The organism is Streptomyces sp. NBC_00096, from assembly GCF_045041305.1.
GTDB lineage: Bacteria > Actinomycetota > Actinomycetes > Streptomycetales > Streptomycetaceae > Streptomyces.
The window spans coordinates 7190375-7247503 of the sequence record NZ_CP108221.1 but is presented as its reverse complement, the minus strand read 5'-3'; the positions used below and the strand labels follow the sequence as shown (position 1 = coordinate 7247503).

Here is a 57129-nt window from a genome sequence, read left to right as displayed (position 1 = left end):
ATCGTTCCAGACGCCCGAATCAGCACCCATCCACCTCGACCAAAGACAGAGGCCCCCCGCGTGGAGCGGCTGATGGCCGAGCGGGTGATGGCCCCGGACACGGGCGGCTGCCGCCTGCTGCTGTCCTCGCTCGGCTTCACCGCTCCGGCCCGCGGCGGCGCCCAGCTCGCCCTCGATCCCGTCTACGAGGACCCGGCCCGGACGGTCGCGGCGGCCGCGGGGCCCTGAGGCCGGATCGCCCTCATCCGCCCGACCCCGCCCGCATCCGGCCCCACCCGCCCGCACCCACCCCCATCCGCCCGGACATTCGTACGACTCGGGCTCCCGCTTTGGAGCTTCCGACGGGTTCCGCACGACGATCCGGCATTCGATCCCCGCCACGGGTCGGCCGCTGCGATGCTTCCGCCGGTATGCGGGACCCCGTGCAGGTGCGCGGGGGTCCCGCATACCGGCGACCGGATGGCAGTACCGCGAGAAGCGGCGCTCCGGTTCGCCGTGCCGGAGCGTCCGGCCGCGGCTTCCCAGGAGTCTTCGCCTCCGGCCGCTGCCGGGCGGAGGTGGGAGGGGAGACTTCGATGTCATCGACTGCTCTTTTACGCGGTCCGCACACCCGGTGGAGGAACCGGCTGCTGGCGGTGGCCGCTTCGTCCGCGCTGGCCGCGGGCGGCCTGACCGTCCTGGCGGTTCCCGCGTCGGCGGAGGGGGTGTGCGCCGCCCCGGTCGTGGCCGGTGGCGTCACCACGGTCACCTGCTCGGCGGGGGGTTCCGGAAGCGTCACCGTGCCCGACGGCGTCACGAGCGGTGTGATCACCCTGGACGGCGCCGGGGGCGGGAACGCGAACGACGGCACCGCGGGCGGCAAGGGCGCGCACCTCGTCGCGACCGTCGCGGCCACGCCCGGACAGACGTTCAACGTGACCGTCGGCAAACGCGGCGCCAACGCCGCCTCGAACCCGAACGCACAGTTCGGCGCACCGGGGACCGGCGGCGCCCTGGTCGCGGTGACCTCCGCCACCAACGCCCCGCTGCTGACCGCCGGTTCGGGCGGCGGAGCGGGTGGATCGGGCATCGGCTCCCCCGCCTACCCGGGAGCGCCCGGCGGCGACAGCGGCAGCGCGGGCGCCAACGGCAACGGCCTGGTCCCCGACGCCCAGGGCGGTACGGGCGGCGGCCCGGGCACCGACACCGCAGGCGGGGCCGCCGGTACCGGAGGGCCCGGCGCCGACAACGAGGGCGCGAACGGCTCCCCCGGCGCCTACCCGAACGGCCCCGGCGGCGCGGCCTCCCAGGGCGTCTTCAGCCCGACGGGCGCAGGCGGGCGCGGCGGAGCCGGGTACGGCGGCGGCGGCCGGGGCGGAGCCGGCGGAAGATACGGCTCCACCGGCGGTGGCGGAGGAGGTGGGGGCGGCGGATCCAGCCTGGTCTCCGGCACGGTTCCCGGCTCGCCCGTCACCCTGACCCAGGGGGCCAACTCCGGTGACGGCCGGGTCGTGTTCGCCTTCCACCGGACCCCCGCGGTCACCGCCGTCAGCCCGAACACCGGACCGGCGACCGGCGGCACCCAGGTGACGGTCACCGGCACCGATCTGACGGACGCCGTCATCAGCTTCGGCCCGGGCACCCCGGCCACCGGGGTCAGCTGCAGCCCGACCTCCTGCACCGCCACCGCACCGGCCGGCTCCGGAACGGTGGACGTACGTGCCACCACGCCCGGCGGCACGAGCACCCCGTCCCCCGCCGGCCTGTACGCCTACGTTCCCGTGCCCGTGGTGACCTCCATCAGCCCCTCCGCCGGTACGACCGACGGCGGTACCGTCGTCACGGTCCACGGCACCGGTCTGAGCGGCGCCGGCGCGGTCACCTTCGGCGCCGGCAACCCGGCCACCGGCGTCTCCTGCACCGCCACCGCGTGCACCGCCACCGCACCCGCCCACGGCCCGGGCCCCGTCGACGTCCAGGTCACCACGCCCGGCGGCACCAGCGCCGTGGTCGGCGCGGGCCGGTACACGTACCAGCTCCCGCCCGCCGACATCGACGTCGACCTGGTCGCGCAGCCGAACCTGAGCCTCCTGGTCCCCTACCTCTCCTACACCCTGACGGCCCGCAACACCGGTCCGGGCACGGTCACTTCGGCCACCCTCACCGCGACCCTGCCGCCGGGCTCCTCGGCCACCGGCCTGTCCCCGGGATGCACCGCCAGCGGAACCACCGTGACCTGCGCCTACGGAACCATCGCCAACGGCGCCGCCTCGGCCAAGACGTTCCGCGTACCGCTGAACCTGCTCTCGCTGGGCCGGGTCACGGTCACCGGCGCCCGGACGGCGTCCTCGCCGACCGATCCCAATGCCCTCAACGACGGTGCGAGCGCCAGCTGCACGGTCGTCTCCATCCTCCTGGTCACCTGCCCCTGACCCATTCGGCACCCGCCGCATGACACCCGACGCCTGACACCTGACACCTGAAAGCCACGAAGGATACCGCACGTACGCGGTACGCGCCGGTCCGCCTCGACCCGAGGCGGACCGGCGTTCGCGGTGTCCGAGGCTCCCCAAAGGGCGGCAGCTTTGTCAACCCTTTCGGTTAGGAAACTTTCCGATTGGGGTCACCAACTTCCTGTTGGTCCAGACCTGTTGACGGCGGCCCTTCCGGAGGATTAGGTTCCCGGCCACGAGGAGGTCACCACCCAACTCCCCCCAACCGACCGGGCACACGGCCCCGCGGCGGGCCTCCCCTCCCGCCACCCGCTCCCCACGCGTTCTCCGCGGCCGTACGCCCCGCTTCGCGATCCATGCCGTCCCCCCATTCCCGCTGGAGGCATTTCCTTGCGCACCCCCACCCGTACTCGTACCCGTCTGGCCTGCGGCCTCGGCGCCACGCTGCTCGGCGCGGCGGCGGTACTGACCTCACCCGGTGCGGCGTTCGGCGCCAACCTGCTCACGAACGGCGACTTCGAGGCCGGAAACACGAGCGGCTGGTCCTGTTCCGGGGGCCTGGGCTCCGCGGTCTCCTCCCCCGTGCACGGCGGCGGCAAGGCACTGGCCGGTGCGGCCAGCGCCTCCGACAACGCCAAGTGCACCCAGACCGTCTCCGTGCAGCCCAGCACCACCTACACCCTCTCCGCCTGGGTCCGCGGCAGCTACGTCTACCTCGGGGTCACCGGCGGAACCTCCACCTGGACCCCCTCGGCCGGCGCCTACTCGAAGCTGACCGTCAGCTTCACCACCGGCGCCTCCCAGACCAGCGCCGAGGTCTACCTCAACGGCTGGTACGGGCAGGGCACTTACTACGCCGACGACGTCACCCTGGACGGACCCGGCGGCGGCACCACCGACACTCAGGCGCCCACCACGCCCGGCAGCCTCGCCTCCACCGGCAAGACCTCCACCACCGCGTCCCTGACCTGGACGGCGTCCACCGACAACGTCGGCGTCACCGGCTACGACGTCTACCAGGGCGGCAGCAAGGTCGCCACGTCGGCCACCACCGGCACGACCGTGAGCGGCCTGGCCCCCAACACGGCCTACGCCTTCACCGTCCGCGCCCGGGACCTCGCGGGGAACACCTCGCCCGCCTCCAACACCGTCAACGTCACCACGGACAACGGGACCACGCCGCCGCCCACCGGCTTCAAGCAGGCCGCGCCCTACCTCTACCTGGGCTGGGGCAACCCGCCGAGCGCGACGACCGTGATGAACGCGACCGGCGCGAAGTGGTTCACCATGGCGTTCATCCTCTCCTCCGGTGACTGCAACCCGTCCTGGGACGGCCAGCGTCCGCTGACCGGCGGCGTGGACCAGAGCACCATCGCCTCGATCCGCGCCGCGGGCGGCGACGTCGTGCCCTCCATCGGCGGCTGGCAGGGCAATAAGCTCGGCCCCAACTGCTCCACCCCGGAGGCCCTGGCCGGCGCCTACCAGCAGGTCATCAACGCCTACGGCCTCAAGGCCATCGACGTGGACATCGAGAACACCGACGAGTTCGAGAACGCCGTGGTCCAGGACCGCATCCTCGGGGCGCTCAAGATCGTCAAGCAGAACAACCCGGGCCTGAAGACCATCCTGACCTTCGGCACCAGCACCACCGGCCCGACCAGCTGGGGCAACCGCCTGATCGAGCAGTCCAAGGCGCTGAACACCGGCATAGACGTCTTCACCATCATGCCGTTCGACTTCGGCAACGCCTCGACCGACATGTACGCGAGCACCGTCAGTGCGACCGAGGGCCTCAAGGCCAAGCTCGAGTCCACCTTCGGCTGGGACGACGCGACCGCCTACGCCCACATCGGCATCTCCGGCATGAACGGCGTCAGCGACACGCAGGAGACCACCACCGTCCAGAACTGGACCAGCATCCGGGACTGGGCCAACTCCCACCACATCGCCCGCCTCGCCTTCTGGTCGGTCAACCGCGACCGCGGCTGCCCCGGCGGCGGCCTGCAGGAGAGCTGCTCCGGAATCGCCCAGAGCGACTGGCAGTTCACCTCCATCACCACCGGCTTCACCGGCTGACCCACCCCGCCCGCCCTTCCCCGGGGGCCGCCGCCGCACACCGGCGCCGGCCCCCGCCCTCACGACCGTCCTCCGGCACCACCGCCGTTCCCGGGCTTCACGGCCCTGATGACGGCGGAGTGCATGCCGTCCGCGACGGCGTGGGTCGGGGTGATCCCGATGTCCGTGAACCCGGCAGCTTCGAGGCCGCGCCGGTATTCGGCGAAGGAGAGCGCTCCCGCGATGCAGCCGACGTAGGAACCGCGCTCGGCCCGCTGCCCCGGCGTGAGGGCGTCGTCGGCGACGACGTCCGAGACCCCGATGCGGCCGCCGGGCCTGAGGACGCGGAAGGTTTCGGCGAAGACGGCCGCCTTGTCGGTGGACAGGTTGATCACACAGTTGGAGATCACCACGTCAATCGTGTCGGCGGGCAGCGGGATCGCCTCGATGGCGCCCTTGAGGAACTCCACGTTGGCCGCTCCCGCCTTCTTCCGGTTGGCCAGGGCCAGGGCCAGCATCTCCTCGGTCATGTCCAGCCCGTACGCCCTGCCGGTGGGACCGACCCGGCGGGCGGAGAGGAGGACGTCGATGCCGCCGCCGGAGCCGAGGTCCAGGACGCGTTCCCCTTCCTGGAGGTCGGCGACGACCGTGGGGTTCCCGCAGCCGAGCGAGGCGGCGACGGCTTCGGCGGGGAGGACGTCGCGCTCGCCGTCGGCGTAGAGGGCGGAGCCGAAGTTGGCGTCGACCTCGATCGCGGCCGGTCCGCAACAGGCGGTGCCGCCTTCGGTGACCTGGAGCGCGGCTGCGGCGTAACGCTGCCGTACGGTCTCGCGCAGGTCACTGGACTGATCGGTCATGGCTCGCTCCTTGACGACTGGGCCCGGCAGGGCCCGGACCCGGCTGTATTCATGTTCTTCGATTCAACCTTGCGCTCTGGATCGAATAACGTCAACATAGAAGCATGTCGAAACAAGAACTCGTGGTGCTCGGCCAGGACGAGGCCGAGGGCTGCTGCCCGACCCTGCTGGCCGCCCCGCTGGACGAAGCGACGGCCGCCGGCCTGGCCAAGGTCTTCAAGGCGCTGGGCGACCCGGTGCGGCTGCGGCTGCTGTCGATGATCGCCTCGCGGGACGGCGGGGAGATCTGCGTCTGCGACCTGACCCCGGCCTTCGACCTGTCACAGCCGACGATCTCCCACCACCTGAAGCTGCTGAAGCAGGCCGGGCTGATCGACTCCGAGCGGCGCGGGACGTGGGTGTACTACCGGCTGCTGCCCGAGACGACCGACAAGCTCGCCGCCGTCCTGACGCGTCCCGGTGTCCCGGCGGAGCCCGCCGGGACCGCGTCGTGAGCGGGGCGGCCCCGGCGGGGCCGGTGGCGGAGCGGCTGTCGTTCCTGGACCGCTTCCTCACAGTGTGGATCCTGGCCGCGATGGCCGCGGGCCTGGGACTCGGCCGCCTCGTTCCCGGCCTGGGGGACGTACTCGCGAAGATCACCGTCAGCGGCGTCTCGCTGCCGATCGCGCTCGGTCTGCTCGTGATGATGTACCCGGTCCTCGCGAAGGTCCGCTACGACCGCCTGGGCAGCGTCACCCGCGACCCGCGCCTGCTCGTTCCCTCCCTGGTGCTGAACTGGATCGTCGGCCCGGCGCTGATGTTCGCCCTGGCCTGGATCTTCCTGCCGGACCTGCCCGAGTACCGCACCGGCCTGATCATCGTCGGCCTCGCCCGCTGCATCGCCATGGTCATCATCTGGAACGACCTGGCCTGCGGCGACCGCGAAGCCGCCGCCGTCCTCGTCGCCCTGAACTCCGTGTTCCAGGTGATCGCGTTCGCCGCGCTCGGCTGGTTCTACCTCAGCGTGCTCCCCGACTGGCTCGGCCTGGAACGGACCTCGCTCGACGTATCCGTGTGGGAGATCGCCCGCTCCGTACTCGTCTTCCTCGGCATCCCCCTGCTGGCCGGGTTCCTCACCCGCCGGCTGGGCGAGAAGGCCAGGGGCCGCACCTGGTACGAGACCAGGCTCGTCCCGGCCATCGGCCCCTTCGCCCTGTACGGGCTGCTGTTCACGATCGTCGTGCTGTTCGCCCTCCAGGGCGACGCCATCACCTCCAGGCCCGTGGACGTCGCCCGGATCGCGCTGCCGCTGCTGGTGTACTTCGCCGTGATGTGGGCCGGGGCCCTGGCCGTCGGCCGCGCGGTCGGGCTCGGTCACCCGAGGGCCACCACGCTCGCGTTCACCGCGGCGGGCAACAACTTCGAACTCGCCATCGCGGTCGCCATCGCCACCTTCGGCGCCACCTCCGGCCAGGCCCTCGCCGGAGTCGTCGGCCCGCTCATCGAGGTCCCCGTCCTCATCGCCCTCGTCCGCGTCGCGCTCGCCGCCCGCCGCCACTTCCCCGACCCCGTACCGGCCGCGGCCTTCCCGGCCGTCTCCCCGGAAGGTTCCGCCCGTGTCTGACTCTCCCGCCGCGAAGCCGTCGGTGCTCTTCGTGTGCGTCCACAACGCGGGCCGCTCGCAGATGGCCGCCGCCTTCCTCACCCACCTCTCCGAGGGCCGCGTCGAGGTCCGCTCCGCCGGATCCGCCCCGGCCGACAGCGTGAACCCGGCCGCCGTGCGGGCGATGGCGGAGGCCGGTGTCGACATGTCCGCCGAACGTCCCAAGGTCCTGACGGCGGCGGCCGTGCGGGCCTCCGACGTGGTGATCACCATGGGCTGCGGCGACACCTGCCCGGTCTTCCCCGGCAAGCGGTACCTCGACTGGAAGCTCGACGACCCCGCCGGGCAGGGCGTCGAGGCGGTCCGCCCCATCCGGGACGAGATCGAGCAACGCGTCCGCGGGCTGCTCAGCGAGCTCCTTGCGGAGCCGGAGGCGTGAACCGGTGGCATGAACCGGAGGCAGCAGAGCCGAAGGCGTGAACCGGAGGGATGAACCGGAGGCACGAGCCGACCCCGTGCGGTGACATGCCGCCGTCGGCCTAATCGCGGCACCGGCCCGTCCGGCCGCTGCACTCTGTGCAGGCCGGTGCGAAGCCGCGGCAGGGCGCGGACGGGCCGGGGCGCAACGGCGTACGGTCCCGCGCGGTCCCCGTGGCACCGACCGGGCGGGCGCGTACACGACACCGAGAGGCGCGGATGACCGATCTCGCCGGCCCCCGGGTACGAGGAGCCCGCCGGGCCCGGGAACTCGCGCGGGCCGAGGGCCCCGCAGCCGCCCGCATCGTGGTCAGCGTCACCGTCGCCTGGCAGGTCGCCCTGTGGCTGGGGGCCGACCAGCCGCCCGTGTTCGCGGCGATCGTCCCGCTGGTGGCCCTGCGCGGTGATCCGATGACGGCGCTGGGCACCTCGCTGCGGCGGGCGCTGGGCGTGGTGGCCGGCGTACTGATCGGGATCGCCGTCCTCAACGTACTGCGTCCCTCTACCGCGACACTGGCCCTGGTGGTGGCCCTGGGTCTGGGCGTCGGAATGGTCCTGCGGGCCGGTGGCGAGCTGAACATCCAGGTCGCGGCCTCATCCCTGCTGGTCTTCGCCAGCGCCTCGCCCGACGCCTACGCGCTGGACCGCGTCTGGGAGACCGCGGAGGGAGCGGCGGTGACCATCCTGCTCGCCCCGTTGCTGTGGCCGCCCGACCCCCACCGGGTCCTGGTGGCCATCGCCGACGACTGCCGTGCCCGCCTGACCCTGGCCCTCACCGGCACCGCGGGGGTCCTGGGCACCGACCGGGCCGCCGCCCTGGACAACCTCACCCAGGTGAACGCCGATGTGGAGGCGGTGCACGCGAACGCCTCCCGCGCCCGTGAGGCCGAACGCGCCATGAAGTTCAACCCCCTGCGCCGCCGCGATCGCGAGGCCGTACGGCTCCGGGCCCGCGCCGTCGCCACCGCCGACCGCCTCACCGCCCACCTGACCACCCTCGCCGTGGAGGTGGCCGGGCTCACCGGCCGGGACGACCTCGCCGCGGACCTCGCCCGGGCGCGGCGCAGGCTCCCCGAACTGGCCTCGCTCACCGCGCGGGCCGTCGAGTGCCTCCTGTCCGGAGCCGATCCCGGGCCCGCCCTGGCCGCGGCCCGCGGCGAGCTGGCCGCCTACGTACGCGAGGACTCCCGGCCCCCGGCCGTCGTGCTCCGCCGGCCCTTCCAGCAGCTCCTCGAAGAGCTCGGCCGGTCGACGGCGCCGGTCAGGCGGGCGTGAAGAGGTCGTCCCGCGCGTCGTCGAGGATGAACCCGTTGTCGAAGCGGACCCGGACCGTCACGCGGTTGCGCTGCTCCTGGTAGGCGATCCACGCGGGCTCCAGGCCGGCGACCTTCTCCTCGAGCTGCCGCTTGCTCTCCAGGGGCATGTCCCGGCCGAAGGACTCGAGGAGCGACCGCAACCTGTCGTACTCCCGGGCCTCCTGGCTCTGCTCGTCGTGCTCGACCACCCGTACGACGGCGCCCTCGGTGCCCGCCGCCATGGACAGCGAACCGGCGACGGCCACCGGGTCCGAAGGATCCTGCGCCGTCGTCGCGACCCAGTCGGTCAGCCTGGTGTCCGCGACCAGCTTCACCCGCTGGCCTTCTGTGAGCGTCATCGCTTCTTCTTCATCTCTTCAGCTCTCGGATCGGGAACGGGCCGGTCAGGCCGGTGCCATTATCCGTCGCCGGGTCGAGGGCGGGGTCCGGGAGCCGACGGTGCGCGGGTCCGGGGACCTACAGCCGGACGTTCCAGGCGATCGTGGTGCGCAGCGTGCTGACGATCTTCGGGTCGCGGACCGCGGGGGTGCGGTCCTCTGCGGTGACCGACAGCCTGTGGGTGCGCAGGTCGAACAGGCGCAGGTCGGTGACCGCGACCTGCGTCCGGCCCGCCAGGCGCTTGACCTCCCGGCCGTCCAGGTACCAGCGGACCACGAGCTGCCGGCCGTCCGCGCCGGTCAGCCGGGGTACGGCGACCTTCGCCGTGTGGCGCAGCCGCAGGGTGCGGTCCGTGGGGGTGAGCGCGGTGACGGGTCGCGCGTGCCGGTAGAAGCCGGCGGTCATCGCCTCGACGCCGGGGAGGTTGAAGGGCTTGCCCAGGACCCGCATGAGCGAGTTGTCGGTGGGCCGGTTCAGCCCTGTGACGAAGTAGCCGCCGCCCTCGTACGCGCCGACCGTGCCGCCGTCGGGAGAGGGTTCGCCCAGCCAGCGGAACCACTTGGCGCGCTGCGCGGCCAGCTGGTCCGCCGGCAGTGCGGTGATGTTGGACTCCGCGGGCTCGGGGCCGGTGTACTTCTCGTACTCCGGGACCCCGGGGTAGAAGTACTCGTCGGCGAGCTTCCCCAGCGAGTGGCCGGTCTCGTGGATGGCGACCTGGCCGGACTTGGCGTTGTCCGCCGAGGCGGTGGACATGCCCTCGTAGCCGAGGGTGGGACTGGGCTCGTTGTAGCCCGCGCCGCCGTACTTGGCGCTGTTGGCCAGGACGATGACCAGGTCGGCCTCCGGAGCCTTCGCCACGTAGGTGTCCACCTTGGGCTGGTCCACGCAGAGCAGCCGTTCGATGTCCTCGCACCAGAAGTACGCGCCGAGGGCCGTGTCGCGGACGGTGGCCCGGTCGGGGTCGCCGGAGGTGCCCGATTCCCGGGAGACGGCGTCGACCGTCCAGACGTTGAAGAGGTTCTGGTAGGTGGTGTACGGCTCGACGGCCGTCACCTCGGCCCATTTCGCCTTGGCGTCGGTGTGGAACTTCGCCAGCTCCGCCGCGGTGTAGCCGTCGCCGATGATGACGACGTCGAGACGGTCGGCGGTGGGGCCGTTGTGTACGAGCTCGGCGACCTCCCCGTCGGCTGCCCGCTCGGCCGCGGAGAGCCGGCCGCCCGCCTTGGCCGGGGCATTGGCACCCGTGGGCACCAGGGCACGGCCCGAGCCGGCTTCGCCGCCGTGCTCGGGTCCCGGTATCTCCACCTCCACCCGGGGCGCGGGCGGACCGTCGGCGGCGCGGACGGGTCCGGCGGCCAGGAGCGCGGCGGTCGCGCAGGCTGCCGCAACGGCCGCGCGCAGGGCCCTGCGGACGGCTGGGCGTCTGGTATCGGGCATGAAGTCCCCCTCCGGTGAAGGAAGTTAAGTAAGTGGTTACATCCGTTTAATCAGTTGCTTAAATTAGGTGCCGCGCGACGGGTGCGCAATGCCCTGCTCCGCCTGGATACTGGGGAGTTCGAGCCCCAGGGGGACTTCATGGACGAACCGGCCCAGATCGGCCGCCGGGTTCAGCGCATGCGTACCGAACTCGGTCTGACCCAGCGGAAGTTGGCGGAGCCCGCATACACTCCGGCCTACATTTCGACGCTGGAGTCGGGAAGGGTGCGGCCCTCCGACGCGGCGCTGCGCTTCCTCGCCGGGCGGCTGGGCACCTCGTACGAGGAACTGACCACCGGTCGCCCCGCCCACCTCGCCACCGAACTGCGGCTCGCACTCACCGACGCGCAGCAGACCCTGGCCACGGGTGCGGCCGACGAGGCCGCCGGGCACTTCCGGCGCCTCCTCGCCGAAGCGGAACAGCTGGGGCTCGCCGACGAGCGGGTCGGGGCGCTGCTCGGACTCGGCGACTGCGCCCTGGAGTCGGGCGCGCTGCCCGACGCGATCGGCCACTTCGAGGCCGCCGAGCGGCTGCTGGCCGACGAGCCGCTCCCCCGCCGCGCCCGCCCGATCCGCGGCCGCGCCGTGGCACACCTACTGGCCGGGGAACTGCGGTACGCCTGCTACCTGCTCGAATCCACCATCGAGGAGCTGTGCACGAGCGGGCTGGCGGACCCCGAAGCGCTGGTGCTGCTCTACGCCGCCGCCATCGGGCCGTACATCGACATGGGCGCCCACGCCCGGGCCGCCCACGCGGCCGAGCTCGCCCTGTCACTGGCCCCGCAGGTCAGCGATCCGGCCCTGGTCGCGGGCATGCACCGGCAGGTCGCGCGGACGTTCCTCACCGAGGGACGGGTGGCCGACGCCGACGCCTCCCTCGCCAAGGCACAGGCGATCTACGGTCAGCTGCAGCTGCGGACCGACCTGGCGCACTGCCACTGGATGCGCGGCTACGTCCAGGCGCAGAACGGCGAACTCGACGCCGCCGAGCGGGAATTGCGTACCGCCCGGGGGATGCTCTCAGCCGGTCGCGCGGCGCTGTACACCGCCCAGGTGGAGGTCGAGCTGGCCGACGTACTGCGCCGGCTCGGCCGGTACGGGGAAGCCGCCGGGCTGCTCTCGGCACTGCTGGAGCTGGGGGACAGCCACGGCGCCGTGCACGCGGGCGGCGCGCACCGGCTACTCGGCCTCATGGCCGAGGAGCGCGGCGAGACCGAGGCGGCCGAGGAGCACTACGTACAGGCCCTGGCGCTGCTGGAGCGCAGCGGTGCGTCGGGCGACCTCGCCGACCTGTGCCGGCTCCTGGGCGACCTGCTGCGCAGGGCGGGCCGCACCGAGGCGGCCCTGGACGCGTACCGCACGGGCCTGGGCCATCGGGCGGCGCCCGGCACCACCACGCTGGGCCCGGCCCCCGCGGCCCGTACGGGGCACGAGAGCCGGATCTACCGGATCTAGGTGTGCTGTCCCGACACGTTGGTGACACGCGTGCTGGGTTCTTGAAATGGGTGAGGGCCTCCGGGTTCGGTGTGGATTGCGACATCTGCACCGATCCGAGGAGGCCCTCGTGGTTCACCGTAATGCCCCGCTGACCGAGACCGGACGACTTCGTCTGGCCCGCTGTGTCGTGGACGACGGCTGGCCTGTGCGGCGGGCGGCGGAGCGTTTCCAGGTCAGCCACACCACCACGGCCCGCTGGGCCACCCGCTACCGGCAGTTCGGCGTCGCCGCAATGAGTGACCGCTCCAGCCGGCCCCACCACCAGCCCGCCCGGACCGCCGCCGAGGTGGAGGAACAGGTCCTGCGACTGCGGCGCGAACACCGGATCGGCCCCCTGCGGCTGGCCGCCCGCTGCGGGATCGCGCCCTCGACCGCCCACCGCATCCTCACCCGCCACGGCCTGCCACCACTCACGGCTCTGGACCGGGCCACCGGCGAACCCATCCGCCGCTACGAACGAGCCCGGCCCGGCGAGCTGATCCACATCGACGTCAAGAAGCTCGGCCGGATCCCCGACGGCGGCGGCCACAGAACCCTCGGCAGAGCCGAAGGCCGCCGCAACAAGACCGGCACCGGCTGGGCCTACCTCCACACCGCCCTCGACGACCACAGCCGCCTCGCCTACACCGAAGACCTCCCCGACGAGACGGCCCCCACATGCGCCGCCTTCCTGCGACGGGCGACCGCCTGGTTCGCGGAACGAGGCATCACCGTCGAACGGGTCCTGACCGACAACGCCTGGGCCTACAGCAGGAACACCTGGCGCCAAACCTGCCGCGATCTGGGCATCAGCCCCCGCTGGACCAGGCCCTGGCGGCCGCAGACCAACGGCAAAGTCGAACGCTTCCACCGCACCCTGCTCGAGGAATGGGCCTACCAGCAGCCCTACACCTCAGACACCGAACGCCAGACCGCGTTCACCGACTGGATCGACTGGTACAACTACCACCGACCCCACACCGGCATCCAAGGCCAAACACCCGCCAGCCGCGTCACCAACCTCCCCGGACAACACACCTAGGCCGCCCTAGGCCGCCCTAGAGGTCGATCCAGTAACGCCGCTTGGGACCGATCAGCGTCTCGCGGACGTCCTCCAGCACGCCGCCGTTGCTCTCGATCGTGCGGATCGAGGCACGGTTGCCGGGGTCGCAGGTGAGCAGGACGCGGTCCATCCCCAGCAGCCGCGCCTCGTGCAGCACCTCGGCCAGGGCCCAGGTGGCCAGCCCCCGGCGGCGGGCCGAGGGGCGGACGCTGTAGCCGATGTGGCCGCCCGCGTCGAGCAGGAAACCGTTCAGGTAGTGCCGCAGGTCGATGGCGCCCAGGTATTCGTCGCCCTCGGCGATCCACCAGTACGTGGCGTGGACCCGGCCGTGCTCGACGGGCACCGTGCGGTCCCCGTACCGCCCCAGCCGCTCCGTCCAGGCGGCGAAGCCCTCCCGGCTGTCGACGTCGTCCTCGGATCCGAGCCCGGCTCCGTCCATGTGGGCGTCGGGGCCCCACTCCTCCTGCGCGGCGAGCCACGAGTCGTAGAGGCGGGGTGTGGGCGTGATCAGCTCGGGCATGAACCGGACGATAACAGCCCCTGCGGCCGCGTCCCGAACCGCGTCCGGCCTCCCCGGCACGGCCGCCCGGCATGCCGGGCGGCCGCCGAGGGCGAAGACTGGAGGGGTGCGGCCGCGCCCCCGCCCGGGCGCGAGCCGCGCGGGAACGAGGCGCGCATGAGTGCGGACGCGAGACGGGTCACCGTCCTCGGTGACTGCCCGCTGCTGCGCCACGGCGTCGCCCAGGCGGTCGAGGCGGCCGACGGCCTGCGGCTCGTCCTCGACACCGGGTCGGTTGAGGAGGCGGTGGCCGTGCTGGAGCCCGGCGACGTCGTCCTCGTCGACCTGCAGTTGTCGTCCGGGTGCCTGTCGCGCGTGGTGGGACGGCTGACCGCAGCCGGATCCGGGGTCCTGGTGCTCTCCTCCGGCCCGCAGCAGTGCGCCCCGGCAGTCCTGCGGGCCGGAGCGCGCGGCTGCCTGAGCCGCCGGGCCGACCGGCGCGAGCTGCTGGCCGCGATCAGGCTGGTGGGCGGCGGATGCTCGTACGTCTCCGCCGACCTCGCCGTGGGGCCCGACCCGCAGGCAGCGCCGGCCTGCCACGTCACGGACCGCGAGCGGCAGATCCTGGAGCTCGTCGCGCACGGGGAGACCGACCACGGCATCGCCCTGCGCCTGGGCATCAGCGAGCACACCGTGCACTCCCACCTGGACCGGCTCCGCGACAAGATCGGCTCCCGGCGGCGGGCCGACCTGACGCGCTTCGCCATCACCCACGACCTCATCCCGGCTACGTCCTGAGCGGACTGCCCGGCTACCGCGGCACCAGGCCACCGGGCTGCCGGGCTGCCGGGCTGCCGGGCTGCCGGGCTGCCGGGCTGCCGGGCTGCCGGGCTGCCGGGCTGCCGGGCCACCAAGGCTGCCGGGCCACCGCGGCACCGCGGGTCCCGGAGCACAGGGGTAACACTGCCCCGCCCGACGTGGGTTCTTCTGCCCTGTGCGGGCCCCCCGGTCCACACGACACTGGGGGAGACAGCCCTCGTGTGCCCGACCCCGGGAGGCGCTTCGCGATGAGCGGCATCTTCGGCGACACCCTCACCCTCGCCCAGGAAGAAGGCGGCGACGTCCAGCTCGTCGCCTTCGGTGACGACAAGTACGCGCGGTACGAGACGGTCGACGGCTACTCGGTCGTCTACGACGAAGTCCGGGGATGTTACTGCTACGCCGAGGCCGACGGCGGCGGAGCCGGGCGCCGGTTCGTCTCCAGCGGTACGCCCATCAGCGGTCCCCCGCCCGAGGGGCTTCCCCGGCACCTGCGGGAAGGGCAGGTCTACCGGAGGGACGTGGTGAAGGAGCGGCTGATGGAGATGGTCCCGGAGGAGGAACGGGCCGGCACCGACCCGGACACCCTGCTGACCTTCGGCCCCGAGAAGGGTCTCCTGCCCGGCTTCGCCCTCACCCAGGGCGACATCCAGGGCCTCACGATCCTCGTCGACTTCCCGGACACGCCCACGCAGGTGACCGTGGACGACGTCTCCGCCCTGCTGAACAGCCCCCACTTCACCGCGAACGGAAACAGTTGCTCCGTCAAGGAGTTCTTCCGCACCATGTCGACGGACAGGCTCCGATTCACCAATACGGTGGTCGGCCCGCTCCGATTGAGCAGGCCCCGTCTCGCGTACGGGCTGAAGGCGAACCGGGGCAAGCTCGTACCGGAGGCGCTTCAGGCGGCGATCGACGCCGGCGTGGACTTCGCCCGGTTCGACTCCCTCGGGCGCGGCGTAGTCGACTCCATCTGCATCATGTACGCGGGACCGACGGAGTTCCGGGAAGACCTCTGGCCGCACAACTCCCGCTTCCCCGCGCAGATCGGCGGCGTTCGGACGGACTTCTACACCGTCACGAGCATCGGCGACACGGCGGCCGACCTGAGCATCGGCACCTTCTGCCACGAGAGCGGGCATCTGCTGTGCAGGTGGCCGGACCTCTACGACTACGGAACGGCCGAGCGCGAGGGCGACGACTTCACCAGCGCGGGCCTGGGCACCTACTGCACGATGGCCGCCGGCAACAACCTGGGCGACGGCTTCCTCCCGTCCGCGGTCTGCGTCTACCTCCGCCGCCTCGTGGGCTGGACGCACGATGTGGACATCTCCCGGCCCGGGGTCTACGAGGCGCGGCAGGGGGAGTACGACAAGGCCCTGATCTTCCAGAACCCGCAGCGCAGGAACGTCGAGTACTACCTCGTCGAGAACCGGAGCGCGTTGGGCTTCGACTCCCTCCTGACCTCCAGCGGACTCGCGGTCTACCACTGCGACATCAAGGGATCGAACGAGTTCCAGAGCGGCACCCCGGTGAACCACTACCAGTGCGCACTGCTGCAGGCCGACGGCCACCTGGACCTGGAGACCAACCGGAACCAGGGCGACGGCGCCGACCTCTACGGACCCACGCTGGGCACCGCCGTCTCGCACGGCAGCCGCCCCGCGTCCCTGTGGTGGGACGGCACCGAGTCCGGGCTGACCATCTCCGGCATCTCCGCCCCCGGTGAGGTCCTCACCTTCCGCACGGGCGAGCAGGGCGTCGCGGGCACGCTCGTCACCGGCGCGTCCGCGCCCGGAGCGACGATCCCCGAGGACGACGTCGGCGGTCTGACCGATGAGATCGTCCTCCAGGGTGAGGGCACGGTCCGGGACCTGACCGTGACGATCGACATCGAACACCCCCGCATCGGCGATCTGCGCGTGGTGCTGATGGCGCCGAGCGGCCGCCGGGCCGTCATCCACAACCGCACGGGCGGGGATGCCAAGAACCTCAGGGTGACCCTGGATTCCCAGCCGCCCTCCCTGCTCGCACCGCTGATCGGTGACGCGGTGCCGGGCAGCTGGAAGCTGCGGATCACCGATGCGGTCGCCTCGGCCGCCGGGGAGCTGCGCAGGTGGTCGCTCGCCGTCCGGACGGGCACCTGACGCCGAGGCACCGGGCACGGAGCCGCCGGGAAGGCGGAAACGGGGAAGCCGGGAAACGAGCAAGCCGGGAAGCCGGGAAGCCGGGAATTCCTTCCCCTTTTTAATCGATGGCCCTCGTTTATATTGGAGACATGACCGAAATGCCCCGTGGCGTGGATGCCCAGCGTGTCCACCACGCCCTGGCCGTTCCGTCGCGTCGGCGGCTGATGACCCTGCTGCGGGAGGCGGACGGCCTGCTGGGCGTGGATGACATGGCCGCTGCCACGGGGCTTTCGGTCGCCACCGTCCGCCACCACCTCGCCGCCCTGGCAGAGGCGGGCCTGGTCACGGCCACCACCTCGGCCGGAGGGGGCCGCGGCCGGCCCCGGCTGCGGTACGCGCCCACCCGCGCCGATCCGGCGGAACGGCCCGCGGAGGCCGCCTTCCGGGAGCTGGCCGCAGCGCTGGCCGAGGCGGTGGGCGGAGGGCCCGGCGCGTCCCGCGAGGCCGGCCGCGGCTGGGGACGGCAACTGGCCGGGGAGGGTCCGGCGGTGGAGCAGGTCTTCGCCGTGGCCGCCCGGATGGGCTTCGCACCCCGGGACGAGCCGGACCCCGACCCCGGCACCCGGCGGGTACTGCTGCACGACTGCCCGTACCGCGAGCTGGCCCGCGCCCGGCCCGAGGTCGTGTGCGCCGTCCACCAGGGAGTCCTGGACGGACTGCTCGAATCCAGCGGGACCACGGCACGGCTGCTCCCCTTCGTGGGCCCGGACCTGTGCGCGGCGGAGCTGCGCGCGGACTGACCTGCGGGAAGACTGACCGGCAGGAGGACGGCGATCCGGTCGCCCTCCGGAGAAAGGCACCGGCCCATGCGCATCGTCTTCCCGCTCTTCCCCGGCTACACGGCGCTCGACGCCATCGGCCCGTACGAGGTGCTCCGCTTCCTGCCCGGCGCGGAAGTGGTCTTCGCCGCGGAGCGGCCGGGCCCGGTGCCCGCGGACAGCGGAGCCCTGCGGATCACCGCCGACGCCGCGCTGGGCGACATCGACTCCTGCGACATCGTGGTCGTACCGGGAGGCCCCGGATCGCGGGCCCTCGCCGTCGCCTCCTCCCCGTACGTGCGCTGGCTGCGCGCGGTGCACCCGGCCACCCGGTGGACGGCCTCCGTGTGCACCGGAGCCCTGCTCCTGGGAGCCGCCGGAATCCTCGACGGCCTACGGGCCACGACCCATTGGAACTCGATCGACCGGCTGGAGTCCTTCGGTGCCGTCCCCACCGGGCAGCGGGTGGTCTTCCAGGGCAAGGTCGTCACCGCGGCCGGCGTCTCCTCCGGCATCGACATGGCACTGGAGCTCGCCGCCCGCATCGAGGACCGGACCACGGCGGAAGCCGTCCAGCTCCTGATCGAGTACGACCCCCGGCCCCCCTTCGACAGCGGAGCGACCGACAAGGCCACGCCGGCGGTCAGAGCACGGGCCCAGGAGCTCGCCGCCGACGCCCTGGCCCGCGGGGCCTCCCGAACCACCTGAACCACCGCCTTACCGCGGCCGGCGCACGGGTACCGCGGCTGGGGGTGCGCGGATCGGCATGCTGACGGTCCTCCTCACTCTTCGGAAACTCGGGGTGAGCTGAAGGCGTGCACTGAAGGCGTGCGCTGAAGTCGCGTGTGCAGGCTCTGAACCAGTGGGAGCGCTCCCACTGTGCAGACGGGACGCAACCACGTCAAGACGCGTGAAGAGTCGAAGCCGTTCCCCCTGCGAATTTGGGCAACTCCCCTTTTGCTCGGCACGACTTGGCGCTACGGTCTGGCCCCAACCAGTGGGAGCGATTCCGTCAGTCGGCGCGCCGCCAGAGCGCGCCCTCGCTGCAAGGAGTCGCTCATGCGACACCCCCCACGCATGTCCGCGCTGCTCACGGCGGCAGCGCTCACCATGGCGAGCTGTGCGCTCGCCGTCACGGGTCCGGCCGCAGGAGCCGCGGCCGCCCCCTCCTGCACGGTGGCGTACTCGGTCGCCGGCCAATGGGCCGGCGGATTCCAGGGTGCGGTCACCGTCACCAACAACGGCTCCGCGCTCAATGGCTGGAGCCTCGGCTTCGGATTCCCGGCGGGTCAGACGCTCGGTCAGGGCTGGGGTGCCAAGTGGACCCAGACCGGGTCTGCCGTCACCGCCGCGAACGAGAGCTGGAACGCCGCGCTCGGCACCGGTACGAGCGTGACGGCCGGCTTCATCGCCTCGTGGACGGGTGCCAACACGGCACCCGGCGCGTTCACGCTCAACGGAGCTCCCTGCGACACCGGAACCGGCCCGACACCGACACCGACACCGACACCGACACCGACACCGACCGTCCCCACACCCACACCCACGCCCACACCGACCGGCCCGGCACCGACGCCGACACCCACCGGTCCCGGGTCCGGGGCGCCCGAACTCGGCGTCACCGGCAACCGCCTCACCGACCGGAACGGCGCCACCCGCCGGCTCCTCGGCGTCAACCGCTCCGGGGCCGAGTTCATGTGCGTCCAGGGCAACGGCATCTTCGACGGTCCCGTCGACGACGCTTCGGTGGCCGCCATCGCCGACTGGAAGGCCAACACCGTCCGCATCCCCCTCAATGAGGAGTGCTGGCTGGGGCTCGACAACATCAAGCCCGAGTACCGGGGCACGCGTTACACCGATGCGGTCAAGGGCCTGGTCGACCGGGTGCTCGCGCACGGCATGACCCCGGTCGTCGAACTGCACTGGACGTACGGCCAGTACACCGGCAACTCCGCCGGATGCGCCGACGTCCACGCCTCCTGCCAGAAGCCGATGCCGGACGCCCGGTACGCCCCGGCCTTCTGGACCTCGGTGGCGAACACCTTCAAGAGCGACCGGCGGATCGTCTTCGACCTGTTCAACGAGCCCTATCCGGACCGGGCCACCTCCACCGCCGAGCAGGCGTGGAGCTGCTGGCGCGACGGCGGCACCTGCCCGGGCATCGGCTACGAGGTGGCCGGCATGCAGGACCTGGTGGACTCAGTCCGCGCGACCGGGGCCCGCAATCTCGTACTGGTCCCCGGCATCGCCTACTCCAATGATCTGAGCCAGTGGCTCACGCGGGCCCCCGGCGACCCGACCGGCAATCTGGCCGCCGCCTGGCACGGCTACAACTTCAACACCTGTTCCGACGAGGCCTGCTGGGACTCCACACTCGCCCCGGTCGCCGCCCGGGTCCCCCTCGTGGCGGGCGAGACCGGCGAGAACACCTGCGCGCACGCGTTCGTCGACCGCGTCATGGCCTGGTTCGACGCCCACGCACTCTCGTACCTGGGCTGGACCTGGAACACCTGGAACTGCTCCTCGGGACCGGCCCTGATCACCTCGTACGACGGCACACCCACCTCATTCGGCAGCGGGCTGCGCGACCACCTGCGCGCCCTGAACTGAAAGGCACCCCACGACATGAGCCGCACATTCCCCCGCACGACTCCCGGCACGAATTCCCGTACGGCCTCCCGTGCGACCGGCCGCAGGACCAGCCGTACCGCCCTGCTGGCGGCCATCGGCCTGGTCACCGCGGCCGGCGCCACCGCGACCGTCACGGCCTCCAGCGCGGGTGCAGCCACCGCCGGCTGCAAGGTCGAGTACCGGATCACCAACCAGTGGAACACCGGATTCGGCGCCGACGTGGTCGTCACCAACACCGGCGACCCGGTCGCCTCCTGGACCCTGGAGTGGTCCTACGCCGGCGGCCAGCAGGTCACGCAGGGCTGGAACGCCGCGATCACGCAGTCCGGGGCCGCCGTGACGGCCAAGAGCCTCTCGTACAACGGGAGTCTGGCCACGGGCGGTTCGACCTCCTTCGGGTTCAACGGTTCGTACAGCGGCACCAACGCCGTCCCCGCGACCTTCCGGCTCAACGGCGTCACCTGCAACGGCGCCACCGATCCGACCCAGCCGCCGACCACTCCCCCGACGACCCCGCCCACGACCCCGCCGACCACACCCCCCACGACCCCGCCGCCCTCCGGCGGCAAGGCGGACAACCCGTACGCCGGCGCCAAGGTGTACGTGAACCCCGAGTGGTCCGCCAAGGCCGCCGCCGAGCCGGGCGGCTCCAGGGTGGCCAACCAGCCCACCGGAGTCTGGCTGGACCGGACCGCCGCCATCGCGGGCTCGAGCGGCTCGATGGGACTGCGCGCCCACCTCGACACCGCCCTGGCGCAGAAGGGCAGCGGCGAGCTCGTCGTCCAGCTGGTGATCTACAACCTGCCGGGCCGGGACTGCGCCGCGCTCGCCTCCAACGGCGAGCTGGGTCCCACCGAGATCGACAAGTACAAGACGCAGTACATCGACCCGATCGCCGCGATCCTCGCCGACCCCAAGTACGCGGGGCTGCGGATCGTCACCACCGTCGAGATCGACTCACTGCCGAACCTGGTCACCAACGTGTCCGGGCGCCCGACGGCCACGGCCAACTGCGACGTGATGAAGACCAACGGCAACTACATCAAGGGGGTCGGCTACGCCCTGAACAAGCTGGGCTCGATCGCCAACGTCTACAACTACGTGGACGCGGGGCACCACGGCTGGCTCGGCTGGGACGACAACTTCGGCGCCTCCGCCGAGATCTTCAAGCAGGCCGCCACCGCCGAGGGCTCCACGCTCTCCAAGGTCCACGGCTTCATCGTGAACACGGCCAACTACAGCGCCCTCAAGGAGGACCACTTCACGATCACGGACTCCGTCAACGGCACCTCCGTGCGCCAGTCGAAGTGGGTCGACTGGAACCGGTACACGGACGAGCTGTCGTACGCCCAGGCCATGCGGAGCAAACTGGTCTCGCTGGGCTTCGACACGAACCTCGGCATGCTGATCGACACCTCCCGCAACGGCTGGGGCGGCACGGCACGCCCGACCGGGGCGGGCCCGCTGACCAGCGTGGACACGTACGTCGACGGCGGCCGCTACGACCGGCGCATCCACCTCGGCAACTGGTGCAACCAGTCGGGCGCCGGGCTCGGCGAACGGCCGCAGGCCGCCCCGGCGGCCGGCATCGACGCCTACGTGTGGATCAAGCCGCCGGGCGAGTCGGACGGGGCGAGCAAGGAGATCCCGAACAACGAGGGCAAGGGCTTCGACCGGATGTGCGACCCGGCCTACACGGGCAACGCCCGCAACGGCAACAGCATGTCGGGGTCCTTCCCGAACGCGCCGCTGTCGGGTCAGTGGTTCTCGGCGCAGTTCCAGGAGCTCATGAAGAACGCCCATCCGGCGCTGTGACCCACCGCCGGTGAACCGAGCGCCCCGCCCCTGGCCCGGAGCCGTACGGAACCTCCCGGTTCCGTACGGCTCCGGGCCGCGGGGCCTCACCGGTCCGCGGGGCCACCGGTCCGCGGGGCCCTCAGCTGGAATCCCGCACGATCAGCTCGGTTGGGAGGACCCTGCGCGGCTCCCCGCCCTGAGCGGCCACGGCCGCGGATCCGTTCGCGGCTCCGGCCGTGGTGGCGGCTCCTCCCCCGGCCCCGGCCGCGCCCCCGGATCCGGAGAGCTCCGCGATCTTCCGGAGCAGCAGCCGGGTCATCGTGCGGCCCATCTCCTCGATCGGCTGGCGCACGCTCGTCAGCGGCGGGTCCATCAGCCGCGCGACCGTGGAGTCGTCGACCCCTACGAGGGCAACGTCCTCGGGGACCCGCCGCCCGGCCTCCCTCAGCACCCCGCGCGCACCCGCCGCCATCACGTCGGAGGCGGCGAACACCGCGTCCAGGCCGGGGTCGCGCGCCAGGAGTTCGCGCATCGCCAGCCGGCCGCCCTCCTCGGTGAAGTCCGCGGTCGCCACGAGCGACTCGTCGGGCGCGAGCCCCGCCTCGGCGAGACCCGCGCGGTAGCCGCCGAGACGGGCTCGGGCCACGTACATGTCGAGCGGGCCGCTGATGGTCGCGATCCGGCTCCGGCCCCGGCCCACGAGGTGGGCGACGGCCGCGCGTCCCGCGCCGATGTTGTCGGAGTCCACGTAGGCGACGGGTTCGGCCTCGGAGCGCCGTCCGTTCATGACGACCGGCAGCCCCAGCCGTGCGATCCGGTCGGGCAGCGGGTCGTCGCCGTGGACGGACGCGAGCAGTACGCCGTCCACGCGCCCGGCGGCCAGGTACTGCTCGAACCGCTGCCGCTCCGCCTCGGTGCGGACCAGGGTGAGCAGCAACTGCTTGTCGGATTCGGCGAGTTCGGCGCTGACCCCGCGGATCAGGTCGAGGAAGTACGGCTCCGAGAACAGCCTCGCCTCGGTCTCCGGAATGACCAGGGCGACCGCGTCGGTCCGGCTGCCGGCGAGAGCCCTGGCCGCCTGGTTGGGTACGTACCCGAGCTCCGCGACGGCGCGCGCGACGGCGTCCCTGGCCTGCCGGCTCACCCGCGGCGAGCCGTTGATCACCCGGGAGACCGTGCCCCGGCCGACACCGGCCAGGGCCGCGACCTCTTCCAGGGTGGGCCTGCCGTTCTGCCGTCCGCTCACGACCCTCGAACTCCCCTCGTGCGACATCGCGCTCCGTGCCGTTGCGCGGCGGTCCGCGCGCGTCTGATCAGGCAGGACAGTGGATCCCACCCCCGTCCCCACGCGCAACACGTTACGCCGATCGACAGAATGGGAGCGCTCCCACATTACCCAGGATCTCCCCACGGTGCCACGGCCGTGCCCGCGGAACGGCCGGAGCATGGCTTCGGGTCATGAATTCGCGCTCACGTCTTGACACTCGCACCTGCCAAGCAGCAACCTTCCGGCAACGACGTGGGAGCGCTCCCACTCCAGGATGCGAGAACGACCTTCACCACAGGTCCGGGCAGGCCCCCGCCGAGCCGCGAACGGCCCCCGGACCCCCTGGCGCACAACGGGCACCACCTTTGGACGAGGAGAGTGGCATGCGCACTTCCAGCAGCAGACGCGGACGTGGACGCGGGCACCGCACCGCGCTCACCGCGGTCACCGCGATCGCCGCCGTCGCGACCGGCACGGCCCTGCTCACCGGTTGCGGCGGCGACAGCGGCAAGGACCCCGGTCCGACCGGCGGGGAGCAGATCACGCTGCGGATCGGAACCTTCGGCTCCTTCGGCTACGACAACGCCACCGGGGCCAAGCTGTACGCGGAGTACGAGAAGGCCCACCCGCACATCAAGATCGAGGAATCGAACGTCGCCGACGGCCAGAAGTACTGGGACACGCTCAAGCTGCGCCTGTCCCGCGACAGCGGTCTCGCGGACATCCAGGCCCTGGAGGTGGGATACATCGCGGAGGCGACCGGCCCCACCCTGGCGGACAAATGGACCGACCTGGGCAAGACGGGCGGCGCGGACCTCGGCGCGTTCCTCGACTGGAAGGTCAAGCAGGCCACCACGGGCGACGGCAAGGTCATCGGCCTCGGCACGGACATCGGCCCGATGGCCATCTGCTACAACAAGGACCTCTTCGCCCGGGCCGGACTCCCGACCGACCGCACCGAGGTCGCCGCGCTCTGGGCGGGCGACTGGGCGAAGTTCCTCCAGGCCGGCGAGACGTACAAGAAGAACGCCCCGGCCGGGACCGCCTTCCACGACTCCGCCAGCGGCCTGTTCAACGCCGTGATCTCCAGCGAGCCCGTGCAGTACGCCGACGCGAAGGGCGGGCTGGACTACGAGAACAGTCCGGGCGTGAAGAAGGCCTGGGACACCGCCGTGGCGGCGGCCAAGGGTGAACTGACCGCCAAGCTGCGCCAGTTCGACGAGAAGGGCACCTGGAACGCGGCCTTCAAGAACTCGAAGTTCGCCACCGTCGCCTGCCCCAGCTGGATGACGGGCATCATCAAGGACCAGGCGGGCCCGGAGAACCAGGGGAAGTGGGACATCGCCGCGCCGCCCGTGGCCGGCAACTGGGGCGGCTCCTTCCTCGCGGTGCCGAAGTCGGGCAAGCACACCAAGGAGGCGGCCGAGCTCGCCGCCTGGCTCACCGCCCCCGCGCAGCACGCCAAGGTCTTCGGCGTGAACGGCAACATCCCGTCCTCCAAGGACGCCCTCGCCTCTCCGGCCGTCCAGGACGCCAAGCTGCCGTACTTCGGCGACACCCCGGTCGGCAGGATCTACTCGCAGGCGGCGGCCGGCATCACCCCCGCCCCGATCAGCCGCTGGGACGGCCAGGTGAAGACCTTCCTCACCGACAACGGCATCCTCGACATCGAGCAGCGCGGCACCGACCCGGCGAAGGCCTGGGAGAACGTCAGGAAGCTGGTCGACGACAAGATCGACCAGTAGCGGGGACACCGCGTGACGGCCCGCCGCCGCATCCTGCGGGCGGCGGCCGTCACCGTCCGCACCACCCGTTCCGCTCCCCCGTACACGCCCCCGACCTCTCCCGTGGGCGCCCCCACCCAATACGCGACCTGGAAGGAAGCCCCCGTGGCCACCGCCGCACCGCCCTCCGGCCGGGCCGGCCTGCGCAGCACGCTCTACCGCCTGGACCTGAAGGCGACCCCGTACGTCTTCCTCGCCCCCTTCTTCCTCACCTTCGCGGCCTTCGGGCTCTTCCCCCTCGTCTACACGGGCTGGCTCTCGCTCCACCGGGTCGAACTCGGCGGCAGCGCGCAGTGGAAGGGGCTGGAGAACTACCGGTCCCTGGCGACCAGTGAGTTCTTCTGGAACGCGCTCGCGAACACCTTCACCATCGGCGCGCTGTCGACCGTTCCCCAGCTGCTGATGGCCCTGGGTCTGGCACATCTGCTCAACTACCGTCTTCGCGGCCGGAGTTTCTTCCGCGTCGCGGTCCTCGCCCCGTACGCCACCTCGATCGCGGCGGCGACGCTCGTCTTCGCCCAGCTCTTCAACACCGACTACGGACTGATCAACTCGGCGCTGGGCCTGGCCGGTTTCGATCCGGTCGCCTGGGAGTCCTCCAAGTGGCCGGCCCAGATCGCCATTTCGGTGATCGTGACATGGCGCTGGACGGGCTACAACGCGCTCATCTACCTGGCGGCGATGCAGGCCGTACCGCAGGACCTCTACGAGGCCGCGGCGCTCGACGGGGCCTCGCGCCTGCGTCAGTTCCTCAGCGTCACCATCCCCTCGATCCGGCCGACGATCCTGTTCACGATCGTCGTCTCGACCATCGGTGCCACCCAGCTGTTCGGCGAGCCGATGCTCTTCGGCGGCAGCGTGGGCATCAGCGGCGGCAGCGGGAACCAGTTCCAGACCCTGAGCCTGCTCATGTACGAGAAGGGGTGGGTGACCGGCGCGCTGGGCCAGGCCTCCGCCATCGCCTGGGTCATGCTGCTGCTCCTCCTGCTCATCGGCGGCGTCCAGCTGCTGATCACCCGCTCGAACGACAAGCGCAAGAACAAGCCGGGGAGCTGAGTCCATGGCCCGCACGCCCGATACGCCCGGGGTCGCCGCGGCGGCTCCGCGCGCCCGGCTCCTTCGCCAGTCGGCAGGCCGTCAGCACCACGCCGGACCGGTGACCTACGTCCTGCTGGGGCTCGCCGCCCTCGTCTCCCTCTTCCCGCTGTACTGGAACCTCGTCGCCGCCTCCCACTCGGGCGAACGCGTGGTCGAGGCCCCGGCCCCGCTCCTGCCCGGCCCCCGGCTCTTCGACAACCTCGCCTTCGCCTGGAACCAGGTCGACATGGGCAGGGCCCTGGTGAACACGACGGTCGTCGCCGGGCTCGTGGCCCTGTCCACCGTCCTGTTCTCCACCCTGGCCGGCTTCGCCTTCGCCAAGCTGCCCTTCAGGGGCCGGGGCGCCCTGCTGGCGCTCGTGGTCGCCACCATGACGATTCCGCCGCAGCTCAGTGTGATCCCGCTCTACCAGATCATCACCGACCTCGGCTGGGTCGATCAGCTCCAGTCGGTCGTCCTGCCCTCTCTGGTCGCTGCCTTCGGCGTCTTCTTCATGCGCCAGTACCTCGTCGAGGCGCTGCCGGTGGAGCTGGTGGAGGCGGCCAGGATGGACGGCGCTCACAGCCTGCGCATCATCTGGCACGTGGTCTTCCCGGTGGCGCGGCCCGCGATGGCGGTCCTCGGGATGCTCGTGTTCGTCCAGGCCTGGAACGACTTCTTCTGGCCGTTCATCGCGCTGACCCCGGACGGGAATCCGACCCTCCAGGTCGCCCTGGCCGGCCTCGGGGCGGGGGACCACACCGTCGACCAGGCCGTCGTGCTGACCGGCGCGCTGATCTCCACGCTGCCGTTGCTGCTGGTCTTCGCCGTGCTGGGCAAGTACGTCGTGGGCGGCATCACCGCCGGCGCAGTCAAGAACTGACGGCCCCTCCCCCCCTGTCCGTACCGCTGTCCGTACAGCATCCTCTTCCGCACTCGAGTTGGGAGCGCTCTCCTATGACCGCGTCCGAGACCCGGCCGTTCACCGCCGTCCGCTCTTTCCCGTCCGGCTTCCTGTGGGGCACGGCCACCGCCGCGTACCAGATCGAGGGCGCCGCCGGCGAGGACGGCCGTACGCCGTCCATCTGGGACACCTTCTCGCACACCCCGGGCAAGGTCTTCGAAGGCCATACCGGTGACGTGGCGGTGGACCACTACCACCGGTTCACCGAGGACGTCCGGATGATGTCCGAACTGGGCCTGGGTGCCTACCGGTTCTCCGTCTCCTGGTCGCGGGTGCAGCCGACCGGCCGGGGCCCCGCCGTCCAGAAGGGCCTGGACTTCTACCGCCGGCTCGTCGACGAGCTGCTCGCCGCCGGCATCGAACCCTCCCTCACCCTCTACCACTGGGACCTGCCCCAGCACCTGGAGGACGCGGGGGGCTGGCCCGAGCGCGCGACCGCCGAACGGTTCGCCGAGTACGCGGGCCTGGTGGCCGGCGCGCTCGGGGACCGGGTGGAGCGCTGGACCACGCTCAACGAGCCCTGGTGCAGCGCGTTCCTCGGCTACGGATCGGGGGTCCACGCCCCCGGCCGGACCGACCCGGTCGCCGCCCTGCGCGCGGCCCATCACCTGAACCTCGGCCACGGTCTCGCCGTCCAGGCCCTGCGGGCCGCGTTGCCCGGGGGCGGCCGGCTCGCGGTCTCCCTCAACCTCCACGAGGTCCGCCCGCTGGGCCCCTCGCCCGCGGACGCGGACGCGGCCCGCCGCATCGACGCCGTGGGCAACCGGATCTGGCTGGGCCCGATGCTGGAGGGCGCCTACCCCGCGGACCTGTTCGCGGACACCGCGCACCTGACCGACTGGTCCTTCGTCCGGGACGGCGACACCGCGACGGTCCACCAGCCCCTGGACCTGCTGGCCGTGAACTACTACACCCCGACGGTCGTCTCGCACGTCGCCGAGGGCGACCGCAAACCGCAGGACGACGGCCACGGCAACAGCGAGCACTCCCCCTGGCCGGGCGCGGACCGGGTTGCCTTCCACCGCGCGCCGGGCGAGCGTACGGCGATGGGCTGGCCGGTCGATCCGAGTGCGCTGTACGACCTGCTGACGCGGACCGCCGCCCGCTATCCGGGCCTGCCGCTGCTCGTCAGCGAGAACGGAGCGGCGTACGAGGACGAGGTCGGCCCGGACGGCACGGTCCACGACCCGGAGCGCGCCGCCTACGTCCACGCCCACCTCGGCGCCGTGCACCGGGCGATCGCCGACGGGGTGGACGTACGCGGCTACTTCCTCTGGTCGCTGCTCGACAACTTCGAGTGGTCGTACGGGTACGCCAAACGGTTCGGCGCGATCCACGTCGACTACGGGACCCTGAGGCGTACGCCCAAGTCGAGTGCGCACTGGTACTCGCGCGTCGCGCGGACGGGTGAACTCCGGGCCCCCGGTGCGCAGTAGCAGTCCGGGGACGGCCGGCCCGCGAGGCTCTGAGCTTGGTAAATCTCCTGTAAAACAAAGGAGTTGGGGCGTCGGGGAAGGATGCGCTCCGGGCCTACGGTGACCCGCATGACGAAAAGCGATGGGAACGACGACCAGAAGACCGACGTCCACGTGAGCATCATCGGCGGGCATCGCCTCGAGGGAGAGACGATTCACGAGCGGACGCTGACCGCGTCGCTCATCGGGGGCGCCAGCATCGACCTCACGGACGTCGACCTCCCCGACGGGGCCGAGATCAAGATCACCAAACTCAGCCTCATCGGGGGCGTCTCCCTCAAGGTCCGTCCGGACGTCACGGTGAAGGTCGGCGGCATCCGTCTCGGCGGGGTCAGCGACGCGGGCCCCACCGCGCCGGGCGGGCCGACGGTCCGGGTGGACGCGTGGGGGCTCCTGGGCGGGGTGAGCGTGGAGCGCGGCTGACGTCCGCCGGGGCCGGGCCCGCGAGGCGCCGGAGGGCCGGAGGGCCGGGGGCGTCGGAGGGCCCGGGGTCCCGCGGGCCCGAAGGCGTCGAGGAAGCGCAGTCGGCGGTGTGCCGGTTCATGCTCCCGGGGCCGCGCCGCGTCCGCGCGTGGCGCGCCGCATCGGGATCCCGTAGAGGATCGCCGCCACGGTGATGCCGACGGGCAGCGAGAGGTCCACGCCGCCCAGGGCGTGCGCGAGCGGACCCGTGTACAGGGTGGTGTTCGCGCAGAGGGCGGCCGCCGCGGTGCCCGCCGTGACGGCCAGCGCGCCGGCCCAGTTGACGCCCGCGGTGTACCAGAAGGGGCTGCCGGGGGTCTCGTCGGTGAGCGCGAGGCCGTCGTAGCGGCACCGGCGCAGCAGGATGTCGGTCGCGTAGACGGCCAGGCCGGGGCCCAGCAGGACGACGGTCAGCTGGAGGAGGTTGCTGACCGTGTCCAGGAAGTTGGAGACGAGGAGCGCGTACAGGGTCACCGCGACGGCGAGCACTCCGTCGACGATGACGCTGAGGGAGCGGCGGATGCGCACACCGACGGCCTGCAGCGCGAGGCCGGAGCTGTAGGCGGTCATGGCGTTGACGGCGATCGAGCCGAGCACCAGGGCGAGCAGGAACACGGGGACGAACCAGGCGGGCAGGACCGCCTCCAGGCCGGTCTGCGGGTCGGTCATGTCCACGGCGGTGGCGGCGAGGGCTCCCAGCGAGGTGACGGCGACGCCGGGCAGGAAGCCTCCGAGCGCGGTCCAGCCGGCGACGGCCCTCGGGGAGGCCGACCGGGGCAGGTAGCGGGAGAAGTCGGCGCTGTTGGTGTAGGAGAGCGGTCCGGCGGCGATGAGCGTGACCCCGCCGGCGAGGGCCGCCCACAGGGTGCCGCCGGTCAGCGGCTCGGCGGGCTCGTGGCCGAAGTCTGCGTGGCCCAGCACTCCGTAGGCCACGACGGCGAACGCGGCGGTGAGGACCACGGTGATCGGGAGGTAGAGCTTCACGATCGTCGCGTGCCCGTAGACGCTGATGGCCAGTGTGAGGACGGCGATGAGCACCACGACGGCGATCTTGACGCCGGTGTTCGCGGCGACGCCCGCCCTCTCCACGAGCGAGAAGGCCGCGATCGCGGCGGCGGCCAGGTTGAGGGCGATGTAGCAGATGCAGATCAGCCAGCCGTTGATCGCGATGTTCACCCGGTTGCCGCGGATGCCGAACATGGCCCGCACGATCACTTCGCTCGGCGTGCCCGAGGCCGGACCGGAGACGGCGAGGAGGCCGACCGGCGCCCAGAACAGGTTGCCCACCACGATGACCGCGATGGCCTGACCCAGGCTCAGGCCCATGAGGATCAGTGCTCCGCCGACCACCAGGTTCAGGTAGTTCACGTTCGCCGCCGCCCAGACGGCGAACAGCTCCCGCGCGCGGCCGTGGCGTTCGGCTTCGGGAATGTGGTCGATGCCGTGGGCCTCTACGCGGCCCGCCCGGTCCGGAGGCGGCGCCGCGCCGGTTCTCCGCGGGCCGGGCGGGTCCGTGGGCTGACGTGAATGCGGGTGCGGGTGCGAGTCCGGCTGCGGGTGCGGGTCCGGCTGCGGGTGCGGGTCCGGCTGCGGGTCGGGAATCGGGGATGCCATGGAGCCCTCCGGCGGCGGTCGTACCCACCTGCTCGCGCACGTGCTTGCGTATTGGTCGCACACTCAATGGCGTTGCCGCCATGCCGTCAAGCCCCGAGAGCAAGCGGACCCGGAAGGCTCCCGCCGCCCGACGTGCGGAAATGGTCGGCGGGGCTCATCCGGCAGGGGGTCGAGCGGAAGGAATTCCGTACGGACGACCCGCACATGACCGCCATCCGGATCCTGGTCGTGCTCGACGGCCTCGGCACCCGCGCGAACACCGGTACGGGCCTGCCCCCGCGGCCGTTGGCGCCGCCGGGTACCGTTCCGGCATGGACGTTTCCGTAACGAGTTCGACCTCCGAGAGCCTGCCGCCACCGGAAGTGATCAAGGACGCCGCGCGTCAGCAGCTGGTGAGACTGGGCGGCTCGGGACTGTCCCCGGAAGCCGTGGCGCGCGCGAGCGGCCTCTCCTTCACCGAGGTGGCAGCCGTCTTCCCGCACCGGGACGACCTGTTGACCGCTCTGGTCATCGACGCCTACGACGCGTCCGGCGCCGCGATGGAGCGGGCCGACGCGGCCGCCGCGGGCGCGGGCGCCTCGGCGGGTGCCCGGCTGCTCGCGGTCACGCGCGCGCTGCGGGAGTGGTCCTTCGCCAACACCGCCGAGTTCACGCTGATCTACGGCTCGCCCGTCCCCGGCTACCACGCCCCGCAGGACACCGTCCCGTCCGCCTCGCGCACGCCCGGGGTCCTCGCCGGCATCGTCCGCGCGGCGCTGGAAGGCGGCGAACTGACCCCGCCCCGGCGGGCGGTGCCCGGTCCGCCGCTGCTCCTGCCCGCGGCAGTGGAGGCCTTCGGGGGCGTGCCCGGGGCTCCGTTCCCGGACCTCATCGAGCGCGGCATCGTCCTGTGGAGCGGCCTCATCGGGCTCCTGGTGTTCCAGGTGTTCAGCCGTACCCACGACAGCGTCAGGGACGAGGCCGCGTTCTTCGACTACGCCGTCGCGGTGGCGGCCGAGAGCGTCGGACTCGTGGTCACCCCGGACGGGAGCACCGGCTGAGCCCTGCGCCCGCGTCGCTCCCGCCGGGGATCCCGGGGGGCCGTGCGGCCCGGCGCACACCTACGGGTTACCGTGTCCCTCCATTCGAGGGGGAAACGACGATGTCGCACAACACGGGGTGGGGACAGTACCCGCACCCGGAACAGCCCGTGCCGCAGTGGGGTGGCGGCTGGATGCCGCCACCAGCTCCGCAACCGGGCGTCATACCGCTCAAACCGCTCGGTCCGGGCGAGATAGTCGGCGGGGCCTTCGCGGCCTTCCGCCGGCACTGGAAGCCCCTGATCGGCATCATGCTCCTGGTACAGGGCATCGCGATCGTGGTCGTGGCCGTCGTGGCCGCAATCACCGTCGCGGCGGCGTACGGCCGGTTCTCCGCCGTATTCGACCTCGGGCCCGGGGAAAGCCCCGACGGCGCGGCCGTGGCCGGCCTGCTCCTGGCCCTCGTACCGGCCGGTGTGGTCCTGTTCGTCGTGGCGGCACTGGGCGCGGCTCTGATCGCCGCCCTGTGCCCCGCGGTGGTGCAGGAGGCCGTGCTCGGCCGACCCGCGACCTTCGGCGCGCTGTTGCGCCGCTCCTGGTCCCGGCTGCCGTCGGTGCTCGGCGCCCTGCTCCTGACCGGACTGGTCGCGGGCGGGCCGGTGCTCCTGCTCTACGCGATCGGCATCCCGCTGCTCGTCGTCTCCTCGGACAGCTCCGGTCCGGCGCCGGGCGGCGTCGCCCTGCTGTTCCTGGGCGTCCTGGTCTGCGTGCCCTTCTCGGTCTGGCTGACCACCCGGTTCAGCCTCGCTCCCGCCGCCGCGGTGATCGAGGGACTCGGCCCGGTCGCCGCGCTGCGGCGTTCGTCCCGGCTGGTCAGCGACGGCTGGTGGCGCGTGTTCGGCATCACGCTGCTCGGGTACCTCGTGGCGAGTGCCGTGGGCTACGCCATCCAGCTGCCGTTCAGCTTCGTCGGCATGTTCGCGCTCTTCCCGAGCCTGCCGGAGGCGGGCGACACCAATGTGGACCTCGGCTCGATGGCCTTCGGATTCCTGGTGTACGCGGGCGCGTTGCTGGTCGGCGCCATGATCAGCTCGCTGTTCCAGTTCACCTATCCGCAGCTGGCCCTCGCCCTGCTCTACGTGGACCAGCGGATCCGCAAGGAGGACCTCGCGGCGAGCCTGGTCGCGGCCGCCCACCCCGCCGAGACCGCGCGCCCCGCCGCTCCACCGGAGCCGGAGCAGGGCTGACACCGGGCCTTCCCCCGACGCGCCGGGGCCGGTCGGCGTACCGGGGCCGACCCCGGCCCCGGGCCGGCCCCGCCCGGCCCCCGGGTGGGCCCTCGCGCTTCCGCCCTCGCGCCTACACTGTTCGAATGATCTTCATTGTGGTGAAATTCCCCGTCCGGCCCGAGTACGTCGACCAGTGGCCCGAGAGGGTCGCGGAGTTCACCCGGGCCACCCGCGCCGAACCCGGGAACCTGTGGTTCGAATGGTCCCGCAGCCTGGAGGAGCCGGACACCTACGTGCTGGTCGAGGCGTTCCAGGACGACGCGGCGGAGGCCCACGTCACCTCCGGCCACTTCCGCGCCGCCCTGGAGACCATGCGCCCCCTGGTCACCCGTACGCCCGAGATCGTCAGCACCACCATCGAGGGCGCGACCGGCTGGAGCCGGATGGGCGAGCTGCAGGTCGACTGACCGCCGCCCCCGGCAGCCCGGCCCCGCGCGTCGATGGGTGCCGGCGATCCGGGCCGGGAAGACCGTCCCGGTGGAGGCGTTGTGCAACACGTTCAACAACGCCCCGCCGGGCACACCGTTGCCCCCGGCCCCCCTGCCCGGTTGATACGCCGGGGGTCGCCTGCCGACGGGCCGGTCCCTGAAGCCCGGCTCCTGAAGCCCGGCTCCTGAAGCCCAGCACCTGAAGCCCGGTCCCGGACGTCAGCAGGACGCCTGGACAGCCGTACTGAATTCAACCTTTGGGGCGATACACCGATGGCGTAGCGGCCGTAACGTTTCTTCCTGCACGCCCCTGAGCTGGGGGGATGCAGCCGAACCGGGCGCCCAGCACATCTGTTCTGCCCCGCCTCCGCGCCCGCCGTGATCTTGACGCCCCCTACAGTCGTGCCGCTCCCCCGAGATCTCCTGAGAGACGGCGTGACTTCCCCCTTGTCTTGCACAGAAGACCAGTTGACACCGCCGACCACCCGGCCCGCGCCGCCCGCGGCGGTACTGGAGGGCGTCGCCGGGTACGTCCCGGCCGCTGTGGTCCCCAACTCCGCGCTGCCCTCGGCGTGGGGCGTCGACGACGCCTGGGTGCACCGCCGCACCGGGATCCGGGAGCGGCGCCGGGCCGCGCCGGGGGTCTCCACGGGCGAGCTCGCCCTCGAAGCCGGACGCCGGGCCCTGGCCGTGGCCGGTGGCGCCCCCGTGGACACCGTGCTCGTGGCGACCTCCACTCCGGACCGGCCGATGCCCGCCATGGCTCCGCAGCTGGCCACCCGTCTCGGCCTCGGCGGCGCGGCGGCCTGGGACGTGAACGCCGCCTGCAGCGGGTTCGTGTACGGACTGGCCACGGCCGCCGGCGCGCTGCTGTCCGGCTGCGCGGACCGGGTCCTGCTCGTGGCTGCCGACGTGTACTCCACCCTCCTCGACCCCGGGGACCGCTCCGCGGGCATCGTCTTCGGCGACGGGGCCGGGGCCGTGGTGCTGCGCCGGGGCCGCTTCGGCGAGCCCGGGTCCGTCCTGGCCTTCGACCTCGGCAGCGACGGCTCGGGCGACGAGCTGATCGAGGTGCGCGGCGGCGGGGCCCGGGAGCGTTCGGCTCCCGAGGGGTACGGCCCGGCCGACCGGCACTTCCGCATGCGGGGCCACGAGGTGTTCCAGCACGCCGTGACCCGGATGACGCAGTCCTCCCAGACCGTGCTGAAGCACGCCGGCTGGTCGCCCGAGGACGTGGACCGCTTCTGCGCCCACCAGGCCAACGCCCGCATCGTGAGCGCCGTCGCGGAGCGCGTACCGGTACCCGGGCCCCGCCGGGTGACCAATATCGACCGGGTCGGCAACACCGGCGCGGCATCCATCCCGCTCGCCCTGGCCGATGCCGCGTCGCGCGGTGAACTGCACGCCGGGGAAAGGGTGTTGCTGACCGCGTTCGGTGCCGGGCTCACCTGGGGTTCGGCGGCCGTGCTCTGGCCGCGGCTCGACCGTGCGGTGCCCGGCATCGAACCGGCGCCCTGAGGACCCCTCCTCCCGGCCGACCCCCCTCCCTCGCCATCCCGCCCCCATCCCAGCCGTCCCGGAAGGACGTACAGCCATGCCCCCTGTCCAGACCGTCGTCACCACCGTGCTCACCGAGAAGTTCGAGGTCGCCCCCGAGGACGTCCTGCCCGACGCCACCCTCGAAAGCCTCGACCTCGACTCCCTCGCCCTCGCCGAGCTGGCCCTCGCCCTCCAGGAGGAGCTCGGCGTCAAGGTGGAGGAGCACGAGGCCGCCAAGCGCACCACCATCGCCGAGCTCGTGGCCGTACTCCACGCCAAGCGGACCGGGCAGGACGCCCTGTGACGGCTGGTCAGCACCGGAGCGCCGTCGCCGTAACCGGTCTGGGGATGATCACCCCGGCCGGTGTCGGCCGGGAGGCCACCTGGGCCGGTGTACGGCAGGCCCGCTCCACGGCGGCCACCGATCCCGAACTGAAGGACTGCCCGGTCGACTTCTCCTGCCGGATCCCCGCGATGACCCCCGAACAGGGTCGCATCGGCGGCGGCAAGGCCTGGCGCATGGGCCGCTTCACCCAGCTCGCGGTGCTGGCCGCCCGGGAGGCGGTGGCCGACGCGGGGCTCGACCCCACCTCCTGGGACGGCGCGCGCGTCGCCGTCGTGATCGGTTCGGGGCTGGCCGGGGCCGCCCATCTGGAGACCCAGACCCTCCGCCACCACCAGGGCGGACCCGATCTGGTCTCACCCTCCCTCGTCCCGATGCTGATCTCCAACATGGCCGCCGGTGAGGTCTCCGCCGACCTCGGTGCCCACGGGCCCTCCCTGGCCACCGAGACGGCCTGCGCCTCCGGGGCCACCGCCCTGGCCGTGGCCCGCGACCTGCTGCTCTCCGGAGCCTGCGACATCGCGGTGGCGGGCGGCGCGGAGGCCGCCGTGACCCCGGTGGTCACCACCGGCTTCGCCCGGATGGGCGCGCTGTCCGGCCGGGTGGACCAACCCGGCCTGGCCTCACGGCCGTTCGCCGCCGACCGCGACGGCTTCGTCATCGCCGAGGCGGCGGCCGTACTCGTACTGGAGCGGACCGCGGACGCGGCGGCCCGGGGGCGCTCCGGCTACGCGCACCTCGCCGGAGCCGGCCTCACCTCGGACGCGCACCACCCGACGGCGCCGTCCCCCGGCGGGGAGCACGCCGAGGCGGCGCTGCGCGCGGCGCTCGCACAGGCCGGACTGTCCCCCGCGGACGTCGACCACGTCAACGCCCATGGCACCTCCACACCGCTGAACGACCGCACCGAGGCCGAACTGATCGCCCGCGTACTGCCGCACGGGCCCAGCGTGACCGCCGCCAAGGGGGTGCTCGGCCACAGCCTCGGCGCGGCCGGGGCCGTCGAGGCCGCGCTCACGGCGCTGACGATCAGGGACTCCCGGGTCGCACCGATCGCCAACCTCACGGCGGACGGCTGCGGTTACCCGATCGACGCCGTGACGGGCCCCGTACGGGAGCAGCGGGTCGCCGCCGCCGTCAGCCACTCGTTCGGCTTCGGCGGGCACAACGTGGTCCTCCTCCTCACCGCGCCCTGACCACCGCCTCCCCACTCCAGCAGAAGGCTTCGTACTCTTGGCCGTTCACAGTGCCGTCGTCCACGCCACCGTCCACGTACCGCAGGAGCGCCAGAGCGTTTCCGCGGTCGAGGACCGCTTCCGGGCGGGCAGCCCCGGCATCCCGATGTCCCGGGGCGTACTCCAGCACATGTACGGGCTGGCCCAGCGCACGGTGGCGCCGCCCGAGGAACAGCCCTCCGACCTGGCGGTGCACGCGGCCCGGAGCCTGCTGGAGGAGAGCGGGACCCTCACGGGGGAGGTGGACCTGCTGCTGTACGCCGGCATCCTCGCCGATATGGAGGAGCCCGCGACCGCTCATGTGGTCGCGGCCAAACTGGGCCTGCAATGCCCGGTGTTCGACCTGAAGAACGCCTGCAACGGGGTGCTGAACGCACTGGAGGTGGCCGACGCCTTCGTCCGGACCGGGCAGTACCGGCGGGTGCTGATCACCAGCGCCGAGGTCAGCACCCGGGAGAGCCGGTGGAGCGTCACGGATCCGGACGAGGTGCTGAACGCCCTGCCGAGCCTGAGCACCGGGGACATGGGCTCGGCGGTGCTCGTCGCCGCGAGCGGCAGGCCGGGGATCCTCGGGAGCCGGTTCTTCGCCAACTCCTGGGGCTGGCAGGCCGCGACGCTCCCCAATCCGTACGCGAACCACCGCAGGATGGGTCGGCTGGAGATCGACTCGGCGCAGCTCGTGGCCTCCTTCGAGGGGATGCCGGCGAAGGTGCGCGCGGCGGTGCGCGAGATGGGGGTGAGCGTCGAGGACTTCGACCTCGTCTGCGTGCACCAGCCCTCGGTGCCCTTCACCCGGGTGGCGTGCGACTGGGTGGGGGTGGACCCGGCGCGGATCCTGTCCACCTTCCCTGCGCACGGCAACGTGGCCACCAACACCATCCCGCTGCAGCTGGCCACCGCACTCGGCTCGGACCGGCTCCATCCGGGTGACCTGGTGGGCATGTTCGGGTTCGCGAGCGGCGCGAGCGCCGGTGTCGTCGTCTGCCGGTGGTGACGCGATGACCACCACCGGCCCGATGGAACCGGGTCCCGTACGCATCCCACCGCTGCCGCCCGGGCAGTGGACGCCCGCGCTGCGCGAGCTGCTGGCCGGATCCGCCCAGGACGGCCCCGGCCGGGTGAACCTCTTCGGCACCCTCGCCCACCACCCGGGGCTCGCACACGCCTGGCTCTCCCTCGCCCGGGTCCTGACCCACGAGGGCACGCTGACGCACCGCCAGCGGGAGCTGGTCGTCCTGCGCACGGCGTACCGGCGCGGCGGCTCCTTCGTGTACGACCGGCACCGCGCGGTCGCGGCGGAAGCGGGCCTGGACTCCCGGGAGGTGGCGGCCACCGCCGCCGCGCTCGGGGAACACCCCTGGGACAGGGGCGATCTGGCACTGCTGGAAGCCGCCGACGCGCTCGCGGCCGGTCAGCCGCTGCCCCAGCCGCTGTGGGACCGGCTGGCGGACGGGCTGCGCCCCGACCAGCTCATCGAGCTCCTGATCCTCGCCGGGCAGTGCGCCACCATGTGCGCCGCGCTCGACGCCCTCCGCACCCCGCCCGACGGCGGCCGAACCCCCTCCGGATGAGACCCGCCACCATGACCCTGACCAGCGCCGCCACCACGACCACCGACTCCGCCGGCGAGTCCGACCCCGCCGCCGCCACCACCGAGTCCGACCCCGCTGCCACCGCCGCCGAGTCCGCCGCGGCCCCCGCCCCGGGCCCGCTCTCCCTGCCCGCCGGATACGGTTCCTGCCCCTACGACCCGCCGCCCGGCTACACCGAGGCCGCCGCCGGGAGCCCGGTCAGCCGCGCCGTGCTCCCGGACGGCTCACCCTGCTGGCTCGTGACCGGCCATCAGGAGGTGCGCGCCGTCCTCGCCGACGCCCGTTTCAGCGCCGACGCCCGCACCCCCGGCTTCCCGTTCCTCTCCCCCGGACAGCGCCAACTGGCCACCGCTCAGCCGAGCTTCATCCGCATGGACGACCCGGAGCACGCCCGGCTGCGCCGGATGGTCGCCAAGGACTTCCTGACCCGCCGGATCCAGGAACTGCGCCCCGCCATCGCGGAGGTGGTGGAGAACGCGGTCGACGCCATGACGGCGAACGGCCGCCGGAGCGCCGACCTGGTCGCCGATTTCGCGCTGCCCGTCCCGTCGCTTGTCATCTGTCTGATGCTGGGGGTCCCGTACGAGGACCATTCGCTGTTCCAGTCGCTCAGCCGGACCCTGCTCGACAACACCACCGACCCCGGCCGGGCCGCCGCGGCCCACCGGGAGCTGATGGGGTACCTGGCGACGCTGGCCGAGCGGAAGCGGGAGGCGCCCGGGGACGACATCCTCAGCCGACTGGCCGTGCGGCCCGATCTGACGGCTCAGGAAACGGCCTCGCTCGGCTTCATGCTCCTGATCACCGGGCACGAGAGCACCACCAACATGGCCGCGCTCAGCGTCCTGGCCCTGCTCCGCCGCCCGGACCAGGCCGCCCTGCTGCGGGCCGACCCGGGGCTGATCCCGGGGGCGGTGGAGGAACTCCTGCGCTACCTCACCATCATTCACCTCGGGCTGGGCCGCGCGGCCACCGCGGACGTCACCGTCGGCGGAGCGGCGATCCGGGCCGGCGACGGGGTGATCTGCATGCTGTCCACCGCCAACCGGGAGCCGGAACTCTTCGGGCCGCAGGCACCGGACGGCACCGCGTCCTGCCCCGCCGAACTGGACGTGACCCGGGACGCGCGCCGCCACGTGGCCTTCGGGCACGGTGTGCACCAGTGCCTGGGCCACACACTGGCGCGCGTCGAGCTCCAGATCGTGCTGGAGACCGTACTGCGCAGACTGCCGGGCCTGCGACTGTCCCTGCCCGAGGAGCGGCTGGTGTTCCAGCGGGACGCCATCGTCTACGGCCTGCGGGAGCTCCCCGTCACCTGGTGAAGCGGGTCCGTCTCATACGGGGGCCGGTGCCCTTTCGGCCGCAGCCCGGAGCTCCGCGAAGCGTTTCCCGGACCGCGCTTCGCCCCCGTACGCCGCCATGTCACCGGGTTCGGGGAGCCAGTCGCGGGAGGGGTCGTACTCCAGCCAGCGGCTGCGGGCCGACTCCTCGGCGAAGGCGCCCACGAGCGCGTCCAGCCGGGGGTGCCCGCCCTCGCCGCGCCACAGGAGGGACCAGGCGTACAGAGGTGTCGGGTCCACCAGCGGCACCGACCTGATGCCCGGGATCCGCGGGAGCGGCGCGTCCGCGGGCATCAGCGTGAAGCGGCGGACGTCCCCGGACAGGCCGCCGAGGAAGTGGTCCAGCCCCAGGTTCGCCCCCTCGGCGTGCTCACGAACCGCGAACCGCTCGGCGAAGCGGTGCAGGAAGTCCAGCCGGTCCAGCGCGCCGGGGGTCCACAGCACGCTCTCCGCCAGTTGTACGGGGCGCAGCGCGGCCGCTCCCGCCAGGGGATGGCCCCCGCGCCGAGGACCGAGTCCACCGGCTCCAGCCGCACCAGTCGGTGCGTCAGCCCCGCGGGCAGCGGCGGGTGGACCCGGCCGAAGGCCGCGTCGACGTCCCCATTGAGCAGTGCGGCCGCCACGGACGGTAGATCGCGGCCGTGCCCCAGTTCCAGGGCCGGTCCGCCGGTGCGGGCCGCCACCTGGGCCAGCGTCCGCATGGGCGCGTACAGGTGGCCCCATACGTCCACCCGTGGCGGACGGTGCTCGTCCCGTACGGCGGCCACCGCCCGGTCGGCGGCGGCCAGGGCCTGCCGGGCCGGTGTCAGGAAGCGGTGCCCCGCGTCGGTGAGCCGCACACCCCGGCCGTCCCGGTGGAACAGTGCGGAGCCGAGTCCGGACTCCAGCCGGGCGATCCCGCCCGTCCGGTGGAGTTCGCCGACGACGTCCAGCCCGTCCCCGCCGCCGACGAGGCGCTGGTCCGCGTGGAGGCGTTCTCGCCCAACCGCGGCGAGACCTTCCTCCTGGAGAACCCGAGGCCGGGGCTGGTTCCCGGCAAGGACGTGGCGGGGCTCGTGGTGCAGGCGGCGGCCGACGGGTCCGGGCCGCCGATCGGCACCCGGGTCGTGGGCCATCCGGCCAAGGGCGGCTGGGCCGAGTACGTGGCCGTCCCCACGCACTCGCTGGCCGTGCTGCCCGGCGCGGTGGACGCCGTGCGGGCCGCGGCCCTGCCACTGGCCGGGATCACCGCGCTGCGGCTGCTGCGCGCGGCCGGCGGTGTGGCGGGGCGGCGCGTCCTGCTGACCGGCGCGTCGGGCGGGGTGGGGCACTACCTCACCGAGCTCGCCGCGGGCGCGGGCGCGGAGGTCACCGCGGTGACGGCCACCGCCCGGCGCGGCGAGCGGCTGCGCGCGCTGGGCGCGGCGGCGGTGGTGCACGATGTCGCCGGGGCGCGGGGGCCGTTCGACGTGGTGCTGGAGTCCACCGGTGGCGCCGCCCTGCCGGTGGCGCTCGCCAAGCTGGCCGCAGGCTCCACGCTGATCTGGTTCGGCCAGGCCAGCCGGACGCCGGTGACGCTGGACTTCTTCGACTTCTTCACCGGTCCTGAGGGGTCCGCCATCCGGCACTTCCACTACGCGGGCGCCCCGTACGGCGAGGATCTGGCCACCCTGGTGCGCCTGGTGGATTCCGGGCGGCTGCACCCGGAGATCGACCGGGTCGAGGACTGGGGGCGGACGGCCCGGACCCTCGTGGATCTGCGGGAGCGCCGGATCCGCGGCAAGGCCGTCCTGACCACGGGTGCGGGCCGGTGAGCGCCGCGGACTTCGCCGACGCCCGGCTGAGCCGGGCCACCGGGGCCGGGCTCGATCCGCACGCGTACCTGCGCGCCGCGGCCGGGGCGGCCCGCGCCGAGGACTGGAGCGGGTCGCTGATCCGTACCGCACGGCAGTACGTCACCCGCGCGCGGCGGGCGGCCTCGCCCGTCTCGGCCGGTGAGTACGAGCAGGCGGCCGCGCGGTGGTTCCACTTCGCCACCCTGGCCGCGTGCGGGGACCACGCGCGGGCCGCCGCGGAGGCGGACGCCGCCATGGGCCGCGCCCTGGCCCTGCTGGAGCCCGGCGCCCGCCGGATCGAGGGCCCCGGCTTCGCCGGCTGGCTGCGCGGGCCCGCCGACGCGAAGGCCGTGGTGGTCGTCGTACCCGGACTCGACTCCGGCAAGGAGGAGTTCCACCTGCTGGCCTCGGCCCTGCTGCGCAGGGGGCTGGCCGTGTTCGCCATGGACGGCCCGGGGCAGGGCGTGCTCGCGGCGACCACGACCGTCCGGGCGGACTACGACCGGGTGATCGGCCGGGTCGCCGACGCGCTCGGCCTCGATCGCGTCGGCCTCGTCGGGCTCAGCCTGGGCGGCTACTACGCCGCGCGGAGCGCCGCCCTCGAACCGCGGGTGGCGGCCGCCGCGGTGGTGAGCGGCCCCTTCCGGATCGACTGGGAGGCGCTGGCGCCGGTCCTGCGGGAGATCATCGCCCGGCGCGCCGGAGGGGCCGGTGCGGCACGCGGGTTCACCGGCCAGGTCGACCTGTCGGCGCTGGCGCCGCGCATCGGCTGCCCGCTCCTGGTGGTGGACGGGGGCCAGGACCTGGTCCCCGGTGTGGTCAACGGGGAGCCGTTGGCCCGCCTCGCGGCGCACGGTGAGTACCTGCTCGTCCCGCACGGGGACCACTTGCTGGGCAACGCCCGGCCCGACTGGCTGCCCGCGACGGCGGATTGGCTCGCGGCGGCGCTCACCGGGACCGGCGGCTGACGGAGTGTTCGCAGCCGGCCGGTCTCCGGTCCGCGGGAGCGGGTCTCCCGCGGACCGGAGGAGCGGACGGTGCCGCCTCTCTGCCCCCGGTCAGGAGATGGTGATGAACCGGGCGGTGCTCGGTACTCCCTGGGCGTCGAGGGCGAAGAGCATGTAGCTGCCCGGCAGGACCACGCCCGTGTCGGCGGGTACGGACACCGTGTACGCGCCTGCCCCCGCGGGCGCCGACACCAGGGGTACGCGCCGCTGGTCGTTGTCGGTGGAGTGGGTCGCGGCCGCCGCTCGCATCAGGACGAACGACGCGACCGGCGACCGGGTGGACACCGTCAGCGAGGTGCCGGGGGCCGTCCTGGCGGGAACGCCTCCGGTGATCTCGGGACGGTCCTTCGGTGATCCGTCCGCGTTGAGCAGGTTGGGCGGGGTGAAGACGGCCCCGTCGGCGTGGTTGGTCGCGCAGTCGCCGCACAGACCCCCGCCGCCGGAGAAGATCCGTCCGTCCGGCAACAGGTTGGCCACGCTGTGGTAGTTGCGCGGGATGGCCATGGTCGCGAGCGGGGTGAAGACGCCCGTGGCCGGGTCCCACAGCTCGGGGGTCAGGACCGAGGTCGCGTCGCTGAACGGCACCGGATAGGCCTGTCCGCCGAAGACGACGACCTTGCCGTCGGGCAGCACCACGCTGTTGCTGAAGGCGCGGGCGTACTCCATGTCGCCGGTCCGGGCGGTCTCGACCTGGCTGCCCGAGATGCTCACGGTGTACGCCCGCCGCGTGGCGGGGGTCTTCTCGTAGGCGGGCGAACCGCCCAGGGTGAGGAGCTTTCCGATGTCGTAGGCCACCGCGTTGCCGGTCATCGCGTCGGCGCTGTCGGCTCGGGTTCCGGCGGGAGTGATGCCGCCCGTGCCGCTGGTCGAGATCCAGTTCATCTGCTTGCTCGGACCCAGCTGGAGCACCTTGCCGCCCGAAGTGGCGTGCAGCCACATGTGGTTGTCGGCCCGGTAGGGTCCGGCCGGGTCGGCCGTGGACGCCGGGACGGCGGAGACGCCGGGCAGCCGGCGCCACGTACGGGTGTCCGGCGACCAGACCTCGCCGGCCTTGTCGCCCGCGGGCCCGCTCCAGGAGCCGCCCAGGACGAAGGCCTCACCCGTGGAGAGCAGGGTCATGGCCTGGTAGCCGCGGGCGATGTTCATGCTGGTGGTGGCGGACCACTCGTCGGTGGCCGGATCGTAGATGCTGGCCTTCTCCGCGTTGCTGCCCCCGGTGACCAGCACCCGGCCGTCGGCCAGCATGGCTATGCCGGGACAGAACATGTCGTGCCCGGTGTTGTCGATGCGGCGCTGGGTGACCTTGCCGGTCTTCAGGTCCAGGATCGCGGTCTGGGTGTAGCCGTTGCTGCCGCCGAAGCGGTCCAGTGCGTACGCCGACCAGGCCAGCAGCTTGTCGCCCGGCAGGGCGGCGGTGGCCACGGGGACCAGGGGGAAGCCGGTGATCCGGCCCCAGGACCCGTGGATTGCGGGGCTGGCCGGTCCGCTCAGGCGGATCTCGGCGGCCGAGGTCCACGGCCCCCGGGCGCCGGCCTCCGTGGTCACGGTCAGCCGTACGAAACGGGTGTTCTCGGTACGGGTGAAGGTGGCGGTCTTGACGGTGTCGTCGTCCCGCCAGGTGCCCGCGGCCACCGGGGCGCCGAAGGTGGTGCCGTCGGCGCTGGTGGTGACCGTGTACGCGCCCGCCCGGCCGTTGGGGCCGCTCGACCGGGGGTGGTAGACCAGCGCGGAGACCGCTGTCGTGCGGTGCGTGTCGATGGTGATGCTGTGCGGGAGCGGGGTGGGGGTGGCGGACCACTTGCTGTGCCAGAGCGTGCCGGTGTCGCCGTCGAGCACGTTGGCGGCGCGGCCGTTCTCGCCGGTCGTCTCCTCGTCGCTCGCCGCGGCCGTCCATCCGGTCCGCGACAGGTCGACGGTGGCCGCCGGGGTGCCGGGGTCGCCCAGTACGTTGATCTCGGAGGCGGAGCTCCAGGGACCGCGGCCGCCGGCCTCGGTGAGCGCCGTCAGACGTACGAACCGGGCTCCCTGCGGGGCGAACCCGAGCGTTTTGGCACCCGCGTCGTCCGCGAGGGTGCCGGTGGCGACCGGGGCCGTCCAGGTCTGCCCGTCCGTGCTGACGCTGATGCCGTACTCGCCGACACGGCCGTTGGACCCGTTGGTGCGGGGGGTGTAGACGAGCGCCGAGACGACGATCGTCCGTTTCATGTCCAGGGTGATGCTGTGCGGGAGCGGGGCCGGGGTGCCGGACCACTTGCTGTGCCAGAGCGTGCCGGTGTCGCCGTCGAGCACGTTGGCGGCGCGGCCGTTCTCGCCGGTCGTCTCCTCGTCGCTCGCCGCGGCCGTCCATCCGGTCCGGTCGAGAACCGGGGCCGAGGGCTCCATGGCGTTCGCCGGCACGATGCCGTGGTGCGGGGACTGCGTCGCGGTCTGCTGGTCGAAGGGGACGGGTGCGGGCCGGGGCTCCGGGGCGCGGCCGGCCGCGGCCGAGCTCCCGACACCGAGCCATGGGGTGAAGCCGATCAGCGACGCGCCGACACCGAAGGCTATGAGCGTTCGGGAGCGGCGTAGCGCGCGGGATAAGGCGGGGAAGCGCCTGGACTGCAATCTGACCTCCTGGAGCGAACGTGCATGCCCCATGGAAGATAGGTCAACGCATCCACAACTCACCTAAATCAGCAGAGAGTTGACGCAAAAGCGCATCGGCTACAACGGTACGTCTCCGGTGGCCGCGAACGCGCCCCCGTGGCCGGGCACGATCAGGTCGGCGGCTGCCAGCACCCGCAGCCGGGACGCCCGCAGAACCCCACGGTCCGGGGCCACCGGGTCGTCGGCCGGTCCGGCCGCGTGCCACCACAGGTCACCGGCGAACGCGACCACCCCCGAGTCGGTTCCGGCCAGCAGGGTGATGTCCTCGAGGCTGTGGCCCGGAGTGCGGATCAGCCGGAGCGACGGGGTGAGTTCGTAGCCCTCCGCGTCCCGGTTGCGCCACTGGTCGCCGGAGTACTCCACCTTGTGGTCGTGGACCAGGGCCCGGCCGAACAGGCCCGCGTTCATGGTGTTGTCCGGGTGGTGGTGGCTGAGCACCACGTCGGTGATGTCGTCGGGGCCGAGCCCCAGTTCCGCGAGCGGGCCGAGGATGTCCTCGCGGCTCGCCACCATGCCGGGGTCGAAGACGATGTGCCGGCCGGCGTCGGACACGTAGGAGACGGTGGCGGCGACACCGGGGCCGGTGGAGCCGACGTAGCCGGTGGTCAGGATCTTGTAGACGGCGTCGCGGCCGAGCGGGGCGTCCGTGGCGCCGGCCGTCGTGGTGTTCGCCGTGTTGGTGTTCGTCGCGCTGTCCGTCGTCTTCGTCATGTCCGCAATCCTTCCGCGCGGCCCGGGGGGCCACGAGTGGCACATCTGCCAGTGATCGCGGGATTCGTGCCAGGCGTGGCAGACTGCACCCGTGCCGCCCTTCACGACCGTCGCCGCCTACGTCCCACCCGGCGCCGGCATGCTCGCCGTCGGGATCGTCAGCGAGGTGTTCGGCCCGCACGGGCCGGGGCTGCCCGGCTTCGACTTCGCGCTCTGCGCCGACCGGCCCGGACCGGTTCCCACCGACACCGGAGTTCCGCTCGCGGTCGCACACGGTCTCGACCGGCTGGCCGCCGCCGATCTGGTGATCGCCCTGCCGGGGGCCGGTTTCCGCACCCCGCCCGGCCCCGCCGTGCTCGACGCGCTGTCGTCCGCGTACGAGGGCGGCTCGCTGGTCGCGGCCCACTGCGTAGGTACGTTCGCCCTCGCCGAGGCCGGGCTGCTCGAAGGGCGGCGGGCCACCACCCACTGGCGGTTCGCCGGACTGCTGGCCGACCGCCACCCGGAGGTCACTGTCGAACCCGACGCCCTGTACATCGACGAAGGGCGGATCATCACCGGCGCGGGGGCCGCCGCGGGCTTCGACCTGTGCCTGCACCTGCTCAGGCGGGAGCACGGGGCCGCGATGGCCAACGCCGTTGCCAGGGACATGGTGCTGCCCTCCCACCGCGAGGGCGGGCAGGCCCAGTACCTGGCCGCCCCCGTCCCCGGGGACTGCGAGGACGAGCGCCTCGCCGGGGTGCTCGCCTGGGCCCGCGAGCACCTCCACGAGCCGCTTCCCGTCGCGGAACTGGCCGAGCGGGCCGTGATGAGCAAGCGTTCCTTCGCCCGCCGATTCACCGCCGCGACCGGTACCACCCCGCACGCCTGGCTCCGCAACCTCCGGCTGAGCGGCGCCGAGGAACTCCTGGAGACCACGGACCTGCCCGTGGAGGAGATCGCCCGCCGCGTCGGGTACGGGAGCGCGGCCGTCCTGCGCGAACAGTTCGTACGGCGCCGGGGAGTGCCGCCCCGCTCCTACCGGCGCTCGTTCACGAGCACACCGTCGTACTGAGCCTCAGGCAGTGGCCCCGTCCCGGGCGTCCCCGTCCAGGTACTCCTCGCGGATCTCGCGCGGGCCGAAGGGCCAGACCTTTTCGAAGCGGGCCCACACCGCGAAGGCCACGCAGCCGAGGGCCAGCCAGGCCAGGGACCATTCGATGGGGTGGCGGCCGGGAGAGTTCTCGTCGGCGTACCCGTAGATCACCAGCCATCCGGTGAGGGCGATCAGGCTGGGCAGCGGGTAGAGCCACATCCGGTACGGGCGGCGCAGCGCGGGCCGGCGCCTGCGCAGCACGGTCAGCGCCAGGATCTGGGCCAGCGCCTGCACCAGGACCATCACGGTGGTGAGCAACTGGATGAGGGTGACCAGGTCGGTGTGGCGGCCGATGAGGAAGCCGACGGCGGTGACCGCGCCCATGGTGGCCAGGCCCACGACCGGGAACCGGTGCCGGGCGTGCAGCTTGGCGTACGGGCGGAAGAAGACCCGGTCGCGCGCCGCGTCGTAGGGCACCCGGGAGCCGCCGAGCAGGCCGGTGAAGACCGAGGCGAAGGCCGTGACCAGGATGAGCACCGTCACCACCTGCGCGGCGCCCTTGCCCCAGGTCTCCTCCAGGACGGCGGAGGCGACCGAGGTGGAGGCGATGTCCCCGGGGTCGAGCATCCGGTGCCAGTCGAGGACTCCGAGGGAGCCGATCTGGAGCAGCAGGTAGATCGCCATGATGCCGAGGATGGAGAAGACCACGGAGCGCGGGATGGTGCGCCCGGGATCCTTGATCTCCGCGCCCATGTAGGCGGTGGTGTTGTAGCCGAGGTAGTCGTAGATGCCGATGGTCAGGCCCGCGGCGAAACCGGCCCAGAAGGTGCTGCTGGTGAGCTCGAAGGCGCCCGCAGGGTAGGTGAAGGCCAGGTCGAAGCTGAAGTGCGTGGCCGCGGCGGCGATCACCAGGACCACGGCGGCGATCATCACGCACCACATCACCGTGGTGATCCTCGCGATGTGGGCGATGCCCCGCCACAGGAGCAGGACCACGAGGGCGATGACGCCGAGCCCGACCGCATCGCCGCCGCCCTGCCCTAGGTGTATTGCCCTGTGAGGTTGGGGACGCGGCTGGCGGGTGGTTTGCCTGCGAGTGCGGTGTGTCCGCGGTGGTGATTGTAGGTGTGCAGCCACTTCGGGAACGCGTCGCGGCGTTCCTGTTCTGACTGGTAGGGGCGGGCGTAGGCCCATTCCTCGGCGAGGGTGCGGTTGAGGCGTTCGACCTTGCCGTTGGTTTGTGGCCGGTAGGGCCGGGTTCGCTTGTGGGTGATCCCCGCTGCCGCCAGTGCGTCCCGCCAGAGGTGGGATTTGTAGCAGGAGCCGTTGTCGGTCAGGACCCGCTCGACGGTGATCCCGACGCTCGTGAAGTAGGCGTGCGCCCGCTGCCAGAAGGCGGTGGCGGTTTCTTTCTTCTCGTCGGTGAGGATCTCGCTGTAGGCGAGGCGGGAGTGGTCGTCGACGGCGGTGTGGATGTAGCTGTAGCCCAGGCGGGGCCGCTTCCTGCGGCCGGCCTGGCGGCCGAGGGTCTTGTGGCCGCCGCCGTCGGGGATGTTGCCGAGCTTCTTGATGTCCACGTGGACGAGTTCGCCGGGCTTGTCGCGTTCGTAGCGTCGTATGACACGGCCGGTGGCCCGGTCCAGATGGCTCAGGCGGGCCAGCTTGTAGCGGGTCAGGACGCGGTGCACGGTTGAGGGCACCAAACCCAGCAGGTGGGCGATGCGGGCCGGTCCCCACCGGCGCAGGACGCGGACTTTGATGATCCGGCGTTCGGTGCGGGTCGGGGTCCGGCGCGGGCTGTGACGCGGGCGCGAGGAGTGGTCACTCATGCCCGCTTCGCCGTGATCTCGGTAGCGGTCGGCCCACCGCTGGGCCGTCGTCGGCGAGACCTGGAAGCGCTCGCCTGCACGGCGGTAGGTCCAGCCGTCTACGACCACGCAGCGGGCAAGGCGCAGGCGTCCGGTCTCGGTCAGGGGTGCATTACGGTGGGGCATGAGGGCCTTCTGTCGTTCGGTGTAGACGTCGCAATCCACACCGAACCCGGAAGGCCCTCACCCGTTCAAGACGCCTCAGCCGAGACCTCCATCACCCGTCCACAACCTCCCGAGGCAATACACCTAGGCCGGGCAGCAGGTAGCCGAGGTACTGGACGAAGCCGACCACTCCGGTGGACATGATCAGGGGAATGAACAGGATGGCCGTCCAGACGAACAGGAACGGCATCAGCCGGCCCGTGCGGTACTGGAAGGCCTGCCGCAGGTAGACGTAGCTGCCTCCCGACCCGGGCATCGCGGCACCCAGTTCGGCCCAGATCAGCCCGTCGGCCAGGGCCAGGACCGCTCCGGCGAGGAAGCCGGCCACCGCCTGCGGTCCGCCGAACGCGGCCACCATCAGCGGGATCGTGACGAACGGCCCGATGCCGCACATCTGGCTCATGTTGATGGCCGTGGCCTGGAACAGGCCGACCCGGCGGACGAATCCGCCGTCGGGGGGTGGCGATCCGGACATGGGGGAACTCCCGGGGAGGCGTCGGGCGGAGCGGGCGTGCTTAAGTTAGGAACCTTTACTTAAGCCGTCAAGACCTTCGGACGGACTTCGGGGCGATGCGCGAGAATGCTCCGATGACCAGCAGTGACGAGAATGCCGAGCAGCCCTGGAACCCCCAGCGGCAGCGCAGCGCCAATGAGCGGCTGCTGCTCGGCCGCCTCCGCGCCGGCGGAGCGGCGTCCCGGGCCCAGCTCGCCCGGGAGACGGGCCTGTCCAAGCCCACGGTGTCCAGCGCCCTCGCCGCGCTGGAGCAGTCGGGACTCGTGCGCGAGGCCGGTACGCACACCCCCGAGCGGGGCCGGGCCGCCGTGCTCTACACCCCGGATCCGGCCGCCGGATACGCACTCGGCATAGACATCGGCCGCGGCTGGCTGCGGGTGGCGCTCGCCGACCTCGACGGCACGGTCGTGGCCCGCACCGACGTCCGCAACCGGGCCCGCACTTCGGGTTCCATGGCCGGTCTGGCCGTCACCACCGCCCACGAACTCGTCGAAACCTCCGGCGTACCCGCCCACAAGATCACCCAGGCCGTGGTCGGCACCCCGGGCATCTACGACGAGGAGACCCGCCGGGTGCGCTACGCCCAGCACTTGCCGGGCTGGGGCCGGGCCGGGCTCTTCGACCGGATGCGCGAGGGCCTCGGCGTGCCGACCACCGTGCAGAACGACGCCAACCTCGCCGCGCTCGGCGAGTACACGTACGGCGCGGGCGCCGGCAGCCGGCTCTTCGTCTACATCATGATCGGCACCGGTCTCGGCATGGGCATCGTCAGCGAGGGCCGGCTGTTCACCGGAGCGCACGGCGCCGCCGGCGAGATCGGCTTCCTCCCCTGGCCCGGCCGGCGGAAGGACACCCTGGAGGACGCCATCTCCGCCGACGCCGTGGTCGAGGCCGCCCGCGCGCACGGCATGACCGGGGAACTGACCGCGAAGTCCGTGTTCGACGCGGCGCGCGCCAGGGAACCCGCGGCGGTCCGGGCCGTCGAGCTGGAGGGTGAACGCCTGGCACACGCGGTGGCGGCGGTCGCCGCCGTCCTCGACCCCGACCTCGTCGTCCTGGGCGGCGGCGTGGGCCACAGCGCCGACCTGCTGCTGCGCACCGTACGGCAGACCCTGCGCGAACGGACCCCGCTGCGCCCCAAGGTGGTTCCGAGCCGCCTCGGCGAGGACGCGGTGCTCCTGGGCGCCGTCGCGACCGCCCTCGACGCGGCCCGGGACCTGGCCTTCGAGCGGCGCTGACCGGCCCGTATCCCCACCAAGTGCGCTGCCCGGCGGGCCCGTCCATACTGGGGGCGTGAGGCGAACCAGTACGGTCCTGCTCTGCATCGCCGGCCTGATGGGCACCGCCCTTCCGGCCGGGGCCGCAGCCGTCCCGGCCGCCGCGGCGGCAGCGCCCGGGACCTGCGTCAGCTCCCCCGGGCCCGCCCAGGGCGACGCCCGCAAGGTCCTCACCATCGCCCAGCGGGCCCAGCAGGAGTTCGGGCTCAATTCGGTGGTCCTGCGGGTCTCCTCCGGAGACCGCGAGGTGCTCACCACGGCCCTCGGGGAATCCATGACGGGCGTCCCGGCCGAGCCGTCCATGCACTTCCGCACGGGGTCCGTGGCCATCGTCTACATGGGCGCCGTACTGCTCCAGCTCGTCGAGCAGGGCAAGGCCTCGCTCGACGACCCGGTGTCGCGCTGGCTGCCGGACGTGCCCCACGGCTCCGAGATCACCCTGCGGATGCTCGGCGACTCCACTTCCGGGCTGCGCGACTACGTCACGGACCCGGCCTTCGACGCCGAGCTGGAGGCCAAACCGTTCCGCAAATGGACTCCGGCCGAGGTCATCGGCATCGCGACGGAGAAGCCGCTGCTGTACAAGCCTGGGAGCAACTGGAGCTATTCGCACGCGAACTTCGCGATCCTCGGCGAAGCACTGGAGAAGATCAGCGGCCTGCCGCTGGACCGGCTGCTCACGCAGCGCGTGTACGAACCGCTCGGGCTGAGCCAGACCAGCAACCAGTACACACCGCAGATCCCGGAGCCCGTCCTGCACGCGTTCACCTCCGAGCGCGGCACGTACGAGGAGTCCACCTTCTGGAATCCCTCGTGGACCACCACTCCCGGCGCCGTCCTCGTGCAGAACATCTGCGACCTGGACCGGTCCTCGCGCGCCGTCGGCAACGGGGAGCTGCTCTCCGCGAAGTCCTTCAAGACCCAGCTCGACCCGGGCACGATCGGCCTCGGCCACGCGACGGCCACCTGCCCGGCCACCGCCTGCCAGCTGACCAACACCGAAACGCACCACTTCGGTCTGGGCGTGATCGTCGTCAACGGATGGATCCTGACGAACCCCTCGTTCTCGGGCTACGCCGCCATCCAGGCCTACCAGCCGGCCGACAAGCTCTCGATCTCCGTCACCGTGACGCAGGGCCCCAAGAGCCCCGCCGGCAACTCGGCCCAGACCATCGCGGAACGCATCTCCGTGGCCCTCGCTCCCGGACATCCGCTCAAGATGCGCTGACTTCCGGCAGGCCGAGCGGTGGTGCCGGTCCGGCGGAAGATGACTGGACCGCCCTCGGCACTGTACGAAGATCCTTGTGACCGAACAGATCCAGCCGGCGACCGCGACCGTCCGCGTGTTCATCGCCCTCGCCCCGCCCGACGACGCGAAGGAGGAGCTCGCGCGCGAGCTGGGTCCCGCCTACGCCGCCTACCCTCGCATGCGGTGGAACCGCATCGAGGACTGGCACATCACCCTGGCGTTCCTCGGTGAACTCCCGGCCGGGGCCGTGCCCCTCCTGCGGCCGCCGCTCGCGGACCTCGCGGCCGCGCGCCGGCCCGTACGGCTGGCACTGCGCGGCGGCGGCCACTTCGACGAACGGGTGCTCTGGAGCGGGATCGGCGGGGACGTCGAGGGGCTGCACCTGCTCGCGGCCGATGTACGGGCGGTGGTCAAGGAGTGCGGCATCCCCTTCGAAGACCGGCCGCTGCGCCCCCATCTGACGCTGGCCCGCGCGCGCCGCAACGACATCTCCTCCGCGGTGGGGGCGGCGGACGGACTCGCCGCGTTCGCCGGTCGCCCCTGGCGGACCGAGCGGTTGCACCTGGTCGGGAGCAACATCGGCCGCGGCCCGGGGCCGATCCACTACCGGGACATCGAGGCGTGGAACCTCGGCGGTCCGGACGGGGACCGGGAGCCTGGCGGCGGCCACCGCACCGGCGCACCAGCCGAGTAATCCCTTGACGGAAAGCAGCTTAGCACTAAGCTACTTTCCAGCAATCTAATCGGGGGAGAGATCGACGTGTTCACGAGCACTGGCGGAGAACGAGTGGCGGGGGAACGGTCACTGCTCCTCGGGGTCGCGATCAGCGCGATCGGCATCGGGATGTACATCCCCTTCTCCCTCGTCTTCTTCCACTACGTCACCGGGCTCTCCTACGCCCTCGTCGGCGTCGTGCTGACGGTGACGGGCCTGGCCGGCCTCACGGTCATGCCGCTCGCGGGCGCGGCCGTCGACCGGTTCGGGGCCAGGAAGGTCAACCTGCTGCTCTACGCGGTACGGGTACTGGGCTTCGCCCTCTACCCGCTCGCCGGCTCGCTCCCCGCCTTCGCGGCCGTCGCGCTGGTCACCGCCCTCGCGGACCGGTCCTTCCCCATCGTGCAGCAGTCCCTGATCGGCGAAGTGACCCGGGGCGGGGCCCGGGACCGGCTCCAGGCCTCCATCCGGGCCCTGCAGAACGCCGGAATGGGCGCGGGCGCCCTGCTCGTCTCCGGGGTGCTGGCCCTGTGGGGCACGGACGGCTACTCCTACACCGCCTGGGGCAATTCGGCCGCCTTCGCGGTCGCCGGACTGCTCGTCAGCCGGGTGAAGCCGGTACGGGAGGGGACCAACGGCGCCGTCGGCGCTACCGGTTCGGCCAAGCGGCCGCCCGCCGGGTACCGGATGGTGCTGGCCGACCGGCCCTTCCTCGGCCTGACCGCCACCAACTTCCTGAGCGCGCTCGGGTACTCGGCCCTGTCCGTGCTCTTCCCGCTCTACATCAGCACCTGGCTGCACGGCCCCGACTCCCTCACCGGAGCCGCCTTCACCGTCAACACGGCCCTCTGCGCCGGAATCGGCATCTTCGTCGCGAGCCGGGTCCGCCGTTCCGGAGCCCGCCGCACCCGCGCCGCCGCCCTCGGCGCACTGCTCTTCGCCGCCGCCTTCGTGGGCCAGATCGTCCTCGGCACCGTCCGCCCCGGGCAGACCGCGACACTGGTGGCCCTGCTGGTCATCGTGGTGGTCTACACGCTCGGGGAGCTGGTGCACAGCCCCTCGGCCGGCGCGCTGTCGGTCTCGGCCGCGCCCGAGGCCGTACGCGGCCGCTACCTCGCCACGTACCAGCTCTCGTACTCCCTGGCCTCCGCCCTGGCCCCGTCCCTCTTCACCGGACTGCTCGCGCTCGACGGCCGGCTCCCCTGGGCCTTCCTGACGGTGGCCGCACTCGGCGCCGCACTCGCCCTGACCCGGCTGGAGCGCCACCTCCCGCCGGAGGCCGTCCACGCCGAACAGCCGGCCCCCGCACCGGCACCGGCCACGCCCTCCACCCCGCGCGAACCGGCCAACGCCTCGGCCGTCTAGAAGGGCTTGCCCATCGCTCCCAGCACCATGGCGTTCAGTTCGCCGTCGTACTCCTCGACCGGGCGGGGCTCGGGGCCCCGCCCCTCGAACTCGGGACGGATCGACCGCAGCCCCTTCGTGCCCTCGGCCGCCCACGGCGCGTCCGATTCCGGCAGGGACACGCGAATCCGGTACGAACCGGCCTCCCACAGGATCTCGCCCACGGCTCACCGCTCCTTCGCATGCTGAAAATGCCCTACTGATCAATCTATGGAAGGGTCACCGGGCCCCAAGGGGCGGAGGTCCCCACCCCGCCCGCCGTTGGTCCCGGACAGCCGTACGGCCCCTCCCCCGGCGCGGGGAAGGGGCCGTACGGGCGGCGGGTGCGCCGACTAGTCGGTGCCGAACTCCATCGCGGCGCGGTCCAGCAGCTCGTCGTCGCCGGCGGCCTCGCCCCGGGAGGCGATGGCCTCGGCCCCGCCCTCGGGCATGGCGCCGATCAGGCCGCTGCCGGGCGCCTCGACGGCGCCGATCAGCGCGGGATGGGTCGTGCCGACGATGCCGAGACCGGCGTACTGCTCCAGCTTGGCGCGGGAGTCCGCGATGTCGAGGTTGCGCATGGTGAGCTGGCCGATCCGGTCCACCGGACCGAATGCCGAGTCCTCGGTGCGCTCCATCGAGAGCTTGTCCGGGTGGTAGCTGAACGCGGGACCCGTGGTGTTCAGGATCGAGTAGTCCTCGCCGCGCCGCAGCCGCAGCGTCACCTCGCCGGTGATCGCCGTGCCGACCCAGCGCTGGAGCGACTCGCGGATCATCAGCGCCTGCGGGTCGAGCCAGCGGCCTTCGTACATGAGACGGCCGAGACGCCGGCCCTCGTTGTGGTACTGCGCGACGGTGTCCTCGTTGTGGATCGCGTTGACGAGGCGCTCGTACGCGGCGTGCAGCAGGGCCATGCCCGGAGCCTCGTAGATGCCGCGGCTCTTGGCCTCGATGATCCGGTTCTCGATCTGGTCGGACATGCCCAGGCCGTGGCGGCCGCCGATCGCGTTCGCCTCCATCACCAGGTCGACGGCGGAGGAGAACTCCTTGTCGTTGATCGTCACCGGACGGCCCTGCTCGAAGCCGATGGTCACGTCCTCGGTGGCGATCTCGACCGAGGGGTCCCAGAAGCGGACGCCCATGATCGGGTCCACGGTCTCGACGCCCGTGTCCAGGTGCTCCAGGGTCTTCGCCTCGTGGGTGGCGCCCCAGATGTTGGCGTCGGTGGAGTAGGCCTTCTCGGTGCTGTCGCGGTAGGGCAGCTCGTGGGCGAGCAGCCACTCCGACATCTCCTTGCGGCCACCGAGCTCGGTGACGAAGTCCGCGTCGAGCCACGGCTTGTAGATGCGCAGGTGGGGGTTGGCGAGCAGGCCGTAGCGGTAGAACCGCTCGATGTCATTGCCCTTGAACGTCGATCCGTCGCCCCAGATCTGGACGTTGTCCTCGAGCATCGCCCGGACCAGCAGGGTGCCGGTGACGGCGCGGCCGAGCGGCGTCGTGTTGAAGTAGGAGCGCCCGCCCGAGCGGATGTGGAACGCGCCGCACGCGAGCGCGGCCAGCCCCTCCTCCACGAGCGCGGCACGGCAGTCGACCAGGCGCGCGATCTCGGCGCCGTACGCCGTCGCCCGCGCGGGGACCGACGCGATGTCGGGCTCGTCGTACTGGCCGATGTCGGCGGTGTAGGTGCAGGGGACGGCACCCTTGTCGCGCATCCAGGCGACGGCGACGGAGGTGTCGAGGCCGCCGGAGAAGGCGATACCGACGCGCTCGCCGGTGGGCAGGGAGGTGAGAACCTTTGACATGGGATGAGTATGCGCGATGATGCATGATCATGCAAAGTCGGGGGGTGCGTGGCGTCGTCGCGCGCCGCGGACGGGCCCCCCGGCCCGTCCGCGGGCGGCCCTCAGCCGGCCTCGGGGGCGAAGGGGCCGCCGGCTCCGAACGCGTGGCGGGCGAAGTTCCCGGCGATGCGTACGTGGCCTGCCGGATCGGGGTGGAGCGCGTCGGGCAGCGGCAGCTCGGCGTGGTCCGCCTCGCCGTAGAGCTCGCGGCCGTCGAGGTAGTACAGGTGGGGATCCTCCGCTGCCCGCTCCCCGACGATCCGGGCGAGCTCCTCCCGGACGACGTTCAGCGTCAGCCGGCCCGCGGCGCGTTCGGCCGGGTCACCCGTGGCCCTGAACCGCAGGCTCCCGCCGTCGAACTCGGGCGCGAGGGGGCCCGGGGTGTCCTCCTGGATCGGGCACAGGAGGGGGGAGACGACCAGCAGCGGTGTGTGCGGGTGTCCTTCGCGGACGGTGTCGAGGAAGCCGTGTACCGCCGGGGCGAAGGCCCGCAGGCGCATCGCGTCGAGGTTGACGATGTTGATGCCGATCTTGGCGCTGATCAGGTCGGCGGGGGCGTCACGCATCGCGCGGGCGGTGAAGGGGTCCAGCAGCGCGCTGCCGGAGAACCCAAGGTTGACCAGCTCCACCCCGCCGCGGGCCGCGGCCATGACCGGCCAGATGGCGGTCGGATGGAGGGCGTTGGAGCCGTGGCTGATGGAACTGCCGTGGTGCAGCCACACCCTGCGCCCGCTGTCCGGGGCCGGCGTGAGGGGGGCGTCGGTGCGCAGGGCGATCAGTTCGGTGACCTCCGTGTGGGGCAGCCAGATCTCGACGCCCTTGTCGCGGGCGGGCAGACCGGTGAACCGGGCCGTGCCGGGCGGCCCTTCGCGCTGTTCGACGGACCGGTTGGCCGGGTCCACGGTGCGGAGCGTGCCGCCGGGCACGGTGGCCTGGGCCGTGAGCACGCCGTCGATCAGGAGGTCGTACTTCCCGTCCGGCGAGGCCGGCATGCCCCGGTAGGCCCGCTTGGTGGGCAGCGCGTCCAGCTCGATGCGGGTGGCCCTGGTCCGGAAGACCAGCCGCACACCGGAGGGCCTGGCCTCGGCCGTGGCCAGCTGCTCGTCGGGGATCTGCAGGCGCGCCCGGGCGGGCAACCGGTGCGGCAGCAGGCCGTGCGCCGTGCGTTCCACGTCCAGGGCGCCGCGCAGGAGGTCCGCGGTGACGGGTGTGGTGATCCAGTCGCGCTCGGTGCTCATCGCCTCAGTCTCTTGATCGGGGTTACGGGGCTTACGACTTACGGGCTTACGACTTACGGGCTCACGGGCTCACGGGCTCACGGGGCCACCGTCGGCGCGGCCCGGTTCCGCAGCATCATGTCGAGGGAGTCCACGACCCAGCTCCAGGACTCCCGCGGGTCGACGGCGGTGTGGCTGAAGCCACCGGCCAGCTCCAGGCTGACGTAGCCGTGGAAGACGCTGCCGAGCATCCGGACCGCGTGCGTCTGGTCCGGCTCCGCCAGGTCGTAGCCGCGCAGGATCGCCCGCGTCATCCGGGCGTGCCTGACTCCGGCGCTGGCGGCCGCCGTCTCCGGGTCGAGACGGAGCCGGGCGGCGTCGTAGCGGCCGGGGTGCTCCCGGGCGTAGTCGCGG

General features: G+C 72.5%; 50 protein-coding genes and 2 pseudogenes (1 of these 52 running past the window's edge). 36 read left to right on the top strand and 16 right to left on the bottom strand.

Annotation, left to right across the window (positions count from 1 at the left end; translation table 11 throughout):
* Positions 1–72: 72 nt before the first annotated feature.
* From OG904_RS32335 to OG904_RS32325, 3 genes are all read left to right on the top strand, one after another.
* Positions 73–228, top strand: coding sequence for a hypothetical protein (locus OG904_RS32335; RefSeq protein ID WP_405497130.1), 156 nt, complete (start codon positions 73–75; stop codon positions 226–228).
* 407 nt (positions 229–635) lie between these two features.
* A complete protein-coding gene (locus OG904_RS32330; protein WP_405497128.1) occupies positions 636–2411 on the top strand; it encodes an IPT/TIG domain-containing protein in 1776 nt (591 codons plus the stop codon).
* A gap of 411 nt (positions 2412–2822) precedes the next feature.
* Positions 2823–4508, top strand: a complete 1686-nt coding sequence (locus OG904_RS32325; RefSeq protein WP_405497126.1) for a carbohydrate binding domain-containing protein — start codon at positions 2823–2825, stop codon at positions 4506–4508.
* Positions 4509–4567: 59 nt separating this feature from the next.
* Here OG904_RS32325 and arsM read toward each other — a convergent pair whose 3' ends face one another.
* On the bottom strand, positions 4568–5344 hold the full coding sequence (gene arsM, locus OG904_RS32320; RefSeq protein ID WP_405497124.1) for an arsenite methyltransferase: 777 nt from the start codon (positions 5342–5344) through the stop codon (positions 4568–4570).
* Positions 5345–5448: 104 nt separating this feature from the next.
* On the opposite strand from arsM, the gene OG904_RS32315 reads away from it, so the two are divergent.
* The 4 genes from OG904_RS32315 to OG904_RS32300 all read left to right on the top strand — a co-directional run bounded on the left by OG904_RS32315 (position 5449) and on the right by OG904_RS32300 (position 8678).
* Positions 5449–5838, top strand: coding sequence for an ArsR/SmtB family transcription factor (locus tag OG904_RS32315; protein ID WP_405497122.1), 390 nt, complete (start codon positions 5449–5451; stop codon positions 5836–5838).
* On the top strand, positions 5835–6947 hold the full coding sequence (gene arsB / locus OG904_RS32310) for an ACR3 family arsenite efflux transporter (protein ID WP_405497120.1): 1113 nt from the start codon (positions 5835–5837) through the stop codon (positions 6945–6947). The genes OG904_RS32315 and arsB overlap by 4 nt, the downstream gene beginning before the upstream one ends.
* Positions 6940–7365 (top strand): arsenate reductase ArsC, encoded by a 426-nt coding sequence (locus tag OG904_RS32305; RefSeq protein WP_405497118.1) that lies wholly within the window; start codon positions 6940–6942, stop codon positions 7363–7365. The genes arsB and OG904_RS32305 overlap by 8 nt, the downstream gene beginning before the upstream one ends.
* 257 nt (positions 7366–7622) lie before the next feature.
* On the top strand, positions 7623–8678 hold the full coding sequence (locus OG904_RS32300; RefSeq protein ID WP_405497116.1) for an FUSC family protein: 1056 nt from the start codon (positions 7623–7625) through the stop codon (positions 8676–8678).
* On the opposite strand, the gene OG904_RS32295 is transcribed toward OG904_RS32300, so the two are convergent.
* Together OG904_RS32295 and OG904_RS32290 are read right to left on the bottom strand one after the other, a co-directional pair.
* On the bottom strand, positions 8665–9057 hold the full coding sequence (locus OG904_RS32295; protein ID WP_405497114.1) for a hypothetical protein: 393 nt from the start codon (positions 9055–9057) through the stop codon (positions 8665–8667). The two genes, OG904_RS32300 and OG904_RS32295, sit on opposite strands and share 14 nt — an antisense overlap.
* 118 nt (positions 9058–9175) lie before the next feature.
* A complete protein-coding gene (locus OG904_RS32290) occupies positions 9176–10534 on the bottom strand; it encodes a M64 family metallopeptidase (RefSeq protein WP_405497112.1) in 1359 nt (452 codons plus the stop codon).
* A 138-nt stretch (positions 10535–10672) separates the two neighbouring features.
* Between OG904_RS32290 and OG904_RS32285 the strand changes: the two genes are divergently transcribed.
* Together OG904_RS32285 and OG904_RS32280 are read left to right on the top strand one after the other, a co-directional pair.
* Complete coding sequence (locus tag OG904_RS32285) at positions 10673–12028, top strand: tetratricopeptide repeat protein (protein ID WP_405497110.1); 1356 nt, start codon at positions 10673–10675, stop codon at positions 12026–12028.
* Between the two features lie 109 nt (positions 12029–12137).
* Entirely contained in the window at positions 12138–13091 is a 954-nt protein-coding gene (locus tag OG904_RS32280; protein ID WP_405497108.1) for an IS481 family transposase, read from the top strand.
* A 16-nt stretch (positions 13092–13107) separates the two neighbouring features.
* On the opposite strand, the gene OG904_RS32275 is transcribed toward OG904_RS32280, so the two are convergent.
* Positions 13108–13632, bottom strand: a complete 525-nt coding sequence (locus OG904_RS32275) for a GNAT family N-acetyltransferase (protein ID WP_405497106.1) — start codon at positions 13630–13632, stop codon at positions 13108–13110.
* A gap of 156 nt (positions 13633–13788) precedes the next feature.
* Between OG904_RS32275 and OG904_RS32270 the strand changes: the two genes are divergently transcribed.
* The 6 genes from OG904_RS32270 to OG904_RS32245 all read left to right on the top strand — a co-directional run bounded on the left by OG904_RS32270 (position 13789) and on the right by OG904_RS32245 (position 21823).
* A complete protein-coding gene (locus OG904_RS32270; protein ID WP_405497104.1) occupies positions 13789–14409 on the top strand; it encodes a LuxR C-terminal-related transcriptional regulator in 621 nt (206 codons plus the stop codon).
* A gap of 269 nt (positions 14410–14678) precedes the next feature.
* Entirely contained in the window at positions 14679–16577 is a 1899-nt protein-coding gene (locus tag OG904_RS32265; RefSeq protein ID WP_405497102.1) for a M6 family metalloprotease domain-containing protein, read from the top strand.
* A gap of 131 nt (positions 16578–16708) precedes the next feature.
* Positions 16709–17359 (top strand): ArsR family transcriptional regulator, encoded by a 651-nt coding sequence (locus OG904_RS32260; RefSeq protein ID WP_405497100.1) that lies wholly within the window; start codon positions 16709–16711, stop codon positions 17357–17359.
* Positions 17360–17425: 66 nt separating this feature from the next.
* A complete protein-coding gene (locus tag OG904_RS32255; protein ID WP_405497098.1) occupies positions 17426–18085 on the top strand; it encodes a DJ-1/PfpI family protein in 660 nt (219 codons plus the stop codon).
* A gap of 351 nt (positions 18086–18436) precedes the next feature.
* Positions 18437–19987, top strand: coding sequence for a cellulase family glycosylhydrolase (locus tag OG904_RS32250; protein WP_405497096.1), 1551 nt, complete (start codon positions 18437–18439; stop codon positions 19985–19987).
* Positions 19988–20002: 15 nt separating this feature from the next.
* A complete protein-coding gene (locus tag OG904_RS32245) occupies positions 20003–21823 on the top strand; it encodes a glycoside hydrolase family 6 protein (RefSeq protein WP_405497094.1) in 1821 nt (606 codons plus the stop codon).
* A 121-nt stretch (positions 21824–21944) separates the two neighbouring features.
* Here OG904_RS32245 and OG904_RS32240 read toward each other — a convergent pair whose 3' ends face one another.
* On the bottom strand, positions 21945–23078 hold the full coding sequence (locus OG904_RS32240; RefSeq protein ID WP_405497092.1) for a LacI family DNA-binding transcriptional regulator: 1134 nt from the start codon (positions 23076–23078) through the stop codon (positions 21945–21947).
* A gap of 377 nt (positions 23079–23455) precedes the next feature.
* Between OG904_RS32240 and OG904_RS32235 the strand changes: the two genes are divergently transcribed.
* The 5 genes from OG904_RS32235 (at position 23456) to OG904_RS32215 (ending at position 28795) form a co-directional block, all read left to right on the top strand.
* Entirely contained in the window at positions 23456–24817 is a 1362-nt protein-coding gene (locus OG904_RS32235) for an ABC transporter substrate-binding protein (RefSeq protein WP_405497090.1), read from the top strand.
* A gap of 144 nt (positions 24818–24961) precedes the next feature.
* The gene (locus OG904_RS32230) at positions 24962–25912 is read left to right on the top strand and encodes a carbohydrate ABC transporter permease (protein WP_405498385.1); all 951 of its coding nucleotides are present in this window, start codon (positions 24962–24964) and stop codon (positions 25910–25912) included.
* Positions 25913–25916: 4 nt separating this feature from the next.
* Positions 25917–26816 carry a carbohydrate ABC transporter permease gene (locus OG904_RS32225; protein ID WP_405497088.1) on the top strand — a complete coding sequence of 300 codons (900 nt, stop codon included), beginning with the start codon at positions 25917–25919 and terminating at the stop codon, positions 26814–26816.
* Between the two features lie 74 nt (positions 26817–26890).
* Positions 26891–28333, top strand: a complete 1443-nt coding sequence (locus tag OG904_RS32220; RefSeq protein ID WP_405497086.1) for a GH1 family beta-glucosidase — start codon at positions 26891–26893, stop codon at positions 28331–28333.
* Between the two features lie 108 nt (positions 28334–28441).
* The gene (locus OG904_RS32215) at positions 28442–28795 is read left to right on the top strand and encodes a hypothetical protein (RefSeq protein ID WP_405497084.1); all 354 of its coding nucleotides are present in this window, start codon (positions 28442–28444) and stop codon (positions 28793–28795) included.
* A 117-nt stretch (positions 28796–28912) separates the two neighbouring features.
* Here OG904_RS32215 and OG904_RS32210 read toward each other — a convergent pair whose 3' ends face one another.
* Positions 28913–30448: a purine-cytosine permease family protein gene (locus tag OG904_RS32210; RefSeq protein WP_405497082.1), complete on the bottom strand. Its 1536-nt coding sequence runs from the start codon at positions 30446–30448 to the stop codon at positions 28913–28915.
* 311 nt (positions 30449–30759) lie between these two features.
* Between OG904_RS32210 and OG904_RS32205 the strand changes: the two genes are divergently transcribed.
* The 9 genes from OG904_RS32205 to OG904_RS32165 all read left to right on the top strand — a co-directional run bounded on the left by OG904_RS32205 (position 30760) and on the right by OG904_RS32165 (position 39215).
* Complete coding sequence (locus OG904_RS32205) at positions 30760–31488, top strand: WHG domain-containing protein (protein WP_405497080.1); 729 nt, start codon at positions 30760–30762, stop codon at positions 31486–31488.
* Between the two features lie 101 nt (positions 31489–31589).
* Positions 31590–32714, top strand: coding sequence for a hypothetical protein (locus tag OG904_RS32200; RefSeq protein WP_405497078.1), 1125 nt, complete (start codon positions 31590–31592; stop codon positions 32712–32714).
* A 125-nt stretch (positions 32715–32839) separates the two neighbouring features.
* Positions 32840–33163 carry a putative quinol monooxygenase gene (locus tag OG904_RS32195; RefSeq protein ID WP_405497076.1) on the top strand — a complete coding sequence of 108 codons (324 nt, stop codon included), beginning with the start codon at positions 32840–32842 and terminating at the stop codon, positions 33161–33163.
* A 489-nt stretch (positions 33164–33652) separates the two neighbouring features.
* Positions 33653–34702 (top strand): beta-ketoacyl-ACP synthase 3, encoded by a 1050-nt coding sequence (locus OG904_RS32190; RefSeq protein ID WP_405497074.1) that lies wholly within the window; start codon positions 33653–33655, stop codon positions 34700–34702.
* A 76-nt stretch (positions 34703–34778) separates the two neighbouring features.
* Complete coding sequence (locus OG904_RS32185) at positions 34779–35027, top strand: phosphopantetheine-binding protein (protein WP_405497072.1); 249 nt, start codon at positions 34779–34781, stop codon at positions 35025–35027.
* Positions 35024–36262 (top strand): beta-ketoacyl-[acyl-carrier-protein] synthase family protein, encoded by a 1239-nt coding sequence (locus OG904_RS32180; RefSeq protein ID WP_405497070.1) that lies wholly within the window; start codon positions 35024–35026, stop codon positions 36260–36262. The genes OG904_RS32185 and OG904_RS32180 overlap by 4 nt, the downstream gene beginning before the upstream one ends.
* A 37-nt stretch (positions 36263–36299) precedes the next feature.
* Entirely contained in the window at positions 36300–37295 is a 996-nt protein-coding gene (locus OG904_RS32175) for a 3-oxoacyl-ACP synthase III family protein (RefSeq protein ID WP_405497068.1), read from the top strand.
* 4 nt (positions 37296–37299) lie between these two features.
* The gene (locus OG904_RS32170; RefSeq protein WP_405497066.1) at positions 37300–37872 is read left to right on the top strand and encodes a carboxymuconolactone decarboxylase family protein; all 573 of its coding nucleotides are present in this window, start codon (positions 37300–37302) and stop codon (positions 37870–37872) included.
* An 11-nt stretch (positions 37873–37883) separates the two neighbouring features.
* A complete protein-coding gene (locus OG904_RS32165; RefSeq protein WP_405497064.1) occupies positions 37884–39215 on the top strand; it encodes a cytochrome P450 in 1332 nt (443 codons plus the stop codon).
* 12 nt (positions 39216–39227) lie between these two features.
* On the opposite strand, the gene OG904_RS32160 is transcribed toward OG904_RS32165, so the two are convergent.
* A complete protein-coding gene (locus OG904_RS32160) occupies positions 39228–39677 on the bottom strand; it encodes a hypothetical protein (RefSeq protein ID WP_405498419.1) in 450 nt (149 codons plus the stop codon).
* Between the two features lie 464 nt (positions 39678–40141).
* Here OG904_RS32160 and OG904_RS32155 point away from each other — a divergent pair, with 464 nt between their 5' ends.
* Together OG904_RS32155 and OG904_RS32150 are read left to right on the top strand one after the other, a co-directional pair.
* Positions 40142–41026: a zinc-binding dehydrogenase gene (locus OG904_RS32155; RefSeq protein WP_405497062.1), complete on the top strand. Its 885-nt coding sequence runs from the start codon at positions 40142–40144 to the stop codon at positions 41024–41026.
* Positions 41023–42015: an alpha/beta hydrolase family protein gene (locus tag OG904_RS32150; protein ID WP_405497060.1), complete on the top strand. Its 993-nt coding sequence runs from the start codon at positions 41023–41025 to the stop codon at positions 42013–42015. The genes OG904_RS32155 and OG904_RS32150 overlap by 4 nt, the downstream gene beginning before the upstream one ends.
* Positions 42016–42105: 90 nt before the next feature.
* On the opposite strand, the gene OG904_RS32145 is transcribed toward OG904_RS32150, so the two are convergent.
* Positions 42106–44691 (bottom strand): discoidin domain-containing protein, encoded by a 2586-nt coding sequence (locus OG904_RS32145; RefSeq protein ID WP_405497058.1) that lies wholly within the window; start codon positions 44689–44691, stop codon positions 42106–42108.
* 66 nt (positions 44692–44757) lie between these two features.
* Positions 44758–45411: an MBL fold metallo-hydrolase gene (locus OG904_RS32140; protein ID WP_405497056.1), complete on the bottom strand. Its 654-nt coding sequence runs from the start codon at positions 45409–45411 to the stop codon at positions 44758–44760.
* 139 nt (positions 45412–45550) lie between these two features.
* Here OG904_RS32140 and OG904_RS32135 point away from each other — a divergent pair, with 139 nt between their 5' ends.
* On the top strand, positions 45551–46465 hold the full coding sequence (locus OG904_RS32135) for a GlxA family transcriptional regulator (RefSeq protein WP_405498383.1): 915 nt from the start codon (positions 45551–45553) through the stop codon (positions 46463–46465).
* An 18-nt stretch (positions 46466–46483) separates the two neighbouring features.
* Here the strand turns inward: OG904_RS32135 and OG904_RS32130 are convergent.
* The 3 genes and pseudogenes from OG904_RS32130 to OG904_RS32120 form a co-directional block, all read right to left on the bottom strand.
* Positions 46484–47530: pseudogene (locus OG904_RS32130) on the bottom strand (APC family permease); the annotation flags it as partial.
* A complete protein-coding gene (locus OG904_RS32125; RefSeq protein WP_405491034.1) occupies positions 47527–48480 on the bottom strand; it encodes an IS481 family transposase in 954 nt (317 codons plus the stop codon). The gene OG904_RS32125 and the pseudogene OG904_RS32130, both read right to left, overlap by 4 nt.
* Positions 48481–48601: 121 nt before the next feature.
* Positions 48602–48994: pseudogene (locus OG904_RS32120) on the bottom strand (amino acid permease); the annotation flags it as partial.
* Positions 48995–49107: 113 nt separating this feature from the next.
* Between OG904_RS32120 and OG904_RS32115 the strand changes: the two are divergent.
* The 4 genes from OG904_RS32115 to OG904_RS32100 all read left to right on the top strand — a co-directional run bounded on the left by OG904_RS32115 (position 49108) and on the right by OG904_RS32100 (position 53639).
* Positions 49108–50271 (top strand): ROK family protein, encoded by a 1164-nt coding sequence (locus tag OG904_RS32115; RefSeq protein WP_405497054.1) that lies wholly within the window; start codon positions 49108–49110, stop codon positions 50269–50271.
* Between the two features lie 55 nt (positions 50272–50326).
* Positions 50327–51538: a serine hydrolase domain-containing protein gene (locus OG904_RS32110; RefSeq protein WP_405497052.1), complete on the top strand. Its 1212-nt coding sequence runs from the start codon at positions 50327–50329 to the stop codon at positions 51536–51538.
* A 76-nt stretch (positions 51539–51614) separates the two neighbouring features.
* On the top strand, positions 51615–52253 hold the full coding sequence (gene thpR / locus OG904_RS32105) for an RNA 2',3'-cyclic phosphodiesterase (RefSeq protein ID WP_405497050.1): 639 nt from the start codon (positions 51615–51617) through the stop codon (positions 52251–52253).
* 66 nt (positions 52254–52319) lie between these two features.
* Positions 52320–53639, top strand: coding sequence for an MFS transporter (locus OG904_RS32100; RefSeq protein WP_405497048.1), 1320 nt, complete (start codon positions 52320–52322; stop codon positions 53637–53639).
* Here OG904_RS32100 and OG904_RS32095 read toward each other — a convergent pair.
* The 4 genes from OG904_RS32095 to OG904_RS32080 all read right to left on the bottom strand — a co-directional run.
* Positions 53636–53842 carry a hypothetical protein gene (locus OG904_RS32095; protein ID WP_405497046.1) on the bottom strand — a complete coding sequence of 69 codons (207 nt, stop codon included), beginning with the start codon at positions 53840–53842 and terminating at the stop codon, positions 53636–53638. The genes OG904_RS32100 and OG904_RS32095 overlap by 4 nt on opposite strands.
* 168 nt (positions 53843–54010) lie before the next feature.
* Entirely contained in the window at positions 54011–55459 is a 1449-nt protein-coding gene (gene argG / locus OG904_RS32090) for an argininosuccinate synthase (protein ID WP_405497044.1), read from the bottom strand.
* A 101-nt stretch (positions 55460–55560) separates the two neighbouring features.
* Positions 55561–56736 carry a GDSL-type esterase/lipase family protein gene (locus tag OG904_RS32085; RefSeq protein WP_405497042.1) on the bottom strand — a complete coding sequence of 392 codons (1176 nt, stop codon included), beginning with the start codon at positions 56734–56736 and terminating at the stop codon, positions 55561–55563.
* A 77-nt stretch (positions 56737–56813) separates the two neighbouring features.
* On the bottom strand, positions 56814–57129 hold the 3' portion of the coding sequence (locus OG904_RS32080) for a TetR/AcrR family transcriptional regulator (RefSeq protein ID WP_405497040.1). 266 nt of this gene lie beyond the right edge of the window; the window shows 316 of its 582 coding nt (coding positions 267–582); its start codon lies beyond the right edge, outside the window; it ends in the stop codon at positions 56814–56816.

What these genes read in the sequence shown, in the direction of transcription:
- OG904_RS32335 (WP_405497130.1), top strand. Translation starts at nt 73, where the DNA reads ATGGCCGAGCGGGTGATGGCCCCGGACACGGGCGGCTGCCGCCTGCTG.
- arsM (WP_405497124.1), bottom strand. Translation starts at nt 5,344, where the DNA reads ATGACCGATCAGTCCAGTGACCTGCGCGAGACCGTACGGCAGCGTTAC.
- OG904_RS32315 (WP_405497122.1), top strand. Translation starts at nt 5,449, where the DNA reads ATGTCGAAACAAGAACTCGTGGTGCTCGGCCAGGACGAGGCCGAGGGC.
- OG904_RS32300 (WP_405497116.1), top strand. Translation starts at nt 7,623, where the DNA reads ATGACCGATCTCGCCGGCCCCCGGGTACGAGGAGCCCGCCGGGCCCGG.
- OG904_RS32295 (WP_405497114.1), bottom strand. Translation starts at nt 9,057, where the DNA reads ATGACGCTCACAGAAGGCCAGCGGGTGAAGCTGGTCGCGGACACCAGG.
- OG904_RS32290 (WP_405497112.1), bottom strand. Translation starts at nt 10,534, where the DNA reads ATGCCCGATACCAGACGCCCAGCCGTCCGCAGGGCCCTGCGCGCGGCC.
- OG904_RS32285 (WP_405497110.1), top strand. Translation starts at nt 10,673, where the DNA reads ATGGACGAACCGGCCCAGATCGGCCGCCGGGTTCAGCGCATGCGTACC.
- OG904_RS32275 (WP_405497106.1), bottom strand. Translation starts at nt 13,632, where the DNA reads ATGCCCGAGCTGATCACGCCCACACCCCGCCTCTACGACTCGTGGCTC.
- OG904_RS32270 (WP_405497104.1), top strand. Translation starts at nt 13,789, where the DNA reads ATGAGTGCGGACGCGAGACGGGTCACCGTCCTCGGTGACTGCCCGCTG.
- OG904_RS32265 (WP_405497102.1), top strand. Translation starts at nt 14,679, where the DNA reads ATGAGCGGCATCTTCGGCGACACCCTCACCCTCGCCCAGGAAGAAGGC.
- OG904_RS32260 (WP_405497100.1), top strand. Translation starts at nt 16,709, where the DNA reads ATGACCGAAATGCCCCGTGGCGTGGATGCCCAGCGTGTCCACCACGCC.
- OG904_RS32255 (WP_405497098.1), top strand. Translation starts at nt 17,426, where the DNA reads ATGCGCATCGTCTTCCCGCTCTTCCCCGGCTACACGGCGCTCGACGCC.
- OG904_RS32250 (WP_405497096.1), top strand. Translation starts at nt 18,437, where the DNA reads ATGCGACACCCCCCACGCATGTCCGCGCTGCTCACGGCGGCAGCGCTC.
- OG904_RS32245 (WP_405497094.1), top strand. Translation starts at nt 20,003, where the DNA reads ATGAGCCGCACATTCCCCCGCACGACTCCCGGCACGAATTCCCGTACG.
- OG904_RS32240 (WP_405497092.1), bottom strand. Translation starts at nt 23,078, where the DNA reads ATGTCGCACGAGGGGAGTTCGAGGGTCGTGAGCGGACGGCAGAACGGC.
- OG904_RS32235 (WP_405497090.1), top strand. Translation starts at nt 23,456, where the DNA reads ATGCGCACTTCCAGCAGCAGACGCGGACGTGGACGCGGGCACCGCACC.
- OG904_RS32225 (WP_405497088.1), top strand. Translation starts at nt 25,917, where the DNA reads ATGGCCCGCACGCCCGATACGCCCGGGGTCGCCGCGGCGGCTCCGCGC.
- OG904_RS32220 (WP_405497086.1), top strand. Translation starts at nt 26,891, where the DNA reads ATGACCGCGTCCGAGACCCGGCCGTTCACCGCCGTCCGCTCTTTCCCG.
- OG904_RS32215 (WP_405497084.1), top strand. Translation starts at nt 28,442, where the DNA reads ATGACGAAAAGCGATGGGAACGACGACCAGAAGACCGACGTCCACGTG.
- OG904_RS32210 (WP_405497082.1), bottom strand. Translation starts at nt 30,448, where the DNA reads ATGGCATCCCCGATTCCCGACCCGCAGCCGGACCCGCACCCGCAGCCG.
- OG904_RS32205 (WP_405497080.1), top strand. Translation starts at nt 30,760, where the DNA reads ATGGACGTTTCCGTAACGAGTTCGACCTCCGAGAGCCTGCCGCCACCG.
- OG904_RS32200 (WP_405497078.1), top strand. Translation starts at nt 31,590, where the DNA reads ATGTCGCACAACACGGGGTGGGGACAGTACCCGCACCCGGAACAGCCC.
- OG904_RS32195 (WP_405497076.1), top strand. Translation starts at nt 32,840, where the DNA reads ATGATCTTCATTGTGGTGAAATTCCCCGTCCGGCCCGAGTACGTCGAC.
- OG904_RS32185 (WP_405497072.1), top strand. Translation starts at nt 34,779, where the DNA reads ATGCCCCCTGTCCAGACCGTCGTCACCACCGTGCTCACCGAGAAGTTC.
- OG904_RS32170 (WP_405497066.1), top strand. Translation starts at nt 37,300, where the DNA reads ATGACCACCACCGGCCCGATGGAACCGGGTCCCGTACGCATCCCACCG.
- OG904_RS32165 (WP_405497064.1), top strand. Translation starts at nt 37,884, where the DNA reads ATGACCCTGACCAGCGCCGCCACCACGACCACCGACTCCGCCGGCGAG.
- OG904_RS32145 (WP_405497058.1), bottom strand. Translation starts at nt 44,691, where the DNA reads ATGGGGCATGCACGTTCGCTCCAGGAGGTCAGATTGCAGTCCAGGCGC.
- OG904_RS32140 (WP_405497056.1), bottom strand. Translation starts at nt 45,411, where the DNA reads ATGACGAAGACGACGGACAGCGCGACGAACACCAACACGGCGAACACC.
- OG904_RS32135 (WP_405498383.1), top strand. Translation starts at nt 45,551, where the DNA reads ATGCTCGCCGTCGGGATCGTCAGCGAGGTGTTCGGCCCGCACGGGCCG.
- OG904_RS32125 (WP_405491034.1), bottom strand. Translation starts at nt 48,480, where the DNA reads ATGCCCCACCGTAATGCACCCCTGACCGAGACCGGACGCCTGCGCCTT.
- OG904_RS32115 (WP_405497054.1), top strand. Translation starts at nt 49,108, where the DNA reads ATGACCAGCAGTGACGAGAATGCCGAGCAGCCCTGGAACCCCCAGCGG.
- argG (WP_405497044.1), bottom strand. Translation starts at nt 55,459, where the DNA reads ATGTCAAAGGTTCTCACCTCCCTGCCCACCGGCGAGCGCGTCGGTATC.
- OG904_RS32085 (WP_405497042.1), bottom strand. Translation starts at nt 56,736, where the DNA reads ATGAGCACCGAGCGCGACTGGATCACCACACCCGTCACCGCGGACCTC.